The 48,478-nt window shown below is 33.6% G+C and carries 43 protein-coding genes and 1 riboswitch (1 of these 44 only partly in view); of the genes, 33 read left to right on the forward strand and 10 right to left on the reverse strand.

Features of this window, described 5'->3' with window-relative positions; genetic code table 11:
• A protein-coding gene (locus OEW74_RS05900) for an outer membrane beta-barrel family protein (protein ID WP_265427602.1) crosses the window boundary here: on the reverse strand, positions 1 to 180 show its start. It extends 2,103 nt beyond the left edge of the window; 180 of the gene's 2,283 nt are visible here — the first part of the coding sequence; its start codon is at positions 178 to 180; the stop codon falls past the left edge of the window.
• Positions 181 to 461: 281 nt separating this feature from the next.
• Here OEW74_RS05900 and OEW74_RS05905 point away from each other — a divergent pair, with 281 nt between their 5' ends.
• Positions 462 to 2,222, forward strand: a complete 1,761-nt coding sequence (locus tag OEW74_RS05905; RefSeq protein ID WP_265427603.1) for a hypothetical protein — start codon at positions 462 to 464, stop codon at positions 2,220 to 2,222.
• Between the two features lie 50 nt (positions 2,223 to 2,272).
• Here OEW74_RS05905 and OEW74_RS05910 read toward each other — a convergent pair whose 3' ends face one another.
• The 3 genes from OEW74_RS05910 to recJ form a co-directional block, all read right to left on the reverse strand.
• Positions 2,273 to 2,611: a DUF3817 domain-containing protein gene (locus tag OEW74_RS05910; protein WP_265427604.1), complete on the reverse strand. Its 339-nt coding sequence runs from the start codon at positions 2,609 to 2,611 to the stop codon at positions 2,273 to 2,275.
• 85 nt (positions 2,612 to 2,696) lie between these two features.
• A complete protein-coding gene (gene nadD / locus OEW74_RS05915) occupies positions 2,697 to 3,281 on the reverse strand; it encodes a nicotinate (nicotinamide) nucleotide adenylyltransferase (RefSeq protein WP_265427605.1) in 585 nt (194 codons plus the stop codon).
• 124 nt (positions 3,282 to 3,405) lie between these two features.
• Positions 3,406 to 5,118 (reverse strand): single-stranded-DNA-specific exonuclease RecJ, encoded by a 1,713-nt coding sequence (gene recJ, locus OEW74_RS05920; RefSeq protein WP_265427606.1) that lies wholly within the window; start codon positions 5,116 to 5,118, stop codon positions 3,406 to 3,408.
• Between the two features lie 215 nt (positions 5,119 to 5,333).
• Between recJ and OEW74_RS05925 the strand changes: the two genes are divergently transcribed.
• The 3 genes from OEW74_RS05925 to OEW74_RS05935 all read left to right on the forward strand — a co-directional run bounded on the left by OEW74_RS05925 (position 5,334) and on the right by OEW74_RS05935 (position 7,796).
• The gene (locus tag OEW74_RS05925; RefSeq protein WP_265427607.1) at positions 5,334 to 6,044 is read left to right on the forward strand and encodes a ferritin-like domain-containing protein; all 711 of its coding nucleotides are present in this window, start codon (positions 5,334 to 5,336) and stop codon (positions 6,042 to 6,044) included.
• Positions 6,045 to 6,063: 19 nt separating this feature from the next.
• On the forward strand, positions 6,064 to 6,879 hold the full coding sequence (locus tag OEW74_RS05930) for a ferritin-like domain-containing protein (RefSeq protein ID WP_265427608.1): 816 nt from the start codon (positions 6,064 to 6,066) through the stop codon (positions 6,877 to 6,879).
• A 101-nt stretch (positions 6,880 to 6,980) separates the two neighbouring features.
• The gene (locus tag OEW74_RS05935; RefSeq protein WP_265427609.1) at positions 6,981 to 7,796 is read left to right on the forward strand and encodes a M48 family metallopeptidase; all 816 of its coding nucleotides are present in this window, start codon (positions 6,981 to 6,983) and stop codon (positions 7,794 to 7,796) included.
• 77 nt (positions 7,797 to 7,873) lie between these two features.
• On the opposite strand, the gene OEW74_RS05940 is transcribed toward OEW74_RS05935, so the two are convergent.
• Complete coding sequence (locus OEW74_RS05940; RefSeq protein ID WP_265427610.1) at positions 7,874 to 9,496, reverse strand: ABC-F family ATP-binding cassette domain-containing protein; 1,623 nt, start codon at positions 9,494 to 9,496, stop codon at positions 7,874 to 7,876.
• A gap of 118 nt (positions 9,497 to 9,614) precedes the next feature.
• Here OEW74_RS05940 and smpB point away from each other — a divergent pair, with 118 nt between their 5' ends.
• From smpB to OEW74_RS05965, 5 genes are all read left to right on the forward strand, one after another.
• The gene (smpB, locus tag OEW74_RS05945) at positions 9,615 to 10,073 is read left to right on the forward strand and encodes an SsrA-binding protein SmpB (RefSeq protein WP_265427611.1); all 459 of its coding nucleotides are present in this window, start codon (positions 9,615 to 9,617) and stop codon (positions 10,071 to 10,073) included.
• A 77-nt stretch (positions 10,074 to 10,150) separates the two neighbouring features.
• On the forward strand, positions 10,151 to 11,641 hold the full coding sequence (locus OEW74_RS05950; protein ID WP_265427612.1) for an OmpA family protein: 1,491 nt from the start codon (positions 10,151 to 10,153) through the stop codon (positions 11,639 to 11,641).
• 93 nt (positions 11,642 to 11,734) lie between these two features.
• Positions 11,735 to 12,475, forward strand: coding sequence for a YebC/PmpR family DNA-binding transcriptional regulator (locus OEW74_RS05955; RefSeq protein WP_265427613.1), 741 nt, complete (start codon positions 11,735 to 11,737; stop codon positions 12,473 to 12,475).
• A 244-nt stretch (positions 12,476 to 12,719) separates the two neighbouring features.
• A complete protein-coding gene (locus tag OEW74_RS05960; protein ID WP_265427614.1) occupies positions 12,720 to 13,544 on the forward strand; it encodes a UDP-2,3-diacylglucosamine diphosphatase in 825 nt (274 codons plus the stop codon).
• A gap of 1 nt (position 13,545) precedes the next feature.
• Entirely contained in the window at positions 13,546 to 14,517 is a 972-nt protein-coding gene (locus OEW74_RS05965; RefSeq protein ID WP_265427615.1) for a glycosyltransferase family protein, read from the forward strand.
• Here the strand turns inward: OEW74_RS05965 and OEW74_RS05970 are convergent.
• Complete coding sequence (locus tag OEW74_RS05970) at positions 14,506 to 14,796, reverse strand: GNAT family N-acetyltransferase (RefSeq protein ID WP_115948762.1); 291 nt, start codon at positions 14,794 to 14,796, stop codon at positions 14,506 to 14,508. The genes OEW74_RS05965 and OEW74_RS05970 overlap by 12 nt on opposite strands.
• Before the next feature lie 207 nt (positions 14,797 to 15,003).
• On the opposite strand from OEW74_RS05970, the gene OEW74_RS05975 reads away from it, so the two are divergent.
• Positions 15,004 to 15,483, forward strand: coding sequence for a hypothetical protein (locus tag OEW74_RS05975; protein WP_265427616.1), 480 nt, complete (start codon positions 15,004 to 15,006; stop codon positions 15,481 to 15,483).
• 219 nt (positions 15,484 to 15,702) lie between these two features.
• Here the strand turns inward: OEW74_RS05975 and OEW74_RS05980 are convergent, their stop codons facing one another.
• Positions 15,703 to 16,452 (reverse strand): RDD family protein, encoded by a 750-nt coding sequence (locus tag OEW74_RS05980; RefSeq protein ID WP_265427617.1) that lies wholly within the window; start codon positions 16,450 to 16,452, stop codon positions 15,703 to 15,705.
• Between the two features lie 27 nt (positions 16,453 to 16,479).
• Here OEW74_RS05980 and OEW74_RS05985 point away from each other — a divergent pair, with 27 nt between their 5' ends.
• From OEW74_RS05985 to OEW74_RS06025, 9 genes are all read left to right on the forward strand, one after another.
• The gene (locus OEW74_RS05985; protein WP_265427618.1) at positions 16,480 to 17,463 is read left to right on the forward strand and encodes a stage II sporulation protein M; all 984 of its coding nucleotides are present in this window, start codon (positions 16,480 to 16,482) and stop codon (positions 17,461 to 17,463) included.
• Positions 17,447 to 18,409 (forward strand): DUF4013 domain-containing protein, encoded by a 963-nt coding sequence (locus OEW74_RS05990; protein ID WP_265427619.1) that lies wholly within the window; start codon positions 17,447 to 17,449, stop codon positions 18,407 to 18,409. The genes OEW74_RS05985 and OEW74_RS05990 overlap by 17 nt, the downstream gene beginning before the upstream one ends.
• Positions 18,402 to 19,199 carry a DUF4129 domain-containing protein gene (locus OEW74_RS05995; protein ID WP_265427620.1) on the forward strand — a complete coding sequence of 266 codons (798 nt, stop codon included), beginning with the start codon at positions 18,402 to 18,404 and terminating at the stop codon, positions 19,197 to 19,199. The genes OEW74_RS05990 and OEW74_RS05995 overlap by 8 nt, the downstream gene beginning before the upstream one ends.
• A 15-nt stretch (positions 19,200 to 19,214) precedes the next feature.
• On the forward strand, positions 19,215 to 20,372 hold the full coding sequence (locus OEW74_RS06000) for a DUF4350 domain-containing protein (protein ID WP_265427621.1): 1,158 nt from the start codon (positions 19,215 to 19,217) through the stop codon (positions 20,370 to 20,372).
• Positions 20,373 to 20,491: 119 nt separating this feature from the next.
• On the forward strand, positions 20,492 to 20,959 hold the full coding sequence (gene tnpA / locus OEW74_RS06005; RefSeq protein WP_265427622.1) for an IS200/IS605 family transposase: 468 nt from the start codon (positions 20,492 to 20,494) through the stop codon (positions 20,957 to 20,959).
• Positions 20,960 to 21,176: 217 nt separating this feature from the next.
• Positions 21,177 to 22,217: an AAA family ATPase gene (locus OEW74_RS06010; protein ID WP_265427623.1), complete on the forward strand. Its 1,041-nt coding sequence runs from the start codon at positions 21,177 to 21,179 to the stop codon at positions 22,215 to 22,217.
• A gap of 51 nt (positions 22,218 to 22,268) precedes the next feature.
• On the forward strand, positions 22,269 to 22,619 hold the full coding sequence (locus tag OEW74_RS06015) for a four helix bundle protein (RefSeq protein ID WP_265427624.1): 351 nt from the start codon (positions 22,269 to 22,271) through the stop codon (positions 22,617 to 22,619).
• Between the two features lie 54 nt (positions 22,620 to 22,673).
• Positions 22,674 to 23,996 carry a DUF58 domain-containing protein gene (locus tag OEW74_RS06020; RefSeq protein WP_265427625.1) on the forward strand — a complete coding sequence of 441 codons (1,323 nt, stop codon included), beginning with the start codon at positions 22,674 to 22,676 and terminating at the stop codon, positions 23,994 to 23,996.
• Between the two features lie 51 nt (positions 23,997 to 24,047).
• A complete protein-coding gene (locus OEW74_RS06025) occupies positions 24,048 to 24,473 on the forward strand; it encodes an OsmC family protein (RefSeq protein ID WP_265427626.1) in 426 nt (141 codons plus the stop codon).
• Positions 24,474 to 24,562: 89 nt separating this feature from the next.
• Here OEW74_RS06025 and OEW74_RS06030 read toward each other — a convergent pair whose 3' ends face one another.
• Positions 24,563 to 27,175, reverse strand: a complete 2,613-nt coding sequence (locus tag OEW74_RS06030; RefSeq protein ID WP_265427627.1) for an MGH1-like glycoside hydrolase domain-containing protein — start codon at positions 27,173 to 27,175, stop codon at positions 24,563 to 24,565.
• Positions 27,176 to 27,361: 186 nt separating this feature from the next.
• Positions 27,362 to 27,473: riboswitch (SAM riboswitch) on the forward strand.
• 65 nt (positions 27,474 to 27,538) lie between these two features.
• Between OEW74_RS06030 and OEW74_RS19680 the strand changes: the two genes are divergently transcribed.
• The 7 genes from OEW74_RS19680 (at position 27,539) to metF (ending at position 37,420) form a co-directional block, all read left to right on the forward strand.
• Complete coding sequence (locus OEW74_RS19680; protein WP_416207899.1) at positions 27,539 to 28,477, forward strand: alpha/beta fold hydrolase; 939 nt, start codon at positions 27,539 to 27,541, stop codon at positions 28,475 to 28,477.
• Positions 28,478 to 28,532: 55 nt separating this feature from the next.
• Positions 28,533 to 30,074 carry an ACT domain-containing protein gene (locus OEW74_RS19685; RefSeq protein WP_416207900.1) on the forward strand — a complete coding sequence of 514 codons (1,542 nt, stop codon included), beginning with the start codon at positions 28,533 to 28,535 and terminating at the stop codon, positions 30,072 to 30,074.
• Positions 30,075 to 30,113: 39 nt separating this feature from the next.
• Positions 30,114 to 31,313, forward strand: a complete 1,200-nt coding sequence (locus OEW74_RS06040) for an O-succinylhomoserine sulfhydrylase (RefSeq protein WP_265427628.1) — start codon at positions 30,114 to 30,116, stop codon at positions 31,311 to 31,313.
• 231 nt (positions 31,314 to 31,544) lie between these two features.
• On the forward strand, positions 31,545 to 32,555 hold the full coding sequence (locus OEW74_RS06045; protein ID WP_265427629.1) for a homocysteine S-methyltransferase family protein: 1,011 nt from the start codon (positions 31,545 to 31,547) through the stop codon (positions 32,553 to 32,555).
• 67 nt (positions 32,556 to 32,622) lie between these two features.
• Positions 32,623 to 33,714 carry a fatty acid desaturase family protein gene (locus OEW74_RS06050; RefSeq protein WP_265427630.1) on the forward strand — a complete coding sequence of 364 codons (1,092 nt, stop codon included), beginning with the start codon at positions 32,623 to 32,625 and terminating at the stop codon, positions 33,712 to 33,714.
• A gap of 4 nt (positions 33,715 to 33,718) precedes the next feature.
• Entirely contained in the window at positions 33,719 to 36,385 is a 2,667-nt protein-coding gene (gene metH / locus OEW74_RS06055) for a methionine synthase (protein WP_265427631.1), read from the forward strand.
• A 75-nt stretch (positions 36,386 to 36,460) separates the two neighbouring features.
• The gene (gene metF, locus OEW74_RS06060; RefSeq protein ID WP_265427632.1) at positions 36,461 to 37,420 is read left to right on the forward strand and encodes a methylenetetrahydrofolate reductase [NAD(P)H]; all 960 of its coding nucleotides are present in this window, start codon (positions 36,461 to 36,463) and stop codon (positions 37,418 to 37,420) included.
• A gap of 36 nt (positions 37,421 to 37,456) precedes the next feature.
• On the opposite strand, the gene OEW74_RS06065 is transcribed toward metF, so the two are convergent.
• On the reverse strand, positions 37,457 to 38,143 hold the full coding sequence (locus OEW74_RS06065; RefSeq protein WP_265427633.1) for a hypothetical protein: 687 nt from the start codon (positions 38,141 to 38,143) through the stop codon (positions 37,457 to 37,459).
• 208 nt (positions 38,144 to 38,351) lie between these two features.
• Positions 38,352 to 39,503, reverse strand: coding sequence for a hypothetical protein (locus tag OEW74_RS06070; RefSeq protein ID WP_265427634.1), 1,152 nt, complete (start codon positions 39,501 to 39,503; stop codon positions 38,352 to 38,354).
• A gap of 99 nt (positions 39,504 to 39,602) precedes the next feature.
• Between OEW74_RS06070 and folE the strand changes: the two genes are divergently transcribed.
• From folE to OEW74_RS06105, 7 genes are all read left to right on the forward strand, one after another.
• Positions 39,603 to 40,271, forward strand: coding sequence for a GTP cyclohydrolase I FolE (folE, locus tag OEW74_RS06075; protein ID WP_074231021.1), 669 nt, complete (start codon positions 39,603 to 39,605; stop codon positions 40,269 to 40,271).
• A gap of 155 nt (positions 40,272 to 40,426) precedes the next feature.
• Positions 40,427 to 41,893, forward strand: coding sequence for a cysteine--tRNA ligase (gene cysS / locus OEW74_RS06080; protein WP_265427635.1), 1,467 nt, complete (start codon positions 40,427 to 40,429; stop codon positions 41,891 to 41,893).
• A gap of 202 nt (positions 41,894 to 42,095) precedes the next feature.
• Positions 42,096 to 43,259, forward strand: coding sequence for a T9SS type A sorting domain-containing protein (locus tag OEW74_RS06085; RefSeq protein ID WP_265427636.1), 1,164 nt, complete (start codon positions 42,096 to 42,098; stop codon positions 43,257 to 43,259).
• Positions 43,260 to 43,385: 126 nt separating this feature from the next.
• Positions 43,386 to 46,034: a 4-alpha-glucanotransferase gene (locus OEW74_RS06090; RefSeq protein WP_265427637.1), complete on the forward strand. Its 2,649-nt coding sequence runs from the start codon at positions 43,386 to 43,388 to the stop codon at positions 46,032 to 46,034.
• A gap of 140 nt (positions 46,035 to 46,174) precedes the next feature.
• The gene (locus tag OEW74_RS06095; RefSeq protein ID WP_265427638.1) at positions 46,175 to 47,149 is read left to right on the forward strand and encodes a hypothetical protein; all 975 of its coding nucleotides are present in this window, start codon (positions 46,175 to 46,177) and stop codon (positions 47,147 to 47,149) included.
• 181 nt (positions 47,150 to 47,330) lie between these two features.
• A complete protein-coding gene (locus OEW74_RS06100; RefSeq protein ID WP_265427639.1) occupies positions 47,331 to 47,786 on the forward strand; it encodes a hypothetical protein in 456 nt (151 codons plus the stop codon).
• A 147-nt stretch (positions 47,787 to 47,933) separates the two neighbouring features.
• The gene (locus OEW74_RS06105; RefSeq protein ID WP_074231266.1) at positions 47,934 to 48,443 is read left to right on the forward strand and encodes a ferritin; all 510 of its coding nucleotides are present in this window, start codon (positions 47,934 to 47,936) and stop codon (positions 48,441 to 48,443) included.
• Positions 48,444 to 48,478 lie beyond the last annotated feature (35 nt).

Raw genomic sequence — 48,478 nt, forward strand, 5'->3', positions numbered from 1 at the left:
TCCTTTTGCTACAGGCGATGCCGCTACGTCGTATACAAAACGGTCGCTTTGTTTTTTGAAAACCTGCTTTTTCAATACAACTTCTTCTATTTTTTGAGTTTTTACTGAATCCGTTTTTTTTTCTTGGGCAAAAGTAAATCCGCTAAAGAAAAGTGCTGCGATGAATATTTGAGTTTTCATAATTATATTTTTTAGTTTAGATGCTTGTATCTATTATTATTTTACATTGCAAAGATATATAATAAATTTAGTATCATGCAATACAAAGTAGTGTAAATGTTTTTAAATAAAATTTAACTCACTGATTTACAGGTCTTAAATTTTGAAATTTAAATTTCGTAATGTTTAATTGTTTATATAATTAGACAACTAAATCATGAATTTTGTTACAATTAAATTTAAAAATATTTAAATTCACTTTTTTTTGATTAATTTAGATTGAACAAAAAAATTAATAACTTATGACAAAAATCTATTCTTTATTCCTTATTCTTGCACTTCTTATTTCGTGCAAAAGCGACTCTTTTATTGAGCTAGACAACCCGGAAAATCCGGCGACCGATTTTAATTTTGGGAACAATACTCAGAGAAGTTTTCATGGTATCGTACTTTCTACAGATGGAAATCCGGTTTCTGGTGCAACAATAACCATTGGTTCTGCAACAGCGCAAACAAATTCTAAAGGTATCTTCGTAATCAAAAATGCAGACGTGAAAGAAAACTTTGCCTATGTAAAAGCTACCAAAGCGGGTTTTGTAAATGGGTTTCGTACAATGGTTCCTACCAATGGAAGTAACAAGATTAATATTATGATGATTCCTGCAACCAATACCTCTACGATTTCTTCAGGTGCAACGGCAACGGTTTCTTTACCAAATGGGACAAAAGTAAAATTTGACGGCAGTTTCAAAGATGCAAACGGAAATGTTTATAGCGGAAATGTAAACGTTGCGATGTTTCATCTAAAACCCTCAGATCAATATCTTAATGAATTGATGCCGGGTTCTTTTCTTGCCAATAATTCTAATGGAAACTCAAGAATTATGGAAACTTACGGAATGCTTCATGTGCAATTAACGGGAGCTTCAGGGCAAAATCTTCAGATTGCCAATGGGCATACTGCAGAGATGACTGTGGCTATTGATCCAACTCAAATATCGACGTCTACTGCAACAATTCCGTTATGGTCTTTTAACGAAACTACAGGTATTTGGCAAGAAGAAGGTTCTGCAACAAAAGTTGGAAATACCTATGTAGGAAATGTAAGTCATTTCTCATGGTGGAATTGTGATGCACAGTTTCCTGTAGCTACTCTGAAAGTAAATGTTAAAAATCCTGCAGGACAGCCCCTAAGTAATGTACAGGTTTACATAAGAAGACTCGGGCAAACTTATGACGTATACGGAAATACTGATGCAAATGGGTTGGCTTCAGGATTGATTCCGGCAAATGAAACAGTGATGGTAAGAATTTACAACAATTGTGGAACTCTTATACACAATGTTAATGTTGGTCCTTTTAGCGCAGGTACGATAAATACAATTCCGGATATTGTACTGGCTTCTGTTCCTAATTATGAAATCAAAGGCGTGTTAAAAACGTGTAGTGGAGCTAATGTTACAGATGGAGTAGTTTATTTGAAATATGTGGGAGCAACAAATTATTTTCAAACAATATCTGCAGTAACTACTAATGGTAATTTCTCGTTTAACGTAGTGGGATGTAATAATAATCAACAATTTAATCTTGAAGGAATAGATATTACCAATGCACAGGAAAGTGGCAATATTGCTTTTACAGGAATAAGCCCGGTGACAAATCTTGGAAACATTACCACTTGCGGAACGATTTCTGAGTTTGTTAATTATCAGATCGATAATCAGGCTGTTCAGGCATGTGTTAATGGCTTTTCAGCAAATTTAGATGCTGCTTATTTAGGTATCATGCATAATCAGTTACCGGTTGGAACAAGCCCATACTTTAATCTTCAAGCTAACGGTATAACTTCAGTAGGAACTTATACTTCAGGTTTTACAGTTTTTAATGGACCAAACGCTCCAATTCCTGCAGCAGGAAATAATCTGACTCTTCAGATAAGCCAGTTTGGAACTGTAAATAATTATATTGATTTTACAATAAACGGAACTTATTCGGATAATGTAAATGGAGTACCAGTAACCAGAACTTTATCTGTCACAGGTCATGTGAAAAGAGATTTTTAAATAATTTAAAATAAATTTATAACAGAAAAGGACTTGAAAAAGTCCTTTTTTTATTCTCTGTCGAAACGTGCTAGTTTTTTGTCAATCCAAATTGTGGCAAAAGGAAAAAAAGCGGCGATGAGTGCAAAGACAGAATCTTCATCATCCCATTCGTATATTTTTCTTGTAGAAGGAATAAACAGTAGATAAAGCGTAAAAAAGAATCCGTGAATACTTCCAATTGTACTGATGTACACAATCGGTAAAATTCCTTCAGGATCAACCCTAATCCAAATCATTGCGGTAAAAAGGAAAAACCAAGAAATTGCTTCAGCCAAACAGATTTGCTTAAACCACTTGATGACTTTTTCCTGACCATATTTTGCGAAAAAATTTTCGAGAAATTCCATTATATATAATTTTGCCTAACTTCTAACTTCTAACTTCTAACTTCTAACTTCTAACTTCTAACTTCTAACTTCTAACTTCTAACTTCTACTTATAAAAACTACTTCCATCCAAATATTCAAAAACTTCTGGCGGAAGCATCGGTCTTACGTTTTTACCCTGCTTTATCATATTACGAATTTCGGTAGCAGACAATTCAATAACTGGTGCTTTTACAAGCGAAATATTTTCATGATTGGTGTATTCATGATCTTTTTTATTTCCTTCAAAAACTCTTGGATAAACAATAATGTGATGATTTTTGATCAATAGATCAGCATTTTTCCATTTATGTAAACTTCCCAGATTATCTTCACCCATAATTAAGCTAAAAGAATAATCCGGATGTTTTTCTTTCAGATAGGTTAAAGTATCGATAGTATAACTTGGTGTAGGAAGAGAAAACTCGATATTTGAAGCTCGCATATCCGGATAATTTTTGATGGCAAGTTCTACCATATCGAGCCTGTTGTGATCGTTCAGAAGCGACTTTTTTTCTTTAAAAGGGTTTTGCGGGCTCACCACAAACCACAATTCGTTCATATCCGAATTTTCAAGAATATAATTCGCCAATATCAAATGCCCAATATGAATTGGGTTAAATGATCCGAAAAATAAGCCGATTTTTTTCATTATTTCAGGGCTTTTTGGTACAGGAATAAATATCTGTTACAAGATCTATAGATTTCCGCCAAACAATTAATTCCTTATAATTTCCCATATGTTTTTCTAATCCCTAAAGCCTAACTCCTAAAACCTAATCTAGAAATTTCACATCCTTAATATTCAAGCAATGCGTTACATTTCCTTTCCAGTGATTTTCTTCTAATGTAAAAGCAATATCGAAATTCTTAGTTCTGAAATCATCTGCAAATTGCCCCAGTTTAAAACCAATACATTCTATATTTCTTCCGGTAGATTCTTGTTTGATGTAAAACTTCAGGTGATTATTATCTTTCCCCATCGTTTTTAAGTAACCGGAAATTTTCTGATTTCTTAGAACCAAATTAGGCTTCATATTGTGAGGTCCGAAAGGAGCTAATTTTCTGTGGAAATTGATAAAATCTCGGTTAATTTCATCAATGTTTACATCAGCATCTATGGTAATTGACGGTTCTTTTTGATGGTCTTTTATTTTTTCACCAACAATTCTTTCAAATTTAATTTTGAAATCCTCAAACTTCGATTTTTCCATAGAAAGACCTGCTGCAGCGTGATGTCCTCCGAACTTTAGGAAATATTCTGAGCATAAATCTAATGCTTCATGTACATCGAAATCTGAAACAGATCTTGCCGAAGCTACCATCTCACCATTATTTCCGTCTGTGAAAACCAATGTAGGTTTATAGTAAGTTTCGGTAAGTCTTGAAGCAACAATTCCTATAACCCCTTTATTCCATTCAGGATGGTAAACAATGGTTGAAAACTTTGTTTGTTGTTGCGATTCTATGATTTGGTTAAGCGCTGAAAGGGTAGAGTTCATGTCGAGTTCACGCCTTTCATCGTTAAGATTCATGATGTCGCTTACGATTTGGTGAGCGTGTTTCAGGTTGTCTGAAACCATCAATTCTACGGCTGCTTTTCCTTGGGAAATTCTTCCGGCAGCGTTAATTTTTGGTGCAATTTCAAAAACAATATTTGAAATTTCAAAATGAGAAAGTTTATCTTCCGGAATCAAAAGTCTCAGACCCATGTTTCGGGTTTTTCTGAGCATTTTAAGTCCCATTTTTGCTAAAACTCTGTTTTCCCCCGTCATCGAAACAATATCTGCAGCAATAGAAATTGCCAGAAGATCTGTTAGTTCAAACAGTTCCGATTCAGGAATTTTATAAATAGTATTCAGACCTTGGCACAGTTTAAAACCTACGCCACATCCTGAAAGTTCTTTAAAAGGATACCTACAGTCAACCCTTTTTGGATCTAAAACCGCTGTTGCATCGGGGATTTCATCTCCGGGTAAGTGGTGATCACAGATAATAAATTCGATGTCTTTGGTTTTGGCATAATTAATCATGTCAATCGCCTTAATTCCGCAATCTAATGCGATAATAAGCGAAAAGCCATTTTCCTTTGCAAAATCAATTCCTTCGGTAGAAATTCCGTATCCTTCAGAATTACGATCTGGAATATAATAGTCTAAATATTTTTTTTGAACAATTTTTCTGAGATAAAGATACATCAGCGCAACCGCAGTGGTTCCGTCTACGTCATAATCTCCGTAAATCATAATTTTTTCACCATTTTCTATAGCTGTTGCAATGCGTTCTACTGCTTTTTGCATATCTGCCATCAGAAAAGGGCTGTGAATATCTGTTACGTTAGGTTTGAAAAATTCTCTCGCCTTTTGATAATTGTCGATTCCTCTGAGAACTAATAGTTTGGATTCAAAAGTTCCAAAACCAAGCGACGAACTCAATCCATCTACAATTTCTTCATCAGGTTCGGGTTTATAAATCCATTTTTGGCTCATGTCACAAAAATAGGTAAAATTTATTTTAAAAGCTATTGAAATGTCTGCTCAAATTCAAATTCATTCTTCTTTTTATGTTAAGTTATTTTTAATATAAATGATGATTTGTAATTAAGTTTTTAATGAATTTTATTTTTTTTTACCATTTAGCAAAACCGAAGCGTTGAGAGTCTCGTAAGTAATTTTAAATACTAAACCCATTTAAAAATTATATTATGAAAAAACCAATTCAAGTTTCTAACCAGGGAGCAACTCTGGATACCGGCAGAAGAAACTTTCTAAAACTGAGCGGCATTGGTATTGCCGTTGCCGGCCTTACTTTGATAGGCTGCGATGACGACGATTTCGAATACATGGAACCAAGCAAAATATTTGATTTAGGAACAGGTGATGTAGGGGTTCTCAATTATGCGTATGCTCTTGAACAGTTAGAAGCAGATTTTTACACCAAAGTCGTTAATAATTTCTATTCCGGTATTTCAAATGCTGAAAAAGAAGTACTTACGGATCTTTATCACCATGAAGTTATCCACCGAGATTTTTTCAAAGCTGCTATTTCCGGAGCAACGAATAATGTTTTACCCACTTTAGAATTTCAATATCCTAATGTAAATTTTAATGATAGAAGCTCAGTTTTGGCTACTGCAAAAGCATTAGAAGATACTGGTGTTGCAGCATATAATGCGGCCGGAAAATATATTACCAATCCTGCTTATTTGGTAATTGCCGGAAAAATTGTTTCTGTAGAAGCAAGGCATGCTTCCGCGATTCGAGATTTAATCAATCCGGGAACTGCAGCGTTTTCAGGAGATGATGTCATCAATTCAAACGGACTGGATGTTGCTAAAGAACCAAAAGATGTGGTAATGGCAGCCGGAGGATTTATAAAAACTCCATTCACTTGGAAAGAACAAGGTATCAACTAATCAAATTAAATCTATTATTATGAATATTCTTAAATTACTAGATAAGCTTTCAGACGATTCTTTTTTTACAAGACAAACGTCTAGATCAGGTTCGCTTTCAGATATTTCAGCATTTGGAAAGAAAGCCGCAGTTGCAGCTTTGCCATTAGGTTTAGCAGGTTTAATGACCACAACCGCAAAAGCGGAAACTTTTAACGACAATGTTCCCGGAACAGCGATGAAAAGTGCTTTAACAGATGCACTTCAATTAGCATTAACACTGGAATATTTAGAAGATGAATATTACAGAATAGGTCTCAACACCGGAACTTTAATTCCTACAGCAGACCGTACTGTTTTTATGCAGATTTCTAAACATGAAGCAGCTCACGTTGCATTTTTAAAAGCAACATTAACTTCTTTAGGAGAAACACCGGGAGCAAAACCTACCTTCGATTTTACAGCCGGAGGAAATTTTACACCATTTACCAATTACCAACAGTTTTTGATTTTGGCGCAAGCTTTTGAAGACACAGGAGTAAGAGCTTATAAAGGACAAGCTGGAAATGTGATGTCTAACAAGGCGGTTCTTCAAGCTGCTTTACAAATTCATTCTGTAGAAGCGAGACATGCTTCTCAGGTGCGAAGAATGCGTGCTAATAAAGGTTGGATAGAATTGGCAAACGGAGGAAGTATGCCTCCTGCAACCAATGCTGTTTATGCAGGAGAAGATGTGACTGTACAAGCTGGATTTAATACTGCAACTGCTTTTGGAGCTGCGGCCGGATCTGCAGCTTATGATGAGGTTCTTAGCGGTTCAGATGCTGCAACAATTGCAGGTCTGTTTATTGTATAAATAATTTCTTTTTTAATATTAAAAATCCTTTTTCGGTATCTCTCCGGAAAAGGATTTTATTTTGATGAAAAGTATTATCTTCACGGTACAAATTATTTAATATGAAAAAAATCTTCATTTCGGCACTTTTGATAAGTGCTTTCTCTGGTGTTCAGGCTCAGAAAATTAATCTTGGAAAAGCGGCGGGTGTTGTATCTAAAGGAGCTTCAGCTTTATCTTTTTCAAATGCAGATGCCATAAAACTATCTAAAGAATCTGTTGATTATATGGATAAGAATAATCCAATCGCAGGCCCAAAAGATCCTTATACGGTAAGGCTGAATAAACTTTTTGGAAAACATAAATCTCAGGATGGTTTAAACCTGAATTATAAAGTTTATAAAGTGAAAGACATCAATGCATTTGCTTGCGCAGATGGAAGTGTACGTGTTTTTTCTTCTTTAATGGATATTATGACAGATGATGAATTATTGGCTGTAATTGGTCATGAAATTGGTCATGTTAAAAATCAAGATACCAAAGATGCTATTAAGTCGGCTTATCTGAAAGCTGCAGCTTTAGACGCTGCTTCATCGGCCTCAAATACAGTTGCTACCTTAAATGAAAGTCAGGTTGGGAAAATGGCAAATGAATTTTTGGATGCTTCTCACAGTAAAAAACAAGAATCTCAAGCCGATACGTATTCTTACGATTTTATGAAAGCAAATAATTATAATGTTGTTGGAGCTTACACAGCATTCAAAAAATTAGCTTTATTATCTGAAGGAGGAACGGCTCAGTCAGTATTTCAGAAAATGTTTAATTCGCATCCGGACAGCAATAAAAGAGCAGAAGCTGTGAAAAAGCGTGCTGAAAAAGACGGATTATGGAAAGATCCGGGAACAGTAACTTTGCCTAAAACAAAATTAACGAAATAATTGTCAACCAAATATTACAAAAAAAATCCTCAAAATTAATTGAGGATTTTTTTATGGAGTTTAATATTCTTCTAAAATTAAGAATACATTTTTTCTCTTAGTTCTTTGATCTTTTTATCAGCAAGATATTCGTCGTAAGTCATTTCTCTGTCGATGATTCCGTTTGGAGTCAATTCGATGATTCTGTTACAGACAGTTGAAAGCATTTCGTGGTCATGAGATGCTAATAAAAGATTTCCTTTAAAGTTAGACAATGAGTTGTTCAAAGTTGTAATACTTTCAAGGTCTAAGTGGTTGGTAGGTTCGTCTAATAAAAGAACGTTTGCTTTCTGAAGCATCATTCTACTAAACATACATCTCATTTTTTCACCTCCTGAAAGTACTTTACAAGATTTTAAAGCTTCATCACCAGAGAAAAGCATTCTCCCTAAGAATCCTCTCATGAATTCTTCGTGACGCTCTTCGTCATTTTTGGTAAATTGTCTCAACCAGTCAACCAAGTTGATATCTTCCTTGAAGAATTCTGTGTTGTCTAAAGGCATGTGAGATTGATTGGTAGTAACTCCCCAAGCAAAAGTACCTTTGTCTTGTTGGGTATTTCCTGCTAAAATTTCGAAAAATTCTGTAATTGCTAAAGAGTTTTTAGATAAAACAGCAACTTTATCTCCTTTTTTAAGATTTAAATCGATGTTAGAGAACAATAATTCTCCATCTTTCGTTTTTTCAAGACCTTTTACATCTAAAATCTGATCACCAACTTCTCTTTCCATTTCAAAAATAATCGCTGGATATCTTCTAGAAGATGGCTTAATATCGTCGATGTTTAATTTATCGATCATTTTCTTTCTTGCAGTTGCCTGTTTAGCTTTTGCAACGTTTGAACTAAATCTCGCGATGAAATCCTGAAGTTCTTTCTTCTTTTCTTCCGCTTTTTTGTTAGCCTGAGCTCTTTGTCTCGTCGCTAACTGAGACGCTTGGTACCAGAAAGAGTAGTTACCTGTGTAAAGGTTTAATTTAGCATAATCTAAATCTCCGATGTGTGTACAAACGGTATCTAAGAAGTGACGGTCGTGAGAAACCACAATTACCGTATTTTCATAATCGGCAAGGAAATCTTCTAACCAAGAAATTGTTTCAATATCCAGGTCATTCGTAGGCTCATCTAAGATCAATACATCAGGATTTCCGAAAAGCGCCTGAGCCAAAAGAACTTTTACTTTGTCTTTATTTTCTAGCTCGCTCATCATTTGCCAGTGCATATCGTCTTTGATACCAACGTTTGAAAGCATAGTTTGTGCGTCAGATTCAGAGTTCCATCCACCCATTTCATCATAGACAACACCTAGTTCACCAGCTTTAATTCCGTCTTCGTCAGAGAAGTCTTCCTTTGCATAAAGGGCATCCATCTCCTCTTTTATTTCAAATAATTTTTTGTTACCTCTTAAAACCGCTTCAAGTACCGTATATTGATCGTAAGCAAAGTGATCCTGCTCAAGAACAGACATTCTTTTTCCAGGTTCCAAAGATACATGTCCTGTTGTTGGGTCTTGTTTTCCTGTTAATATTTTAAGGAATGTAGACTTTCCTGCACCATTTGCTCCGATGATTCCGTAGCAGTTTCCTTTGGTAAACATTATGTTTACCTCGTCAAAAAGAACTCTTTTCCCGAATTGTAAAGATAAATTAGATACTGTTAACATATAGTTTTGTAAATTTGGCGCAAAATTACGAAAAGAATTTGGGTAAATTATAATAATGTAATACTCAAGTTTTTATATGAAAGCAAATTTTGTATATTTAATAACAAAATTTAATATAATGAAGATCGAAAAAACAGTCAGGATACTCAATAAAAGGGCTAGATTTGAATATGAAATTCTCGAAGAAATAGAGGCGGGAATGGTATTGACGGGAACCGAAATTAAATCTTTACGCTCCTCTAAAGCTTCTATTACAGAAGCTTTTTGCCAGTTTATTGATGGTGAATTGTATATCATTAATATGATGATCGATGAATATAAATTAGGTACTTTTTATAATCATAAAACAAAAAGGGAACGAAAGTTGCTCTTGCACAAACGAGAATTGTTAAAATTTGAAAAAAAACTTAAGGATGCAGGGAATACAATAGTTCCGTTGAAACTTTATATTAATGATGGAGGGAGGGCTAAAATTCTTATTGCGCTGGGAAGGGGTAAAAAACTCTTCGATAAAAGAGAGGCGATAAAAGATAGAGAAAACAAAAGAAACCTCGACAGAATATTAAAGAAAAGTTAAAAATCATCCTGAAAACTTTGTTTATAAAGAAAAATTATATTTATTTTGCAATATCAATTATTTAATCATTTAATTCTATGAAAAATCTAAAATTAGGAATTTCAGCATTGGCGCTTACGGTTGCCTCTACTGTTTTCGCTCAGACTACCAACAATCCGTGGATGATCGGAGTTGGTGCTCATGCGGAAAACCATACAGCACAGCGTAATAATTTCAGTAATACGTTTTCTGCTACTAATTTGACGAAGAATATGTTCAATATGAACAATTTTTCTATTACACCACCACTTTCTAAGTTAACAGTTGCTAGAAATATTGGTAAAGGTTTAGTTATTGACTGGCAAACTTCTGTTGGAAATGTTGAGAACAAAAGACTTAACATGGGTAAAGAGTTTATGTTAATGACTGGTCTTGGTTTCCAAGCTAAAGCTGCTGGTTTAATTTGGAACGAAGAGTCTTGGTTTGACCCTTACTTGAGAGTAGGAGCAAACTATTTAAGACATGATTATACTGCTCTTACTTTCCCAAGACAAACTTTCATCAACGGAAATCCTGCGGAAATGACTCAAAATGGAGAAGATGGTATGGAAATGGGTAAAGCAAACCACTTTACTGTATCTACAGGTGCAGGTGTTAACTTCTGGTTAACTAAGAACTTCGGTTTGGGTGTACAAGGTGATTATGTTTCTACTCCAGGTGATAAAGCTAACTATGCTAACTTTTGGCAAGCTTCTGCTTCTTTGAACTTTAGATTCGGAAACAGAGACAGAGATAAGGATGGTATCTTAGATAAAGACGATTTATGTCCAGATACGCCAGGTTTACCAGAATTCCAAGGATGTCCTGATACAGACGGTGATGGAGTTCCAGATAAAGACGATCAATGTCCAGACGTAGCTGGTCCAGTTGAAAACAATGGTTGTCCTTGGCCAGACACAGATGGTGATGGTATTATCGACAAAGATGATGCTTGTCCTACAGTTGCAGGTCCTGCAGAAAACAACGGATGCCCTTGGCCAGATACAGACGGTGATGGTATCTTAGATAAAGATGATGCATGTCCTACAGTTCCTGGTGTTCCAGAATTTAACGGATGTCCTCCTCCACCACAACCAAAAGTTGAAGATAAAATTACAGAAGAGTTTAGAGATCTATTATTTGATTTCAACAAAGCTACTATCAGACCTCAATCTAATGGTAAATTAGATCAAGCTGCTAGAATTATCAAAGAAGAAGGTGCAAACCAAAACTTTGTAATTGTTGGTATGACTGACAAAAAAGGTAGTGATGTTTATAACTTGAACTTATCTAGACAAAGAGCTGCTGCTGTAGTTGCTGCTTTAGAAGCTAGAGGTGTTAACCCAGCTGTATTGAAATCAATCGGTATTGGTGAGCAAGAAGCTCAAGTTCCTGAAACTGCTACTGATGCTGAAAGACAAGCTGATAGAAAGGTTGTTGTAAGAGCAATCTCTGGAGGTTCAGAGTGGGAGTCTTACAAAAAATCTGACTTACCAGTTAAAAAAGCTCCAGCTAAGAAAAAAGCTCCAGCTAAGAAAAAGAAAAAATAATTAATTTTTCTAAATAATAAATACCTCCAGGTTTCTGGGGGTATTTTTTTTATTGTTGATTTTGAGTAATTTTGTCAAAATTTAAATTATAAAATGGGAAGAGCATTTGAATATAGAAAAGCCTCAAAAATGGCTCGTTGGGATAAAATGGCCAAGACTTTTTCTAAAATAGGTAAAGACATTGCTTTAGCAGTAAAAGCCGGAGGTACAGATCCTGAAGCCAATCCTGCATTGAGAAGATGCATCCAAAATGCAAAGGGTGCCAATATGCCGAAAGATAACGTTGAAAGAGCTATCAAAAAGGCTAGCGGTGCAGATGCAGAAAACTACGAAGAAATTACTTATGAAGGTTATGGACAAGGTGGTGTTGCATTTTTTGTAGAATGTACTACGAATAATACAACAAGAACTGTTGCCAATGTAAGAGCAATCTTCAATAAGTTTGATGGTAACCTTGGAAAGAATGGTGAACTAGCTTTTATCTTCGACAGAAAAGGGATTTTTACAATCGATTTAGCTAAAGTTACAATGGATTGGGATGATTTTGAAATGGAAATGATTGATGGTGGCGCAGAAGATGTAGAAAAAGATGAAGAGGAAGTAATGATTACAACTGCTTTTGAAGATTTCGGTTCTCTATCTCACAAATTAGATGAGCTTAAAATAGAAGCTAAAAGCGCAGAACTACAGAGAATTCCGAATAATACAAAAGAGGTTTCTTTGGATCAGTTTAAAGCAAATATGAAAATGCTTGATCGTTTTGAAGAAGATGATGATGTACAAAACGTATATCATAATATGGAAATAACAGACGAACTTTTAGAGTCTTTATAGAAAAAACTGCTGTTTGTAGCAAAATAATATCTCTTGCCACGAATACATGAATGTAAAATTTGTGTATTCGTGGCGATTTTTAATATAATTTAACAACAAAAATAATATAGCATTCATATATAGTTCATTTTCAATTAGTTTCTTTGCATAAGAATCAATTGTGAAATCGCCATCCTTGGTAAATATAAATACTAATTGATATGGCGATCACTTTTGATCATTTAGTAAGATAAATATCTGCAATTTGAAAAGAAACGTTGAACTTGTTATCATTTCGGATGTACATTTGGGAACTTACGGATGTAAGGCCAAAGAACTTCTTCGGTATCTGAATTCTATTCAACCGAAAACATTAGTTTTAAATGGTGATATCATTGATATTTGGCAGTTTAAAAAATCTTACTTTCCTAAGCCTCATTTGAAAGTGATCAAAAAGATCATTTCATTCGCTACAAAAAATACAGATGTCTATTATATTACCGGTAATCATGATGAAATGTTCAGAAAGTTTACCGATTTCGAATTGGGTAAGCTCAAAGTTTGCAACAAACTTTGCTTGGAAATTAATAATAAAAAAACATGGATCTTTCATGGCGATGTTTTTGATGCATCAGTTCAACATTCAAAATGGATCGCCAAACTTGGCGGTAAAGGCTATGATCTTTTAATTGTTATCAATAATGTTGTGAATTGGTTTTTAGAAAAAATGGGTAGAGAAAAATATTCATTTTCCAAAAAAATTAAGAACAATGTAAAGAAGGCGGTAAAGTACATTGGTGATTTTGAATTAACAGCTTCCGAACTTGCTATTGATAATGGATATGATTATGTAGTTTGCGGGCATATTCATCAGCCTCAAATGCGGGAAGTTTCCAATAAAAAAGGATCGTGTACTTATCTCAATTCAGGAGATTGGATCGAAAATTTATCTGCTCTCGAATTTAATCAGAACGAATGGACAATCTTTCATTATGAAGATCATAAACATTTGCTGAAAGATGATGAATCTGAGGAAATTCAGGATATCAACAATTCAGATCTTTTGAAAATTGTAACTCAATTTACGTAGAATGAAAGTGTTATATGCATTTCAGGGAACAGGGAATGGTCATGTTGCACGAGCGCAGGAAATTATTCCTATTCTTAAAAAATATGCTTCCGTTGATACTTTGATCAGTGGTCACCAATCTCAATTAAAGGCTGATTTTCCTATTAATTTTCAACATAAAGGTATTTCTCTGCTTTATAATAAAACGGGTGGAATTTCCTATAAAAAAATCCTTTTTGAAAATAATTTCCTCGAAGCTTTTAAAACCATTAAACAAATCGATTTAAGCAAATACGATTTAATTATCAATGATTATGAGCCTTTGACAGGTTGGGCGTGCAAAACTAAAAATTTAAATATGATTGAGCTGAGCCATCAAGCTTCAATGAGTTTTAAAGAAACCCCAAAACCTGCAAAAAAAGATTTTTTCGGAGAGTTGATTTTAAAATATTATGTTCCAAGTGAACGAAAAATTGGTTTTCACTTTGAAAATTATCATTCACAAATTAAAAAACCGGTTATCAGAAAAAAAATCAGAAACCTGAATCCGGATAAAAAAGGATTTTATGTGGTATATCTTCCCAGTTTTTCTGATGAGAATATTATTAAGGTTTTAAGTGAAATTTCTGTAGAGTGGAAAGTTTTTTCCAAACACAGCAAACTTCAAAGAAAGGAAAAAAATGTTGAGATTTTTCCGATTGACGAAATTCAATATTTAAAATATTTTGAAAACTGCGACGGGATTTTATGCAATGCAGGATTTGAAACTCCCGCCGAAGCCCTTTTTATGGATAAAAAATTGTTTGTAATTCCCATTCATAATCAATATGAACAGGAATGTAATGCATGTGCTTTAGATAAAATGGGAATTCCGAATTCTAAAATTTTGGATGTAGAAGAAATTAAAAACTGGGTTGCTTCAGATCTTCATTTTCAAGTAGATTATCCTGATGATATTGAAGAAATTTTGCTGAAAGAAGTGTTAGTTTTGTAAAAAAATATCTTCAACATCATTCATTCTCCTCATTACGGCTCTTGCGTAAGAACAATGCGGATAAACCTTCCAATTGTTTTCTCTTGAAAATTTAATAGCTTCTTCCACCAAAAATTTTCCCATTCCGCGACCTTCAAATTCAGGGTGAACCAACACAAATGAAATAATCAATTTATTGTCTTCAGGGAAAATAGTATAAGTCAATCTTCCCACTTCTTTGATTTCGTTGTTGAGTGTAATGACTCCGCCATTTCCTGATTTATTGTTTTCGAATTTCATAATTTATATTTTTTGCTTATAATTAAAAATACAAAAACTGCACCGATTAGATGAGTTGCTTGTTATTTGTAATTAATGGATGTTTATTCGTTTCACTTGTCAAATTTTTTAAAACCGAATTGATTTTTTTTTCGGAATTTTTTTTTGAAAAGGAGAATTGTTTAAAAGAAAATATTAAATATTCCGTTTAATTCTTAAATTTGGCTAATGCGAAAATATCTTTATCTCATCATTTTATCACTTTCTCTTGTGAGTTGCTATACTTATCAGGTTAAAAAAACTGTAGACATACCAACAGAAAATAAGGAAAATCTTGAAAAAAATAAAGCTCTTGGAAATGTTGCTCCAGCACAAGTAGAAAATTCAAAAGCTAAATCTAAAAACCAAAAGCTGAATGTACAACAAGTTACACCTGCTCCGCTAACCATTCAGGAAAAACTTGCGCCTAATAAGAATGTGAAAATTGATGTTGATGGACGAGCTTATAAAGTAATTGTTGATCGTTGGGAAGGTGACAGCCTGGTTGTTCATCCTGTTCATAGCCGTGAGAAAGTTCTGAAATTCCACAAGAGCCAGATTAACGCCGAAAAAATTGCTGAAAAACGATTTTCACAACCTATTGCAGATATTATCACTGTAGTTGCTTATGCAGGTATTGGCTTCGGAATTTGGTCTCTTTTGCAATAGCTTTTTAATCTTTAAATAATATTTTTTTCACCATTAAGGAGTTAAGAAAATCTTTTGTGAATAAATTTTAGAAATCAATAAATTGATTTTGATTAAGTATCATTAAGCGTAACTCTTACATTCTTAATGTTAATATTTTCTCGTATTAAGTTGAAAAAAGATTCTAAAAATACTTAAAAATTCACCATTCACTTGCGAATCAAAATTTACTATTGACATTTAAATATCTTTCCCTGTATAATAATTGTAATCTTTAATAATAATTCCGATAAACTGTCTTTCGGTCATTTTTGTAGGATCTACTTCCAGTTTCAGAATGCTTTTTATTTTGTCTGAAAGTTTTGTGATGACCTGTCTGTCATCAACTCTCAGAGCTTTTAAGTAATTATCTTTTATAATTCTCATATCGTTATCGCTTAATCCGATTACCTGCGAAAAAGTAGGAACGTAATCATGATTAATATTTTCAAGAATCGTATGAGAAATATTGATATTATTTTTAAGCGAAATCACTGCAGTTCCGGAAGCGATATCTCCTAAACGCTGGTTGTTTTTAGAAACAATCATAGAAACCAAACCTACAATTCCGGCAAAGGTTGTGTCGATTAATCTGAAAACCCATCGGATCAGATAATCGCCAAAACTCGCTTGGTAGCCATCGATTTTTACTACACGTATTTTCATTACTTTTTTTCCGGGAGTTTGCCCTTCCATCAAGCTTTCCAAAACAAGAGGATAAATAGAAACAGGAAGCATAATTGCAGTATAAATTGCGACTTGAGACCATTGGTCTAAACTGTCTAAAAAATATCCCAAATTTAAAATACTGAAGAATATGTAGAATGCAGCAATGACATATGCGACTTTGATGGCACCATCAATAATGTACGCTACCATTCGTTCTCCGATACTTGCGGTGATAAAGTTAATATTTACATTTTGGGAGGTATTAATCGCAATTTGAGACATAATTTTTATTATTTTAGCCTTACAATTATGAGAGAAGTTTATTTCATTAAACAAAATAAAGAAAAATGGTTGGGAATTGAGCAGGTTGTTCAAGGGAAAATTAAAAAAAATCCTGATGACCTGTCTTCGTTGTACATTAATCTTGTTAACGATCTTTCTTTTGCCCAGACTTATTACCCGAAAAGTAATACAACGGTTTACCTTAATCATCTTTCGTCGCAGATTTTCCAGAAAATTTATAAGACGAAAAGAGTTGAAGAAAACAGGCTCGTTTATTTCTTTAAAACGGAAGTTCCTTTAATTGTTTACGAAAACAGAAGATATTTAATCTATTCATTTTTGTTCTTTATATTTTTTATGCTGATTGGCGTTCTTTCTGCAATTTATGATAAAGATTTTGCGAACCTTATCTTAAGTGAGGGTTATGTGAATATGACCATTGAAAACATCAAAGAAGGAAATGCTGTTGGTGTTTATCAGGACGGGTCAACTTGGGGAAGTACAATTGGTATTACGTTTAACAACATTGTTGTTGGTGCAAAATTATACATCTACGGAATTTTGGGTGGAGTAGGAACTTTGTATCTTCTGATGCAGAATTCTATGATGTTGGGAACTTTTCAGTACTTTTTCTACGAACACGGAGCTTTGGGAGATAGCGCAAGAGGAATCTGGCTTCACGGAACATTTGAAATTTTCAGTATGGTGGTTGAAGGAATGTGCGGTTTGATTCTTGGAACATCGATTCTTTTTCCTAGAACGCTTTCCAGATTTAATTCTTTTAAAAACGGATTTAAAAATTCATTCAAAATATTTTTAAGCACAGTTCCCTTTACCATTTGTGCAGGAATTATAGAAGGCTATGTAACGAGACATGCTTTAAAAATGCCTTTATCACTCAATCTTTTCATTATTTTTGGCTGTTTGGGAATTATTGGCTTTTATTATTTTGTATATCCTCATATTGTTAACCGAAAAATAAAAAACACGATCAATGATGCAATTTTATAAAAAAAGAGATTTCGGAGCATTTATCAGCGACAGCTTTACCTTTTTCAAATTATATGGTAAAAACTATTTCAAAAATTATATTCTGCTGAATGGCCTTTTGCTTATTCTAATGGTTGTAATATTTATTTTTGGCTACAGAGAGCTGTTTATGCAGATTTTTGGATCCAATATGAGTGGAGAAAGTTATTATTTCGAATCTTATTTTGAAGATAATATCGGAATGTTTATCGTAGTAGGATTACTTACTTTCGTGCTGTTTACAATTATGATGATTGTCAATTATCTTTTCCCTGTTTTTTATCTGAAAAGATTAGCGGAAGGAGAGTTGAAAATAAAAACGGATGATATTCTTGGTGATTTTAAGAAAAATGCAGGCAAAATAGGAAAACTTTGCCTGGGAATGGTTTTCGTTGTGACGCCACTATCCCTTATTGTAATGGGGATTTCTTATGCGTTGATATTGATTATTATTGGCTTCTTTATTATGTTGTTGGTCTATCCTGTATTATTGAATGTGGTTACTTTTTTAATGTATGATTATTTTAACAGCAAAAGAGGTTTTTTTGAAAGTTTAAGCTATTCTATACGATCTCAATTTTCCTATGCCAATGGAAGAGAAAGATCTCCATTTTGGAAATATTGGGGTGCTACAGTTGTTATTTCAATTATTCTTTATGTAATTACAACGATTTTTACAGCAATACCCATGTTTTTTTTCATGTTGAAAATCACGACTACAGCACCTGATACAAATTTTGAACAAAATCCATTTGCCGGAAGTTTCGGAATAATGATGTTTGTAACGTATGGAATTTCTTTATTGGTATCATTCTTTTTATCGAATATGCTTTATGTAAATTCAGGATTGATGTATTACGACAGCCGAAGAGATTTTCATCAGAAAGTAGAGTTGGAAGAAATTGAAACGATAGGCATCAATGAATAAATTTCTGTTTTTTTTGCTGGTTTTTCTGAATCTTGGGGTTTTAAAATCTCAGGATTACGAAGATAATGACTTTTCTGAAGTTTATATCGAAGATTCAGCAGTAACTTCGCATTACAAAAATATGTATGTTGCAGATTCTATTTTAAAAGCCAATCCTCAAACTGAAAACACGGTTTTTCCAAAGAAATTTAAAGAAAATCTACCTTCAAGATACAAAGGGAACGAGTTTGATTACTCTACTTCTAAACCCAGAGAATCGTTTTTTGAAAAACTTCAAAGGAAATTGGCTAAATTAATGCAAAGTATTTTTGGTGAAACCAGTTTAGAAACTTCATCACAGATTACGAGTGTAGTTATCCGTCTTTTTGCCATTGTATTGGTTGGGTTTTTACTTTATTTTATCATTAAATATTTAATCAGTACCAACGGAAGTTTATTTTTCGGTAAAAAGAATAAAAAAATAGAAATTAACGAAGAAGAACTTCACGAAAATATTCACGAAATCAACTTCCCGCAAAGCATTGCCAAATTTGAAAACGAAGGAGATTACCGTTCGGCAGTTCGATATCAGTTTTTATATATTCTAAAAAAATTAAGCGATAAAAAACTCATCCTTTGGAATCCCGAAAAAACAAATAAAGATTATGTTTCTGAATTGAAAGCTGCACATCTTAAAAATGAGTTTTATAATCTTTCGTATATTTTCGATTATGTTTGGTATGGCGAGTTCAGTATTGATGAGCAAAGCTATGGCAAATTTAAAAACCAGTTTCACGGATTCAAACCTTAATTAAACTTCTTTACAATGAATAAAACATTCAAAATATATGCTGTTATTTTCATCATTATTATGGTGATTTTGGCATTGCTTGAAGTGAATAAAAAGGAAGTGACAGACTGGCGAAAAAACTATGACGTTAATCAAAAATCACCTTTCGGACTTTTTGTTTTCAATAAAGAAGTAAAAGATTTGTTTAAAAATGATCTTACAAAACTTGATGTTGCACCTTACGATTACTATACAGAAAAGGATAAAAAGCCACACAATATTCTCATCGTAGAAAGCGAAATGGATACTGAATCGTGGAAGAAAATTTTAGATGAGGTTTCCAAAGGTTCGGATGCAATGATAATTGCCAACCGACTTCCAAAAAATATTTCAGATACGATCGGATTTTATGGTTCAAAAATTTCTTATGAAGACCAAAATGTTCTGAAGCTGACCGACAAAAAATATCAAAATGATTTTATTAAATTAGATAAATTCCCTTCGGGAAGAGGTTTTTCTTACGTTAAACCGAATGTTCAGATTTTAGGAAAAACAGTTGAAGAAAATAATGATGATCAGGCAAATTTTATCAAAGCACCGTTTGGGAAAGGAACAATTTATGTGCATTGCGAACCGCTTTTTTTAACGAATTATTATCTGTTACAATCAGGAAATGTAAAATACGCTCAAAGTGTTTTTTCATATTTGAAAGACAGAGAAACATTATGGTTTGTGGAAAGCAATACGAAAGAATCTCGTTCTTTATTGCGTTTTATTCTTTCTAATCCGTCTTTAAAATATGCTTGGTGGGTATTTTTAGGAGGTCTGCTTTTATTTATATTGTTTAATATAAAACGTAAACAGCGGATTGTTCCCATTATTGAACCACTTAAAAATACTTCTGCCGATTTTGTGAAAAGTATTGGGAATCTTTATTTACAGGAAGGCGATTTCCATGATATGATGGCGAAAAAAGCTCAATATTTTTTAAATAAAGTTAGGCTCGATTTTCTCATCGATACCCAAAATCTGGACGAAGAATTTACTAAAAAACTTCAGCTAAAAACAGGAAAACCTACAGAAATGGTTAATGAAGCAATCATTTTGATCAAAAAAGCACAAGATCCTTATGCAAGTGTGATGAAAGAAGATTTGGCGAGAATGAATAGTCTTTTGGATGAGATTTTAAAATAAGAATGGAAGTAAGGAAGGCTCCGTAGGAGTCTGACCTTTGTAGAAAAAAATAGAAATGTGAAAACGAGCTCCGTAGGAGCGAAACCTTTAAAAAAATATAATATTAAAAATTTTCAAAAATGCCGAATACTTATTCACAAATTTTCATTCAGCTAATTTTTGCCGTAAAAAGCAGAGATAGGCAAATTCGTGAAGAATTTCGGGAGCGTTTGGAAAAATATATTACAGGAATTATCCAGAATAATCATCAAAAGCTTTTGGCGATTTATGCAAATCCGGATCATATTCATATTTTAATTGGTTATAATGATTTGAATATTCTTATTCCTAATCTTGTGAGAGATATTAAATCTAATTCTTCAAAGCTCATTAATGAAGAAAATTGGTTTACAGGGAAATTTCATTGGCAGGAAGGTTATGGTGCATTTTCCTATTCAAAAAGCCAAATTGATTCTGTAGTGAAGTATATTTTGAATCAGAAAAAGCATCACGAAAAACAATCTTTTAAAGAAGAATATATTGAGTTTTTGACAAAATTTGAAATTGATTATAAAAATGAATACGTTTTTGAATTTTATGATGATTAAAGGTGTCGCTCCTATGGAGCTCCGCTAATTACAACATAAAACCAGCTACAAAGGTTGAACTCCTCCGGAGTTCGCCGATTTTAGATAAATTTAAAAATTTAAATATGTTTAGAATAGAAATGGCTCTGTAGGAGTCTGACTTTTGTAGAAAAAGAATAGAAATATGAAAACGAGCTCCGTAGGAGCGAAACTTTCAAAACAATAAAAACAAAATAGAATGGAAAATAACGAAGAACAGAATTTAGAAAATCAAAATTCTATCAATTTAAATAAAGAACAAAAAGATCAGGGAGAATTTCAGTCGAGAATTGATATGATTGAACTCCGTGAAAGCTTAAATAAAGTAAAAACAGAGATTGCAAAAGTAATTGTCGGACAAGAAAACATGGTCGAGCACCTTTTGGCGGCTTTACTTTCTAATGGTCATGTATTGATTGAAGGAGTTCCTGGAGTTGCAAAAACAATTACGGCAAAATTATTGGCAAAAACAATTGATGTAGATTTCAGCAGAATACAGTTTACACCGGATTTAATGCCTTCAGATATTTTGGGAACATCGGTTTTCAGCATGAAAAATTCTGAATTTGAGTTTAAAAAAGGGCCAATTTTTTCAAGCTTCATTCTGATTGACGAGATCAACCGTTCTCCTGCAAAAACTCAGGCGGCTTTGTTTGAAGTAATGGAAGAAAAGCAAATCACAATTGACGGAATCCGTTACGAAATGGACGAACCTTTTCTTGTGGTTGCTACCCAAAACCCAATCGAGCATGAAGGAACGTATAGACTTCCGGAAGCGCAGCTTGACCGATTTTTATTTAAAATCAATGTGGGTTACCCGAATCTTGAGCAGGAAGTTGCGATTATAAAAAATCAGCATGACAACAGACTTGAAGATAAGACTGAAGCGGTAAACAAAGTGATTACAGCACAACAGTTAAATAATTATCAGAAATTGGTAAAAGAAATTATTGTTGAATCTCAACTAATCGAATATATTGCTAAAATTATCATCAATACGAGAGAAAACCAATTTTTGTATTTGGGAGCTTCGCCAAGAGCAAGTTTAGCATTATTAACGGCTTCAAAAGCTTTTGCAGCATTGAGAGGCAGAGATTTTGTAACTCCTGAAGATATTAAAGAAGCAAGTTATGCAGTGTTAAGACACAGAGTAATTGTTTCGCCGGAAAGAGAAATGGAAGGTTTAACGGCTGATGAAATCATCAGACAAATTTTGGAAGGAATTGAGATTCCGAGGTAGGTTACAGGTAATAGATTTTAGGGTAATGATTCGAGTTTAAAATATTTAGGTATGGCTAATTTTAAAGAACTTTTGGTTTGGCAAAAATCAATAAATTTTGTAACTGAAATTTATGAATTGACAAATGATTTTCCTAAAGATGAAATGTACGGATTGACATCACAAATTAGGAGAGCTTCAATTTCAATTCCGTCTAATATTGCTGAAGGAAACTCAAGGAGAAGCGTTGCCGATTATTTACAATTTCTAAAAATAGCAAGAGGAAGTTGCGCAGAAGTCGAAACCCAATTAATTATTGCCCAAAATCTTAAATTTTTAAGAGAAGAATATTATTCAAAATTAAATCAAGACATTATTGAAATTTCAAAAATGCTAAACGGACTTATCAATTCATTAAAATAACTTGAAATATTTAAACGGTATTTAACTGCAACCTAAAACCTAAAATCTGCAACCTTGAAGAATCTGTACATCAATACCCGCTTTTTTTTCGCACTCATCGGTGTAGGAATGCTCTATGTTTTAGCGTTTTTCTTTCCGTTTTTTATGATTTTAGGACACGGTCTTTTATTGCTGATCTTTCTTACTGTGTTTGTTGATTATTTGCTTATTTTTAGACAGAAAGATGCGGTTTTAGCACAAAGAATTTTACCTGAAAAATTATCAAATGGTGATGAAAATGCAGTGAAAATAGATATTAAAAATAATTATAGTTTTAAAATCAATGTAAAGGTGATCGATGAAATTCCGTTTCAATTTCAGAAGAGAGATTTTTTGATCAGAAAGGAAATTCAGTCAGGAAAAAATACATTATTTCAATATTTTTTAGAACCAAAAGAACGTGGGGAATATAATTTCGGAGCTTTAAATATTTATGCTTCGTCGCCAATTGGTTTCATTTCAAAAAGATTTATATTTCAAAGAGATACTTCCTTGGCTTCTTATCCGTCGTTTGTTCACTTAAGAAAATATGAATTGATGGCACTTCAGAACGAATTTTTATTAGGTGGGATCAAAAAAATCAGAAAACTGGGACACACGATGGAGTTTGAGCAGATCAAAGAATATGTTCCCGGTGATGATGTGAGAACGATCAATTGGAAAGCGACCTCGAAAACCAATCGTTTGATGGTGAATCAGTTTCAGGACGAAAAATCGCAACGTATTTTTATGCTAATTGATAAAGGAAGAACGATGAAAATGCCTTTCAACGGCTTAAGTCTTCTCGATTATTCAATCAATGCAACAATGGCGCTTTCTCATATTATTTTGAAAAAAGGTGACCGTGCCGGAATGATGACGTTCTCTAAAAAAGCTGAAAATAAAGTTGCTGCCGAAAATAAATCAGGTCAATTGAGGAAAATTTCCGAAGCTTTATATAATATTAAAACCGATTTTTTTGAAAGTGACTTCAACAGATTGTATCAGGATGTAAAATACTCCATCAATCAAAGAAGTTTGGTTTTGCTTTTTACCAATTTTGAAACTTTGGACGGTCTAAACAGACAAATGAAATATTTGAGAGGAATTGCCAAAAACCATTTGCTTGTGGTCGTTTTCTTTAAAAATACTGAAATTCAAAAACTGATACATACTCATCCTGAAAGTATGCAGGGAATTTATGACGAAATCATTGCCGAAAAGTTTGAGTTTGAAAAAAAACTGATCATTCAGGAATTAAAAAAATACGGGATTTATTCTGTCTATACTTTGCCCGAAAACCTTAATGTGGAAGTGATTAATAAATATCTTGAGATAAAAGCAAGAGGGATTTTGTAAATTTGCAATAAGCAATAAGCAATAAGCAATAAGCAATAAGCAATAAGCAATATGAAAATTACTTTAAACAGACTCAACGACGATTTTTTATTTGAATGTACCAATGCTCAAGGAAATTCAATTTTGTTAGATAACACTTCTCAACCGGGAGCAAAAGGAGTTTCTCCTATGGAAAGTGTTTTGATGGCAGTTGCAGGATGCAGCGGAATTGATGTGGTTTCAATTTTGAAAAAACAAAGACAGGAAATTACAGAATTCAAAGCTGAGGTAGAAGGCGAAAGAGTTGCTGTAGATGATGCAAAACCATTCAAATCAATTAATGTAAAGTTTTTATTGGAAGGAAATATCGATCCTAAAAAAGCTTTGAAAGCATCAGAATTATCTTTCGAAAAATACTGTTCGGTTTCAAAAACTTTAGAGCCTAATGTAGAAATCGGGTATGAAGTTTTTGTAAACGGAGAAAAAGTTGAGCAATAGAGTGGGAGAGTTTTAGTGTTTGAGAGTTGTTGAAAATTTTACTTATTCAACAACTCTCAAACACTACTTCACTCAAACCCTCCAACCAATTACGCCAATCTCGGCTTCATCAATTTAGCCACAGTTGCGGTCCATCCTGTTTGATGTGAAGCTCCAACTCCGCGACCATTGTCACCGTGGAAATATTCAAAAAATGTGATGTAATCTTTGAAGTTTGGGTCATAATTAAATTTATAATTTCCGCCGTTGAAAGCACGTTGTCCGCTTTCATCTTTCAGGAAAATAGAGCAGAGTCTTCCGCTGATATTTTGGGCAACTTCATCTAAATTTTTCTTTTCACCACTTCCGGTAGGTAATTCTACTTTTAAACTGTTTCCATAATAAAAATGAAAACGTTGTAAGCTTTCAACAATCAGAAAGTTAATCGGAAACCAAATCGGACCGCGCCAATTACTGTTTCCGCCAAACATTCTGCTGTCACTTTCTGCAGGTGTATAATAAACGACATTTTTGTTGCCGTGAACTGTGAATACAAAAGGATTTTCTTCATAAACCTTAGACATTGCACGGATTCCATAAGAACTTAGAAATTCTTTTTCATCCAACATTCTAGTCAGAACTTTTGTAAGTCGGTTTTTACGGAGAATACTCATCAAATGTTTTCTGCCACTTCCTTCTTCCTCCCAGTGAGAAACTAAAGAGGTAAGTTCAGGTTTGTTTTTCAAAACCCAATCCATTCTTTCACGGAAATTAGGCATTTTACTCAGCAGGTGATGGTCGATAATTTCAACCGCAAACAAAGGAATCAGCCCAACGATACTTCTCAGTCTTAGAGAAACACTTTCTCCGTTTGCCAATTGTAAAACGTCATAAAAGAAGCCGTCTTCCTCGTTCCAAAGTCCTTCTTTGCCTTCACCCATGTTTTCCATGGCTTCCGCAATATAAAGGTAGTGTTCAAAAAACTTGATGGCCATATCTTCGTAAACCTGATAATATTGAGCCAATTCCATAGAAATTCGCATCATGTTGAGCGCATACATTGCCATCCAGCTCGTTCCATCAGCTTGCTCAAGATGTTCGCCGTCTTTCAGTTCCATATTTCGGTCAAAAGCACCGATGTTATCTAATCCTAAAAATCCGCCACCAAAAATATTTTTCCCGTTTTTATCTTTTCTGTTGACCCACCAGGTAAAATTCAACAATAGTTTTTGAAAAACTTTTTCGAGGAATAAAAGGTCTGGTTTTCCGTTTGTTTTTTCATCAATTTTAAAAACCCTGAAGCACGACCATGCATGAACGGGTGGATTAACATCACTCAAATTCCATTCATAAGCAGGCATTTGTCCGTTCGGGTGCATATACCATTCTTTGGTAAGCAAAAGCAATTGGTTTTTCGCAAAATCTGCATCAATAATGGCAAAAGGAACACAATGGAATGCCAAATCCCAAGTCGCATACCAAGGATATTCCCATTTATCGGGCATTGAGATGATGTCTTTATTGTGAAGATGTTCCCATTCTGTATTTCTTACATAATGATTAAAATCTCTCGGAGCTTCATAATTAGGGTCACCTTTCAGCCATTTTCCTACATTATAATGATAGAATTGTTTGTTCCAAAGAAGCCCTGCAAAAGCCTGTCGCTGCACATTTTTTTCATCATCATTAAATATATCCTGCTGAATCTCATCATAAAATTCATTCGCTTCATTAATTCTTGCATTAAAAATATCATCAAACTGATAAAAAGCATCATCCATATCATACGGTGACAACCTGAATTCAAAAACTTCAGATTGACCTCCTTCGATGATTTCATCAATGATAAAAGCGGCTTTTGTACCTTTTTTTTCAGGATTTACAGTGTTTTGCTGATGAATAATATAATCGTTGATTCCGTCTTTATAGTAAGTGTTTTCTACAGACGGAGTGCCATGAAGTTTGGGGTTATTGGTTTCATTTTCACAGAAAACCTGTTCTGCATTTTTATTTTTTGAATAAAACTTTTTAATAGGAATACTGTCGTGAACCACGTTAATGCAACCTTCTTTCCCGCTTTCTACCTGACCTTTGTATTCATTATAACCCCATTTCCAGTTATTTCTAAACCATGTCGTGGGTAAAATTACAATTGGTGCAGCCTGATTGCTTCTGTTGCAAACGGTAACACGTATTAAAATATCATGAGCATCAGATTTACAGTATTCTATGAAAATATCGAAATATTCATCTTTATCAAAAATTCCGGTATCGAAAAGTTCATATTCAGCTTCTTTTTTGGTACGTCTTGCGTTTTCAGCTACGATATCGTCATAAGGAAATTCATTGATAGGATATTTGTACACCATTTTCATATAGCTGTGAGTAGGTGTATTATCAAGATAGTAGAAAATTTCTTTAATGTCTTCCCCGTGATTTCCCTGCGGATTGCTCAACCCGAAAAGACGTTCTTTTATTCTTTTATCTTTTTTGTTCCAAAATGAGAGGGCAAAACAAAAAAGCTGTTTGGTATCTGAAATCCCTGCGATTCCTTCTTCGCCCCATCGATAGGTGTGGCTTTCTGCAATATCATGGTTTGCAAAATGCCAAGCATTTCCGTTGGGGCTGTAGTCTTCACGCACATTTCCCCATTGTCTGTTGCTTACATAAGGTCCCCAGTTTTTCCAGTCTTTATCTTGTGATCTTTGCTTTTCGATGTTCATTTTCAGCCATTTTCATGGCTAAGTTAATTTTTTTGATAAATAATTCCAATTTTTTTAATCTGAATAATTATTAACAATCTTCTCAAAACCCTGCTGTGATTACGTTTTATATTATTTATTAATTTTTTTTAATTTTTAAAATAAAAAGTTTTATCTTTGCACCATTCGTTCATTTACATATTGAAAATGTTATCAAGAAAGGTTGAGGGATTAGACCCTGTGAAACCTTAGCAACCCTTTGCGCAAGCAGAGAAGGTGCTACGTTCTACCAAATAAATTTATTTTGGACAGATAACTTACTGAAGTTCTTTTCAGCCATTCTTCTCATGGCATTTTCAAATTTATTTTTTAATGATTATAAAATTGAAAACAGAACTGCAACATATTAATTTTTTGTACAAAACCGATTCTCAGAAAGAATACCATATCCCGTTAAGCTACCAGCTTTTCGGGAAAGAGCTCTTTTCAGCACCCATTATTTTGGTAAATCATGCCTTAACCGGAAACTCAAATGTTGCTGGAGAAAAAGGTTGGTGGAAACAACTGATTGGTGAAAATCAGGTGATTGATACAAATAAATATACTGTACTATGTTTCAATATTCCCGGAAACGGTTACGATGATTTTTTTATTGACGAATATTCAGATTTTACCCCTTCAGATATTGCAAATATATTTCTGAAAGGTCTTGAATCTTTAAATATTAAAAACATATACGCTCTGATTGGAGGATCTTTGGGTGGAGGAATCGGCTGGGAAATGCTTTCGAAAAAGCCAGATTTAGCTGAAATTTTTATTCCGATTGCCTGCGATTTTAAAACACATGACTGGTTGCATGCTCAATGTCTCGTTCAGAAATTTTTATTAAACGGAAATGATGAACCGCTTAAAAAAGCAAGAATTCATGCGATGTTGTGCTACAGAACACCTCAGTCTTTAAACGACAGATTTCAAAATAAATTTAATCAGGAAAAACAGCAGTTAGAATCTGAAGATTGGTTGACTTATCATGGTAATTCTCTTGCCGAAAGATTTAGTTTAAAGTCTTATCAACTGATGAATCATTTACTGATGAATATCAATACAAACGAAAATATGTTGGATAAAATTCAGGCACGAATGCACATGATCTCTGTAGATACTGATTTGTTTTTTCCTGCCTCTGAAATCAGAAACGGCTTTGAAAAGCTAAAGGGAAATAAAAAAGATGTTTTCTATCACGAGATCAAATCAGTTCATGGGCATGATGCCTTCTTAATGGAATATAGTCAATTAAATAATATCATAAATAACATTTTATAAGAGAAAAAGGAGTTAAAGGTAATTCCGTCTTATAAAAAAATAAAAAAGGTTACAGATGAAAAGTAATGCAAACGAAATAAAACTTTTAAAGAACAGATCAATCATCAAATTTGAAGGAGAAGATTTTTTAGGTGAAATAGGGATTGATGGAAGAGTGTTTAAAGCGCTTACATTTGCGCGTATCAGTGTTGGGATAATTTCTCAGCAGGCTGTTGAAAATGGATTGTCAATTCTTGTACATGAAGATGATTCTGAAAAAGCAGTAAACTGTCTTATCGAAGAATTTGCTACGGAAAGAAGATCAGGAAAAGTTACTCAGATCTACAGCATCAACAATGTTTCTGTCATTGGTTTTGTGGCAGAAGATCTCAATAAAATACTTTCAGAACTGGCAAGAAATAACGTTTTCCCATTGCTTTTAAATCAGAATTCAAGCGAGAAACGTATCAATATTGTTGTAACATCTTCTCAGGATGAGAAAACTAAAAATATCATTGAATCTGAAATTTTCAAAAAACCAAAAACAGTTCACTTGGCAATTATCGGTCACGGAAATGTGGGGAAAACTTTGATAGAGCAGGTTTTACATTCTTCGGAAGAAATTAAAAGAAGAAAAAATATACATCTGAAAGTAGTTGCTGTTGCTAATTCAAGAAAAATTGCTTTCAACAAAAAAGGATTTGATAACCAATGGAGCAATGAGGTTTTTGCCTCTGAAAAAAACTCTAATGTAGACGAATTAATTAATTTCTCTAAAGAAAATCAGCTTGAAAATCTAATTGTTGTTGATAATACAGCAAGTACAGATTTTGTTAAAAACTACCATGCTTTGGCAGAAAACGGGTTTGATTTGGTGTCTTCAAACAAAATTTTCAACACTTTACCTATTGAAGAATACCGTAAACTAAGATATACGTTGAACAAAAATAACAAACGTTATCTCTATGAAACTAATGTTGGTGCTGGTTTACCGTTAATCGATACCATAAAACTTTTACATCTTTCCGGTGAAAATATCACAAGGATTAAAGGTGTTTTTTCAGGAACATTGAGTTATGTATTCAATAATTTTTCTTTGAGAGGTGATAAGTTTTCAACCATCGTCAATGAAGCTTTAGAAAAAGGTTTCACAGAACCAGATCCAAGAGAAGATTTATCAGGAAACGATGTAGCGAGAAAATTATTGATTTTGGCTAGAGAGCTAGATTTAATCAATGAATTTAATGACATCAACATTCAAAACTTAGTTCCACAAACTTTGCTTTCTGTTTCTAAACAGGAATTTCTTTCAAGGTTAGAAGAATTAGATGAAGAATATGATAAAATTAAGAAAAACCAAGAGTCTGGTCACGTTTTAAGATATGTAGGAGATTTGCACGGAGATTTACAAAAAGAAAAAGGTAACCTTGATGTGAAATTGATTTCTGTTCCTGCAACTTCAGCTTTAGGGCAACTGAAAGGTTCAGATTCTATTTTTGAGATCTATACCGAAAGTTATGGTGAAAATCCAATTGTCATCATGGGAGCCGGAGCCGGAGCAAAAGTAACAGCGAGAGGAGTTTTCGGAGATATCTTAAGATTAAGTGAAACGAAATAAGAATCAAGAGACAAGATTTAAGAACCAAGATATAAAAAAATGAGCCAAGATAAACTGTCAACTGACAACCACCAACCATCAACTAATTTCGAAACCTTAGCCATTCGCACTCAAACCGAAAGAACTCAGTTTGACGAGCATTCTACGCCTTTATATCTCACTTCAAGCTTCGTTTTTGAAGATGCAGAAGATATGAGAGCGAGTTTTGCCGAAGAAAAATCTAAAAATCTATACAGCCGATTTTCAAATCCTAATGTCACAGAATTTACCGATAAAATTGTAAAAATGGAGGGCGCAGAAGCAGGATATGCTTTTGCAACCGGAATGGCGGCAATTTATTCCACGTTTGCCACCTTGCTAAATGCGGGTGATCACATTGTAAGCTGTCAGTCAGTTTTCGGATCTACGCACACGTTGTTCACCAAGTATTTCCCAAAATGGAATATCGAGACAACGTATTTCAAAGCAGAAGATGCTGAAAATGTTGAACAATACATTAAACCAAATACAAAAATCTTGTACTTGGAAACGCCGACCAATCCGGCGATTGAAGTATTAGATTTAGAATTTTTCGGACAGATTGCAAAGAAACACGATCTTATTTTCATTGTGGATAACTGTTTTGCAACTCCATACCTACAGCAACCCATAAAATACGGTGCAGATATCGTTGTTCACTCGGCTACAAAATTAATTGACGGTCAAGGTCGTGTTTTGGGTGGAGTAGCGGTTGGTAGAGAAGATTTGATTCGTGAAATTTATCTTTTCGCAAGAAATACCGGACCAGCAATGTCGCCTTTCAATGCGTGGGTCTTATCTAAAAGCCTGGAAACTTTGGCAATTCGTGTGGAAAGACATTGTGAAAATGCTTTAAAAGTTGCAGAATTTTTAGAAAGCCATCCAAGTGTTGATTTGGTAAAATATCCGTTTTTAAAATCACATCCTAATTATGAGATTGCCAAAAGACAAATGAAATTAGGCGGAAATATTGTCGCTTTTGAGATTAAAGGTGGCATCGAAGGTGGTAGAAATTTTTTAGATAAAATAAAAATGTGCTCGCTTTCTGCCAATTTAGGCGATACTCGAACAATTGTCACGCATCCTGCATCAACAACCCATTCCAAACTTTCTGATGAAGAAAGAAATGAGGTTGGAATTACGGCTGGTTTGGTTCGTTGCTCGGTAGGTTTAGAAAATGTGGAAGATATTATTGCAGATTTACAACAGGCATTAGATTAAATTAATTTGGGCAGCTTTATCCGCCTGAATTTATCCTGAGCTTGTCGAAGGACCTCGTTCAAGTCGGGCTGCAAAGATTCAGCGTAAAAGTCAGCCTTGTCAAGGTTCAAAACCTTGACAAGGCTTAAAAATAAAAAGTTTGAAATAAATAAAGAGTCCTGAAAGGACGATTTAAATCAGAATAGGATAAAATCCTATTAAAATGAAAAGAACAATTTCAAAAAAAGTAAAATGAAAAATTCAGAACAACTATACAAAGCATTATCCGAAAGAATTTTAATTCTCGACGGAGCGATGGGAACAATGCTTCAGCGATATAAATTCGAAGAAGAAGATTACCGTGGCGAGCGTTTTAAAGATTGGGAGCATCCTGTAAAAGGAAACAACGATCTTCTTTCTCTTACGCAACCAAAAGCCATTGAAGAAGTTCACAGAAAATACCTAGAATCTGGAGCCGATATTTTGGAAACAAATACTTTTTCAGGAACTACAATTGCGATGGCAGATTATCACATGGAAGATTTAGTTTACGAACTGAATTACGAGTCTGCAAAAATTGCCAGAAAAGTTTGTGATGAATTTACGGCTAAAAATCCCGACAAACCAAGATTTGTTGCAGGCTCAATTGGCCCGACAAACAGAACGGCAAGTTTAAGTCCGGATGTGAATGACCCGGGTTATCGTGCGATTACTTTTGAAGAATTAAGATTAGCCTATAAACAACAGTCAGAAGCTTTGTTAGACGGCGGTTCGGATATTCTTTTAGTAGAAACAATTTTCGATACGTTGAATGCAAAAGCTGCATTATTTGCGATCGACGAAATTCAGGAAGAAAGAGGAATTGAAATCCCAATCATGGTTTCAGGAACGATTACGGATGCTTCAGGAAGAACATTGAGCGGACAAACCGCAGAAGCTTTTTTGATCTCCGTTTCGCATTTAAATTTATTAAGTGTCGGGTTCAATTGTGCTTTGGGAGCAAACCAATTAACACCTTATTTGGAAACATTGGCGCATAATTCAGACTTTTTTGTTTCGGCATATCCCAACGCAGGTTTACCAAATGCTTTCGGGCAATATGACGAATCTCCCGAATTTATGGCTGAGCAAATCAGAGAATATGTAGAAAAAGGATTGATTAATATTATTGGTGGATGTTGTGGTACAACGCCGGAACACATCAAAGCAATCGCTGATTTAGTAGATAAATACGAACCTAGAAAAGTGAAAAATTTTGTATGATTTTTGATTGTTGAAAATTTAGAACGAGTACACAAATACTTTTTTTAAATACAAAAACAACAATCCCATGGAAAAGCCAATTTACCTCAAAAATCCGGACGACGCCAAACTGTTTAATGAATTAAGAAAAAGAGTGAACCAGCGAGTAGAAAAACTTCCTCAAAATAGAGATGTTTATATTAAGATCAAAGCGATTATTTTGCCTTTGATCTATTTTGGCTTGTATCTATTTGCTCTTTTAAATGCAAATCAGCCGTGGATTTATATTTCGAGTTTTGTTTTAATGGGAATTTCATTGGTTTTAATTTATCTGAATTTAATTCATGAAGCAGCTCACAATAATATTTTTAAAAGCAAAAAACTGAACGGTTTTGTTTTGCAAATTTTTGATTTTGTAGGAGCCAACTCATATATCTGGAAAAAAAGACATATTGCAGCTCATCACGCTTACCCAAATGTTGACGGTTGGGATACCGACATCGAGCAGAGCGGACTTTTATTAATCGTTCCCTGGATTAAAGCAAAGGGAATACAAAAATATCAACATTTCTTTTTCTTTCTGGTCTATCCACTTTATTTATTTAATTGGATGTTTATCAGAGATTTTAGAGATTTTTTTGATAATGAAAGGGTGATTTTGAAAACTCAGGGAAGAATTCCGGTTTCAGAAAAAATTAAAATGATCAGTTTCAAACTCTTTTACTTTTTCTACCAGATAGCCGTGCCTGTTTTATTTTTTAAAGTTTCCATGGGATTAGCTTTGGGAGCTTGGTTTTTACAGGTGATTGCAGCAAGTATTTTTGCACTTTTTGTGTTGTTGCCTTTACATCCGCTTCCAGATAATGCTTTTCCGAAATTGGATGAAAAAAACGGACTTCCATTCAGTTGGCTTCGTCATCAATTGGAAGTAACAAATGATTTAAAAGAAAATAATTGGTTTGTTAGAAATATGTTAGGGAATTTCAATTTTCACGTTGCCCATCATCTTTTTCCGAATTACAGTTATATGTATTATAACGAAATCACCGAGGAAATTGAGCAGTTTGCCAAAGAAAATAATCTGGGTTATAAACGATTTCCAATTTTTACCGCTTTAGGCAAACATGTCGATTTGCTGAAGCAAAATGCGAATAACGCTTATTTTATTTTAGAAGAATAATTAAATGAAATATTTAAGATTATCAGGGCTTGAACCTCTGATTATTACTCCGGAATCAAATTTCATCAACGTTGGTGAAAGAACCAATGTTGCCGGATCTAAAAAGTTTTTAAGATTAATAAAGGAAGAAAAATTTTCTGAAGCTTTAGATATTGCCCGTGATCAGGTCGATGGAGGCGCTCAGATTCTTGATGTTAATTTTGACGATGGTTTGATCGATGGAAAAGCTTCCATGATCAAATTCCTTAACCTGATAGGTTCTGAACCGGATATTTCCAAAATCCCAATCATGGTCGATTCTTCCAAATGGGAAATTTTGGAAGCAGGTCTTCAGGTTGTACAAGGAAAATGTGTGGTAAACTCTATCAGCTTAAAAGAAGGAAAAGAAGAGTTTGTAAAGCATGCCAAAGCAATCAAAAGATATGGAGCAGCAGTTATTGTAATGGCTTTTGATGAGGTTGGGCAAGCAGATAATTACGAAAGAAGACTTGAAATTACCAAAAGATCGTATGATATTTTGGTTAATGAAGTTAAGTTTCCTGCAGAAGATATTATTTTCGATTTAAATATATTTCCGGTGGCAACCGGGATGGAAGAACACCGAAGAAACGCAATCGATTTCATCGAAGCAACACGTTGGGTAAGACAAAATCTTCCTTATGCTTCGGTAAGTGGAGGAGTTTCAAATGTTTCATTTTCTTTTAGAGGAAATGATACGGTACGTGAAGCGATGCACTCGGTTTTCCTTTATCATGCGATTCAAGCTGGGATGAATATCGGAATTGTAAACCCAGCAATGCTTGAAGTTTATGATGAAATTAATAAAGAGCTTTTAGAACTCGTTGAAGATGTAATTCTTGATAAAAGAGAAGATGCAACGGAGCGCCTTTTAGATTATTCAGAACGAAATAAATCGGTAAAAAAAGAAAAGGTTGAAGAGTTAGAATGGCGTACTCATTCTTTACAGGAGAGAATTACGCATTCTTTGGTGAAAGGAATCGACCGTTTTATAGAAGAAGATGTAGAAGAAGCAAGGTTGCTGTCTGAGCGACCTCTTCATGTAATTGAAGTCAATCTGATGACCGGAATGGGTGTAGTTGGAGATTTGTTTGGAAGCGGAAAAATGTTCCTTCCGCAGGTTGTAAAGTCTGCTCGTGTAATGAAAAAAGCGGTGGCTTATCTTCAACCATTCATCGAAGCTGAAAAAGATCAGACTCAGAAGGCCAACGGAAAAATTTTAATGGCAACCGTAAAAGGTGATGTTCACGATATTGGAAAAAATATTGTAAGCGTGGTTTTGGGTTGTAACAATTACGAAATTGTCGACTTGGGAGTAATGGTTCCTGCCGAAAAGATTATTCAGGCGGCGATTGATCATCAGGTTGATGTTATCGGTTTGAGTGGATTGATCACACCAAGTTTAGATGAAATGGTGTACATCGCATCAGAATTGGAAAGACAAAATCTTAATTTTCCTTTATTAATCGGTGGTGCAACGACTTCAAAAGCGCATACTGCAGTTAAGATTGATCTAAAATATAAAAACGCGGTCGTTCATGTAAACGATGCTTCCAGAGCAGTAAATGTTGTAAGTTCTCTTTTAGGAGATCGAAATAAAGAATATGTAGACGATCTTAAAAATGATTATTCAGATTTTCGTGAAAAGTTTCTGAACAGACAGGTTGATAAAGAGTATGTATCGCTTGAACAAGCAAGAACTGATAAATTTAAAATAGATTGGGAAAATGAAGAAATATTTACTCCAAATCAATTAGGAATTCAGGTTTTTGAAAATCAGGATTTGGAAGAATTGGTTCCATTTATCGATTGGTCACCATTTTTCAGAAGTTGGGATCTGCATGGAAAATATCCGAATATCCTTGAAGATGAAGTTGTAGGTGAGCAAGCCAAAGAGTTATTTGCAGACGGGCAGAAAATTTTAAAGAAAATTGTTGATGAAAAATTATTAACAGCAAAAGCCATCTTTGGAATTTTTAAAGCCAATTCAAACGAAACTGATGATATTCTGATCTTTGATGAAAATGATGATGAACAAGTTAAATTTTTGACCTTAAGACAGCAGGTTCAAAAGTCAAAAGGAAAAGATTATTTGGCATTAAGTGATTTTATAGCTCCGAAAAGCTCCGGAAAAACCGATTACATGGGAGCTTTTTGTGTAACAACAGGTTTCGGAACCGATGAATTATCAGACCAATATGAAAAAGATAATGACGACTATAATGCGATTATGGTAAAAGCTATCGCCGATCGTTTTGCAGAAGCTTATGCTGAATTTTTGCATAAAAAAGTCCGTACAGAATATTGGGGATATGCCAATCAGGAAAATTTAAGCAATGAAGAATTAATTGCCGAAAAATATAAAGGAATTCGTCCTGCTCCTGGTTATCCCGCGTGCCCTGACCATTTGGAAAAGCATGCAATTTGGGATCTTTTGAAAGTGAAAGAAAACATCGGAGTTTATCTTACTGAAAGTTTAGCGATGTTTCCTACAGCGGCAGTTTCCGGATATTATTTTGGAAGCCCACATGCAAAGTATTTTGGTTTAGGAAAAATCACAGAAGAACAGGTGAAAGAGTATTCAGAAAGAAAAGGGATTGCTTTGCAGGAAGCGAGAAAATGGTTGTCTCCAAATTTAGCAGACGGAATTTAATTTTTGGATTTTGCGTCGGCGAAGCCGACGCAAAATCCAAAATCTTTTAAAAAAATTAAAACTTACTATTATTAAATGAAAATCACAGACCATATAAAAAACGCAAACGGAAAAACTTTATTCTCCCTCGAAGTAGTTCCGCCTCAAAAGGGAATTGGAATTGAAGATTTATATAAAAATATCGATCCTTTAATGGAATTTAAACCGCCATTTATTGATGTCACGACTTCTCGTGAAGAATATATTTATATTGACAAAGGAAATGGTTTGATGGAGCGCCGAATCACCAGAATGCGCCCCGGAACTTTGGGTATTTGTGCTGCAATTCAGCATAAATATAATGTAGATACCGTTCCTCACTTGCTTTGCGGAGGTTTTACAAAAGAAGAAACAGAATATCTTTTGGTAGATTGTATGTACCTCGGAATCGATAATATTATGGCTCTTCGTGGAGATGCAATGAAGGGGCATCAGTATTTTGAACCGACTTTAGGAGGGCATGCAAGTGCAATGGATTTAGTGAATCAAATCAATAATTTAGGACGTGGAAAATATCTACATAATGATGAGCAGATTTGTGATGAACATAACAAATTCTGTATCGGAGTTGCCGGTTACCCTGAAAAACATATGGAAGCCCCTTCAATGAACTATGATTTGAAATGGTTGAAACAAAAAGTAGATGCAGGAGCAGATTATATCGTTACCCAAATGTTTTTTGATAATAAAAAATATATAGAATTTGTGAAAAAAGCTCGTGAAATGGGTATCACAGTTCCGATTATTCCTGGAATAAAACCAATTGCAACAAAAAAACATTTGAAATTATTACCACAGGTTTTTAAAATAGATTTACCTGAAGATTTGATCAATGCTGTTGAAGGAGCTAAAAATAACGAAGCCGTAAAGCAAATCGGGATTGAATGGGCAATTGCACAATGCAAAGAATTATTAAATTTTAGTGTTCCTGTTCTGCATTTTTACTCGATGGGAAAAAGTGATAATATTAAGAAAGTGGCGGGAGAGTTGTTTTAAAAAATAAGGCTGTTCAAAACGAACAGCCTTATTTTTTTATTGATTTAAGAAAGTAACTAATTTTTTCAAGTCGTCTTCTTTATCGAATTTTATTTTATTTTCTTTGAAGAAAGTTTCCAAAGAATCTTTTTTCTCTGGGAATTGATTAAGAATATCTTTTTTATTTTTAGGGTTTTTGATGAAACCTTTATCTGTTTTTATATAAAATGAAGGATCTAATAGTTTAAAAACAGCAGGTTTGTCAGTAGCGTAACTATTAGCAGCAGGCATTGCATCTATAAACTTTGTTTTTACTTTCTTATAAAGTGAGTTTTTTCCTGATACTAATTCGAAAAAATAACCAGATAAATCGTCTTTTGTATCAATTCTAATTAATTTTTCTTTCGTATTAGTAAAGTTTATTGTTGAAAAAGCTTCAGTTTTTGGCAATACATATGCTTTGTCTTCTTTTGTAAATTCTACTTCGTCTGTGTAGCTGTTATATCTTGCTGGAGCTGATTCATTTGATCCCGAAAAAGATGCGATAGAATAGCCCTTTCCATAGTAAGGAGATCCTTGGATATCGCTGTAAGAAAAACTTTTTCCTACGTTTGGAGAGTTGACTTTATTGTAAATTGCATTATCTTGAGGTAATCCCATACCATTATTTGATAATGAATATGTTAGCTGTGCATTAATTGATATCACAGATAGTAGTAGTATGCTTGAAACTATTTTTTTCATTTTAAAAAAGGATAATTATTTTTTAATTAAACAAAATTACGAATAAAAATTCATATGCTGTGGAGTTATATCCAAATATTTTGGGTTTTGATTAATGTTATATTAATTAAACGTTAATGTGGTTGAAATATTATTAATACTTTGAAAATATGTAATAACATACAATAAATGAATTTGTTGAAGCAATTTTACTTTAGTAATTGACTATTTACAATTCCGGATGCCTCTCAAATTCCTTATCCCTATCAAATAAATACCTGTAAGTTGCCAATTTTCTGGTAACAGTTGTATCCAGATTTTCTGCAATTTTTATCATTTTGGGATTAAAGTCGCCAATCCATTGTAGCTCAGTGGTTTTGAAGTCTGTGTGTTTTCTTAGATGTTGTGTGCCTTCCCAAATCATGTATCCTTCAAGACCTTTTTTTTGCCATTCTGGGATAACACCAAAAACCAGACCTACCATTTTCTCATTCTTTTTGAACTTTTTCACCCATAAAAACTTTAATTTTTCAAGGATTCCGAATTTTCCGTTCAGGTATTTAAACCATTGATTCAGATCCGGAATATTCATCCACATGGCGACAGGTTTTTCATTTTCATACACAAACCAAGAAATATGTTCATTAATGATCGGTTTCATTGTTTTAAACATTTTCAGAGTTTTTGATTCGTCTAAACATTTTCCTTGACCATGTGAAGCCCAGGCTTTATTATAAATTAAGGTAAAATCTTTTGCAAATTTCTCGAGATTATTCTTTTTCATTGGTCTTGCCGAAATCTCAGGATTTTTACTGTGCTTTGCATGCATCACTGTGAAAACTCTTGAAACTTCTGCGAAAATAGGTCTTGAAAAACATAATTGTTCGAAATAAATATTGAACCCGTAATTTTCAAAAAGTTCTTTGTAATAAGGGAAATTATAATTCATTCCATACAAAGGTTCAATAAAACCTTCCGTTAGAAGTCCCCAAAATTTATCGCGTTCTCCGAAATTGATAGGTCCATCCATTGCTTCAATTCCTTTTTCCTGAAGCCACTTTTTGCAGTAATCAAAAATAAAATTGGCAGTTTCCTGATCTTTGATACAATCAAAAAAACCAATTCCACCAGTTGGTTGATTCTGTTCGTAAGATTTGTTAATAAAAACGGCAATTTTTCCAACGGTTTCAGATTTATTTTTAAATAAAAACCTTACACACTCTCCATTTTTATAAAATTTATTTTTTTCAGGGCTAAAAACCTCGTCAATATCCTTATCTAAAGGTCTGATATAATTTTTGTCATGTTGATAAAGTCGTGCAGGAAAATCGAGAAACTCCTTTTTTTGATGGCTATTTTGTACTTCTTCAACAGTAATCATAACTTTTTAGCAGAATAAAACCGAAAGGTAATATTTTTCAGTATAAATTGAAATAGCCGAAAAGATTTTATCCGTATTTTTGTTGAAAAATTATTTAAAATGGTTGATTTTACCGATAACGATGATGATATTTTTACAGGAAAAGAGCATACGCCGATCCGTGAAGATGCTTTTGAGAAATCGCCACAGGAAAAAATAGAAAAAATTACAGAGCTTTTTGGTGAAATTATGGAAACATTAGGTCTTGACATGACCGATGATTCTTTAAAAGATTCTCCGAAAAGAGTTGCAAAAATGTATGTGAATGAAATTTTCGGAGGGTTACTTCCCGAAAACAAACCCGGAATTTCTACCTTTTCAAATAAGTACAAATACCGCCAAATGTTGGTGGAAAAAGATATTACGGTTTATTCTTTCTGCGAACATCATTTTTTACCGATTATAGGAAGGGCACATGTTGCTTATATTTCAAACGGTGAGGTAATTGGTCTTTCAAAAATCAACAGAATTGTAGATTATTATGCAAAAAGACCGCAGGTTCAGGAGAGATTGACGATGCAGATTGTAGATGCTTTAAAAGAAGCTTTGGGAACAAAAGATGTTGCTTGTATTATCGATGCTAAACATCTTTGTGTAAATTGCAGAGGAATAAAAGATACAGCAAGTTCTACAATTACGGCAGAATTGAGCGGAATTTTTAGAACCAATCCTATTACAAGACAAGAGTTTCTACATTATGTAGGAAGCCATGCAAAACTGGATTATTAAAATTTAAAAATAATGATAAAATTTAAAAAAGTTTCAAATCAGATTTTCATCACAACCATTATTTGTTGTTGCTGTGAATGCTGCTGTTAAAAGATTACTTTCTTTTAATATGTGAAACTGTAACATAAATTTTAAAATTATTAAATCAAAAATAAATGCAACTAAAAATATACAACTCGCTTGCGGGAGAAAAAGAAATATTTAAACCAATTTTAGAAGGAAATGTAGGGATGTACGTTTGTGGACCAACTGTTTACAGCAATGTGCATTTGGGAAATGTGCGAACTTTTCTTTCTTTTGATTTTATCTACAGAAGTTTAATGCATCTTGGGTATAAGGTAAGATATGTAAGAAATATTACTGATGCAGGTCACCTTACCGACGACGGAGACGTTAATAACGACCGTTTTGTAAAGCAAACCCGTCTTGAAAAATTGGAGCCGATGGAAATTGTGCAGAAATATACTGTAGATTTTCACAAGGTTTTAGATATGTTCAATTTATTGCCTCCAAATATTGAGCCTACTGCAACTGGTCACATCGTAGAGCAGATCGAGTTGACTCAGAAATTAATTGAAACTGGTTTTGCTTACGAAAGCAACGGCTCTGTTTATTTCGATGTGTTGGAATATAATGCAAGAGGTTTAAATTACGGTGAGCTTTCAAAACGTAATATTGAAGAACTTTTTGCCAACACCAGAGATTTAGACGGTCAAGGTGAGAAGAAAAATCCTCAGGATTTTGCATTGTGGAAAAAAGCTTCTCCGGCGCATATTATGAGATGGAATTCGCCTTGGGGAGAAGGCTTTCCAGGATGGCATCTTGAGTGTACTGCGATGAGCACGAAATATTTAGGAGAAACTTTCGATATTCACGGTGGTGGAATGGATTTGAAATTTCCGCATCACGAATGTGAAATTGCACAGGGAAAAGCTTGCAATGGAGCGTCTCCAGTAAATTACTGGATGCATGCTAATATGTTGACAATGAATTCTCAACGTATGAGTAAGTCAACAGGGAATTATATTTTACCAATGCAATTGGTTTCTGGAGAGAATGATTTCTTTGAAAAATCTTTTCATCCTGCGATTGTTCGTTTTTGCTTTTTACAGGCGCATTACAGAAGTGTTTTAGATATTTCTAATGATGCAATGTTGGCAAGTGAAAAAGGTTTCAGTCGATTAATGGAAGCTTTAAAAATATTAAATTCAATCACTCCGAATGATGAAAAACAATCTGGATTTAATCTGGAAGATTGGAAAACAAAATGTTATGATGCTTTAACAGATGATTTTAATTCACCAGTGCTGATTGCTCATTTATTTGAAGCTGTGAAATTTATTTTTGCTTTAAAAGATGAAAAAGAAACAATTTCAGCTAAAGATCTGGAAGATTTAAAATCGACATTAAATGCTTTTGTTTTTGATGTGTTAGGATTGCAGAATATCGAAGAGAATAATAATGAAAAATTAGATCAGACATTACAGGTTTTAATTGAATTGAGAAATCAGGCAAGAAAATCTAAGAACTTTGACCTTTCAGACCAGATTAGAGATAAACTTTTAGCCGAAGGAATTGAGCTGAAAGATGGTAGAGAAGGCACAACTTACGTTTTGAACTAAAGAAAGTTTTTCAATTTATATCTCTCGCAGATTTTAAAGATTATCCAGATTTTTTACAAATAATTATCTGATCAATCTTTAAAATCTGCGAGAGTTTTTTTATGCTGAAGATTATTATATTTTTAATAAGATTTTTTTAAAATCCAATTCAAAAATTGTTTAACTTAGTAAGACTAAAACAATTACAAATAAAAATCGACGTATGAAAAAACATTTATTCCCTATTGTCTTATTATTACTTGGAAATACAATCAATGCACAACAAGATTTTTTTGCATTGGCAGGAAAAGATTCTCCAAGAATTGAGTTTAATGATTTCCGTGCGATGAATTCAGACGGAACATCTGGTGAGAGTATTTTCGGAGTTTCTTCAGAAGCAAAAGTAATTTCACAATCAAGAAAAGCCGCAGTTACAGAAGATAAAACTTCTTATAATCAAGCTCAGTCAATGACTTTAGCAGCTTTGGCTTTAGATTCTTCTGGCAATAACTTGGTGTATATGCCGATGTTTTCGTCTAATATCTATGTTTTAAATCAGAAAACAAAAGAAATTACTTTAGTTGAAAATAATGTGGCAAGAGTTACATCTTGTGATATTAATTCGCATATTACAAGAATGGCAACCGGTTATGACGGAAATATTTACGCCATTAATAATGCCGGAACACAATTTATTCAAATCAGTAAAAAGAACGATCAATACGTTGTAAATGATCTAGGGATCATTAAAGATGATGCTTCGAACGGTAAAAACTCATTTACTGCAATGGAAACGGGTTTTGGTGGCGATATGATTGCTGATGCGGACAATAATTTTTACGTTTTTGCAGCTTCCGGAAATGTATTTAAAGTTTCAACGAAAGAATTAAAGGCAAAATTTGTAGGTAAAATTACAGGTTTGCCTGAAGCGTATTCTGTAAATGGAGCTGCAGTAAATTCTAAAGGAAAAGTAGTGATTGCAAGCGCAAAAGGAGCTGCTTTGTATGAATTAAATCTTAATAATCTGGAAGCAAAGCAACTTCCGGGTGAACAGAATTTGCATATTTATGATTTGGCAAGTAAATACTTTGCAAACGACAGAATTGCTGCTGTAAATACTTTGGCGAATATTGATATTTATCCGACGAAAGTTGATGAACAAACGATTACGGTGAATGTAAATGATAAAGCTGTTAAAGGAAATATTAAAGTGAATATTTTTGATGTTTCCGGGAAATCGGTGATGTCAACAACTTTATCAGTGAAAGACGGAAATCTTAATCAACAGATTCAGCTTAGAAATCTGGTAACCGGAACTTATGTGGTGAGCATCACAGAAGAATCTGGTAAAAACTTATTGTCTAAGAAAATTTTAGTCACTAAGTAAATTGACTTTTTTATAATATTTAAAGACCTTTTCTCAGTATTGAGAGAAGGTTTTTTAATGAATATTTGATATTGCAACAGCTTGTTTTTCAATTTTTAAGCGTATTTTTAGGGAAAATAGACATCGATGAAATTGTATTTTAATATTGAATATCATGCAAAACCAGGCGAAAGGCTAGAACTTATTATTAGTGAAAAAGATTCTGCTGTCCGAAGTTACATGATGTTTCATACCGAAAATGGTTTGTGGAAATGTGAAGTAGATTTTTTTTCTAAATCAATTGATTACAAATATCAGCTTAAAGACGAAAGAGGAAATATTTTGCGGGAAGAATTTGTTTTGCATCATTTAAGTTTTCCTCATAACTATAAAGAGTTTTTAATTTTTGATGAATGGAACAGCAAAAATTTTCCTGAAAACTATCTGAACAATAAAATTCTTAGAAATAAACTTTCACAATTAGTTCCACGAAAAATCTCGGTCTTAAAAAAGCATACTCATTTATTCAGAATTGAAGCACCGGTTTATAATCCCAACTGGGAAATTGTTTTAATAGGAAATACGCTTTCTTTAGGGAATTGGAGTTATGAAAATTCAATTCATTTATCTCAGACTGATTTCGGGATTTGGGAAGCTTCTGTTGATATTCCGGAAATCCAGCTTATTCAATATAAATACGCCATTTTTGATACAATTGAAGGGAAAATAATTGATATAGAAAGTGGTGAAAACAGGTCGACAGTTCCCAATCAACAGAATGATGTTTTGCAGATTGTAGCAGATCATTATTTCAGGTTTAAATCTTATCAAATGTATCACGATGCAGGTGTTGCGGTTCCTGTTTTTTCTTTAAGAACTGAAGATGGTTTTGGTGTAGGAGAATTTTCGGATTTAAAAAAACTTGCAGATTGGGCAGATAAAGCTTCTTTAGGGATTGTTCAGATTTTACCGATTAATGACACAACGGCTAATTATTCGTGGACAGATTCGTATCCTTATGCTGCAGTTTCGGTGTATGCTTTACATCCACAATATATTTCTATTGAAAATCTTGATTTTAAATTACCGAAAGAATTAGTTGAAGAGTTTCATGCAAAAAAATCAGAATTAAATTCTTTAGATTTAATCGATTACGAAAAAATGATTTCTTCAAAATGGAAATACCTAAAAGCTGTTTTCAATACAGAAAAAGAGAAAATTTATAAAGACAGAAGTTTCAAAAAGTTCATTAAAGATAATGAAGAATGGCTTTTACCTTATTCTGCATTTTGTGTTTTGAGAGATAAATACAAAACACCAAATTTCAACGAGTGGAAAACCCATAAAAAATATATTGCTGGCAAAATTTCACCGTTTTTCTCAGCAAAAAATAAAGATTATGATGCTTCGATGCTTCATGCATGGGTACAGTTTCAGCTTCATAAACAATTAAAAGATGCTGTTGATTATGTTCATAGTTTAGGAATTTCGTTAAAAGGAGATTTGCCGATCGGAATTTATAGACATTCTGTTGAAGCATGGGCGGAACCTGATTTATTCGGAATGGATTTTCAGGCAGGAGCACCTCCTGACCAGTTTACGGAAATCGGGCAGAATTGGGAATTTCCGACTTACAATTGGGAAGCAATGAAAGCAGATGATTACAGGTGGTGGAAGAATAGATTCAAAGCGTTAGAACAATATTTTGATGCAATGAGAATAGATCACATTTTAGGTTTTTTCAGAATCTGGAGAATGCCAATTTCGGCAACTCAGGGAATTTTGGGATATTTTTATCCGGCAGTTCCTGTTAGTTTTGATGAATTTAAAGCAAGGCATATTCCCTTTGATTTTGAAAGATATTGTAAACCTTTTATCAATGATGAGATTCTTTGGAAATATTTTGGGGAAGAAACTTTTAAAGCTTTACAGTTTATCCATAAAAATCCAGATGGAAATTATCAATTTAAAGAAGAGTTTAATACCCAAAGAAAGATTGCAGATTATTTTAAAAATCAACCTGAAGATATTTCTGAAAAATTAATTTCGCTTTGTGCGAATGTTTTATTCTTGACTGAAGAAAAAAACGGCGAAACGGTTTATCATCCGAGATTTAATATTTTTAAAACTGAATCTTACCAATATCTTTCTGATTGGGAAAGAAAGTCTATTTACGAGCTTTATCAGGATTACTTCTTTAAAAGACAGGATTATTTATGGAAAGAAAAAGCCATGGAAAAACTTCCGGTCATCTTGAACGCTACAGATATGTTGATTTGCGGTGAAGATTTGGGAATGGTTCCTGATTGTGTTCCTGAAGTGATGGATGAATTGGCAATTGTCGCATTGAAAGTTCAGCGTATGCCTTCCGGAAATATTCCGTTTTCTAATCCTAAAAAAGCAGGGTATATGAATGTAGTTACGGCTTCTTCGCATGATAGCTCAACGCTTCGTCAATGGTGGAAAGAAAATCCAGGATCTACGCAGATTTATTTTAATCAACAATTAAATCAAATTGGAAAAGCACCTCATGATTTAGAACCTTATTTAGCAGAAATTATAATGAAACAGCATCTTTACAACGATGCCATGTTGGCAATTTTCCCTATTCAGGATTTCTTCGCAATGGATGAAAATTTAGTCAATTCGAAGATTGAAAATGAAAGAATTAATAATCCTGCAGTGTTTCCGCACTTTTGGCGTTACAGAATTCATTTAAACCTTGAAATTTTAACAAAAAATGTAGAGTTTAATCAAAAGGTTTCAAATTGGATTAATGAAAGCGGAAGAAGTTGATTGAAATTATTGTGCTGAAAATCAACTGTTTAAAAATATTTTAAAAAGAAGTTTTATCTGTAGATTTAACTTCTTTTTTGTATCTATATCAAAAAGATAAGAATGAAAGTTCTGATATTAACCAATTAACGATTAATAAAATGAAAAATATATTTATAGGATTTGCATTAGGTTTGGCAACTTTATCATTTGCTCAGCAATATCCAAATAACGGTTGGGACAACGATGGATATTACGGAAATAATGACGGATATTACAGTGATGACGATGACAGGAATTATTTCCCGGATGACTATTACTACAATTATCCACAAGATTATTATCCTGCAGATTATTACCAAAGTTATTACAACGATTACAGACAAAGTATCATTAATATCAACTGGAACGGATTTTTTGTTCAGCATAGATTAAACCGTTGGCAAATTGATCAGATTTTGTATCTGAATAATCTATACTCAAGTTTTGCTGCGTGGAATAATTTCTATCGTTACAATCCAGACAGATGGTATTACGACAGATTCTATGCTATGGAAAGAATTTTAGGACCAAGGGTTTTTGTGATTTTCCAAAACAATTATTATCATGGTCGTAGTCCGATTGTATATTTCCAAAACTATAGAAAAACATATTATGCTCCAAGATACAGAGTAATGCCTCGATATAGAAATGTAAATATCAATATTTATAAGGTTGACAGAAACAGCTTCCGTAGAAATGATAACCCAACATTGAATGTTGTAAGATCTTCAAGAGCGGGAAGTATCAGAAATGGAAATTCTTCCGGTGGTTTTAGAAATTCAGATTCCAATAATGGCGTAAGAAACAACAACGGAAATAACGGAATCAGAAACAATAACGGAAATGGCGGAGTGAGAAGTAATAATGGAGGATTTAGAAATGATAGTGGACGAAATGAAGGCGGAATAAGACAAAGAGAAGCTACTCCAAGATCTGAAAACAATTCACCAAGAAACAATGGAAATGGAGGATTTAGATCTCAACCGCAAAGAGAAAATGCAAGCCCGAGACAGCAAAACAATGCTCCAAGACAGCAGAATAATTCTAACGAAGGAAGAAATTCTGGCTTCAGAGGCAATTTAGTAAGGAATTAATTTTCATATATTATATTTGAGTGGTGTTGAGAGTAGGTTTTGTTATCTACTCTCTTTTTTATTTTGAATAATATTGAAATATTAATAATTAATTTTAACATTATTTATGAAATTCGTTTTTAACTTATGATGAAATTCAGTATCAAAAAGATATAACAAAACAATTAATTAATTTAAGCACATGAAAAAATTAGTATTAGCCGCAGCCTTTATCGTAACAGGAAGTTTTGCAATGGCACAACAAGTAAATCCTCAAGACAAAAAAATAAACAGAGAGGAAATGCATAAAAAAATGGAGTTGAAACAACAGGAAAGAATGAGTGAAATGCAAAAAGAATTAAACCTGAATGATTCTCAGGTTGCAAAAATAAAAAACCTTCAGGAAAAACGTAAAGCTGATATGAAGGCTGAGTTTGAAAAAAACAAAGGTGAAAGACAGGCTAAAATGGAACAGATGAAGGCCAAGAGACAGCAAATGGATAACGAAATGAAAAATATTTTGTCTCCTGAGCAATATGATAAATGGCAGGCTTCAAGAAAAGCTAAAATGGAAGAAAGAAAATCTGCGATGAAAGAAAGAAGAATGAAAGGAGAAAGAAAAATGATGGTAAAACCTCAGTCTGGAACTTCAATTTAAGCTGATATAGAAGTTCATAATTTTGATTTTTAATGTTAGAGGGGCAGAAGTAATTCTGTCCCTTTTTATATTAAATCTAAATCTAAATTTTGTGAAAACTTTTCAATTCGCCTTTTAATGCGTAATTTTGAATATAAATTTTTTATTATGGTAAGTGAAAAAATTGCACAGCTAATAAACGAACAAATCGCTCACGAGCAATATGCGGCTCAATATTATCTTTCTATGTCTGCTTGGTTTTCAGCAAAAGATCTTGACGGAATTGCCAATTACTTCAGAGTTCAAAGCAAAGAAGAATTGATGCATGCCGAAAAAATGTTTGATTACCTAAACGATGTAGGAGGTGAAATTATCTTAGGTGAAATCGCAAAACCACCACATCAGTTTGAGAACGCAACAGATATTTTTGAAAAAGCTTTGGAACACGAAAAGAAAGTAACTAAAAGTATTTTCAATATCGTAAAAAATGCAAATGACGAAGGTGATTTTGCAACGACTTCATTCATGCAATGGTTCATCAATGAGCAAGTAGAAGAAGAAGCAAGTGCTTCTCAGTACGTAACTAAAATTAAAATGGTTTGTGATAATCCATCTGCTTTATATCTTTTTGATCAGGAATTGGCAAAAAGAGTTTTTGTAGCAGACCCTACAGCCTAAAATATATTTTTGAAATTGTGAGTTTCGGGGGGGGC

The organism is Chryseobacterium sp. YIM B08800, assembly GCF_026163565.1.
Taxonomy (GTDB): Bacteria; Bacteroidota; Bacteroidia; order Flavobacteriales; family Weeksellaceae; genus Chryseobacterium.

Coding starts and splice junctions, on each gene's coding strand:
- smpB (WP_265427611.1), top strand. CDS start 9,615: ATGAAGATCGAAAAAACAGTCAGGATACTCAATAAAAGGGCTAGATTT.
- OEW74_RS05975 (WP_265427616.1), top strand. CDS start 15,004: ATGCGAAAATATCTTTATCTCATCATTTTATCACTTTCTCTTGTGAGT.
- OEW74_RS06095 (WP_265427638.1), top strand. CDS start 46,175: ATGAAAAATATATTTATAGGATTTGCATTAGGTTTGGCAACTTTATCA.
- OEW74_RS05910 (WP_265427604.1), bottom strand. CDS start 2,611: ATGGAATTTCTCGAAAATTTTTTCGCAAAATATGGTCAGGAAAAAGTC.
- recJ (WP_265427606.1), bottom strand. CDS start 5,118: ATGAGCCAAAAATGGATTTATAAACCCGAACCTGATGAAGAAATTGTA.
- folE (WP_074231021.1), top strand. CDS start 39,603: ATGGTTGATTTTACCGATAACGATGATGATATTTTTACAGGAAAAGAG.
- nadD (WP_265427605.1), bottom strand. CDS start 3,281: ATGAAAAAAATCGGCTTATTTTTCGGATCATTTAACCCAATTCATATT.
- OEW74_RS06025 (WP_265427626.1), top strand. CDS start 24,048: ATGAAAATTACTTTAAACAGACTCAACGACGATTTTTTATTTGAATGT.
- OEW74_RS05990 (WP_265427619.1), top strand. CDS start 17,447: ATGATGCAATTTTATAAAAAAAGAGATTTCGGAGCATTTATCAGCGAC.
- OEW74_RS05985 (WP_265427618.1), top strand. CDS start 16,480: ATGAGAGAAGTTTATTTCATTAAACAAAATAAAGAAAAATGGTTGGGA.
- OEW74_RS06015 (WP_265427624.1), top strand. CDS start 22,269: ATGGCTAATTTTAAAGAACTTTTGGTTTGGCAAAAATCAATAAATTTT.
- cysS (WP_265427635.1), top strand. CDS start 40,427: ATGCAACTAAAAATATACAACTCGCTTGCGGGAGAAAAAGAAATATTT.
- OEW74_RS06100 (WP_265427639.1), top strand. CDS start 47,331: ATGAAAAAATTAGTATTAGCCGCAGCCTTTATCGTAACAGGAAGTTTT.
- OEW74_RS06050 (WP_265427630.1), top strand. CDS start 32,623: ATGGAAAAGCCAATTTACCTCAAAAATCCGGACGACGCCAAACTGTTT.
- OEW74_RS06030 (WP_265427627.1), bottom strand. CDS start 27,175: ATGAACATCGAAAAGCAAAGATCACAAGATAAAGACTGGAAAAACTGG.
- OEW74_RS05905 (WP_265427603.1), top strand. CDS start 462: ATGACAAAAATCTATTCTTTATTCCTTATTCTTGCACTTCTTATTTCG.
- OEW74_RS05965 (WP_265427615.1), top strand. CDS start 13,546: ATGAAAGTGTTATATGCATTTCAGGGAACAGGGAATGGTCATGTTGCA.
- OEW74_RS06040 (WP_265427628.1), top strand. CDS start 30,114: ATGAGCCAAGATAAACTGTCAACTGACAACCACCAACCATCAACTAAT.
- OEW74_RS05995 (WP_265427620.1), top strand. CDS start 18,402: ATGAATAAATTTCTGTTTTTTTTGCTGGTTTTTCTGAATCTTGGGGTT.
- OEW74_RS06085 (WP_265427636.1), top strand. CDS start 42,096: ATGAAAAAACATTTATTCCCTATTGTCTTATTATTACTTGGAAATACA.
- OEW74_RS06090 (WP_265427637.1), top strand. CDS start 43,386: ATGAAATTGTATTTTAATATTGAATATCATGCAAAACCAGGCGAAAGG.
- metH (WP_265427631.1), top strand. CDS start 33,719: ATGAAATATTTAAGATTATCAGGGCTTGAACCTCTGATTATTACTCCG.
- OEW74_RS06065 (WP_265427633.1), bottom strand. CDS start 38,143: ATGAAAAAAATAGTTTCAAGCATACTACTACTATCTGTGATATCAATT.
- OEW74_RS05955 (WP_265427613.1), top strand. CDS start 11,735: ATGGGAAGAGCATTTGAATATAGAAAAGCCTCAAAAATGGCTCGTTGG.
- OEW74_RS05930 (WP_265427608.1), top strand. CDS start 6,064: ATGAATATTCTTAAATTACTAGATAAGCTTTCAGACGATTCTTTTTTT.
- OEW74_RS05980 (WP_265427617.1), bottom strand. CDS start 16,452: ATGTCTCAAATTGCGATTAATACCTCCCAAAATGTAAATATTAACTTT.
- OEW74_RS06045 (WP_265427629.1), top strand. CDS start 31,545: ATGAAAAATTCAGAACAACTATACAAAGCATTATCCGAAAGAATTTTA.
- OEW74_RS05940 (WP_265427610.1), bottom strand. CDS start 9,496: ATGTTAACAGTATCTAATTTATCTTTACAATTCGGGAAAAGAGTTCTT.
- OEW74_RS06105 (WP_074231266.1), top strand. CDS start 47,934: ATGGTAAGTGAAAAAATTGCACAGCTAATAAACGAACAAATCGCTCAC.
- OEW74_RS06000 (WP_265427621.1), top strand. CDS start 19,215: ATGAATAAAACATTCAAAATATATGCTGTTATTTTCATCATTATTATG.
- OEW74_RS05970 (WP_115948762.1), bottom strand. CDS start 14,796: ATGAAATTCGAAAACAATAAATCAGGAAATGGCGGAGTCATTACACTC.
- OEW74_RS19685 (WP_416207900.1), top strand. CDS start 28,533: ATGAAAAGTAATGCAAACGAAATAAAACTTTTAAAGAACAGATCAATC.
- OEW74_RS06010 (WP_265427623.1), top strand. CDS start 21,177: ATGGAAAATAACGAAGAACAGAATTTAGAAAATCAAAATTCTATCAAT.
- tnpA (WP_265427622.1), top strand. CDS start 20,492: ATGCCGAATACTTATTCACAAATTTTCATTCAGCTAATTTTTGCCGTA.
- OEW74_RS05925 (WP_265427607.1), top strand. CDS start 5,334: ATGAAAAAACCAATTCAAGTTTCTAACCAGGGAGCAACTCTGGATACC.
- OEW74_RS06070 (WP_265427634.1), bottom strand. CDS start 39,503: ATGATTACTGTTGAAGAAGTACAAAATAGCCATCAAAAAAAGGAGTTT.
- metF (WP_265427632.1), top strand. CDS start 36,461: ATGAAAATCACAGACCATATAAAAAACGCAAACGGAAAAACTTTATTC.
- OEW74_RS05935 (WP_265427609.1), top strand. CDS start 6,981: ATGAAAAAAATCTTCATTTCGGCACTTTTGATAAGTGCTTTCTCTGGT.
- OEW74_RS05950 (WP_265427612.1), top strand. CDS start 10,151: ATGAAAAATCTAAAATTAGGAATTTCAGCATTGGCGCTTACGGTTGCC.